The organism is Rhizobium sp. NPDC090275, assembly GCF_044772225.1.
In the GTDB taxonomy this organism is placed as follows: domain Bacteria; phylum Pseudomonadota; class Alphaproteobacteria; order Rhizobiales; family Rhizobiaceae; genus Rhizobium.
Window position 1 is genome coordinate 167768 of record NZ_JBIVYL010000007.1, and the last position, 57139, is coordinate 224906.

48 protein-coding genes, 1 tRNA gene and 2 pseudogenes (2 of these 51 cut by a window edge) are annotated in these 57139 nt (G+C 62.5%); 30 read left to right on the plus strand and 21 right to left on the minus strand.

What is annotated here, in order from left to right:
- Window positions 1-2392 carry the 5' portion of a circularly permuted type 2 ATP-grasp protein gene (locus ACIQUB_RS19010; protein ID WP_113238635.1) on the minus strand. 26 nt of this gene lie to the left of the window's left edge, so the window shows 2392 of its 2418 coding nt (coding positions 1-2392); the start codon lies at window positions 2390-2392; its stop codon lies off the left edge, out of view.
- A 20-nt stretch (window positions 2393-2412) separates the two neighbouring features.
- Complete coding sequence (locus tag ACIQUB_RS19015) at window positions 2413-5733, minus strand: DUF2126 domain-containing protein (protein WP_402931331.1); 3321 nt, start codon at window positions 5731-5733, stop codon at window positions 2413-2415.
- Between the two features lie 152 nt (window positions 5734-5885).
- Between ACIQUB_RS19015 and ACIQUB_RS19020 the strand changes: the two are divergent.
- Together ACIQUB_RS19020 and ACIQUB_RS19025 are read left to right on the plus strand one after the other, a co-directional pair.
- Window positions 5886-6134: pseudogene (locus ACIQUB_RS19020) on the plus strand (AbrB/MazE/SpoVT family DNA-binding domain-containing protein); the annotation flags it as partial.
- Window positions 6135-6515 (plus strand): GNAT family N-acetyltransferase, encoded by a 381-nt coding sequence (locus tag ACIQUB_RS19025; protein WP_402931503.1) that lies wholly within the window; start codon window positions 6135-6137, stop codon window positions 6513-6515.
- A 34-nt stretch (window positions 6516-6549) separates the two neighbouring features.
- On the opposite strand, the gene ACIQUB_RS19030 is transcribed toward ACIQUB_RS19025, so the two are convergent.
- The 3 genes from ACIQUB_RS19030 to ACIQUB_RS19040 form a co-directional block, all read right to left on the minus strand.
- Window positions 6550-7929, minus strand: coding sequence for a sensor histidine kinase (locus ACIQUB_RS19030; protein WP_113235961.1), 1380 nt, complete (start codon window positions 7927-7929; stop codon window positions 6550-6552).
- Window positions 7926-8630 carry a response regulator transcription factor gene (locus tag ACIQUB_RS19035; RefSeq protein WP_113235960.1) on the minus strand — a complete coding sequence of 235 codons (705 nt, stop codon included), beginning with the start codon at window positions 8628-8630 and terminating at the stop codon, window positions 7926-7928. Before ACIQUB_RS19035 ends, ACIQUB_RS19030 begins: the two co-directional genes overlap by 4 nt.
- 71 nt (window positions 8631-8701) lie before the next feature.
- Window positions 8702-10552, minus strand: a complete 1851-nt coding sequence (locus ACIQUB_RS19040; RefSeq protein WP_113235959.1) for an adenylate/guanylate cyclase domain-containing protein — start codon at window positions 10550-10552, stop codon at window positions 8702-8704.
- Window positions 10553-10759: 207 nt separating this feature from the next.
- Between ACIQUB_RS19040 and ACIQUB_RS19045 the strand changes: the two genes are divergently transcribed.
- Both ACIQUB_RS19045 and ACIQUB_RS19050 read left to right on the plus strand, forming a co-directional pair.
- A complete protein-coding gene (locus tag ACIQUB_RS19045) occupies window positions 10760-11800 on the plus strand; it encodes an ABC transporter substrate-binding protein (protein WP_402931504.1) in 1041 nt (346 codons plus the stop codon).
- A 194-nt stretch (window positions 11801-11994) separates the two neighbouring features.
- Window positions 11995-12471 (plus strand): response regulator, encoded by a 477-nt coding sequence (locus tag ACIQUB_RS19050; protein ID WP_402931334.1) that lies wholly within the window; start codon window positions 11995-11997, stop codon window positions 12469-12471.
- Window positions 12472-12625: 154 nt separating this feature from the next.
- Here ACIQUB_RS19050 and ACIQUB_RS19055 read toward each other — a convergent pair whose 3' ends face one another.
- Window positions 12626-12826, minus strand: a complete 201-nt coding sequence (locus ACIQUB_RS19055; protein ID WP_018899795.1) for a hypothetical protein — start codon at window positions 12824-12826, stop codon at window positions 12626-12628.
- Window positions 12827-13137: 311 nt separating this feature from the next.
- On the opposite strand from ACIQUB_RS19055, the gene ACIQUB_RS19060 reads away from it, so the two are divergent.
- Genes ACIQUB_RS19060 through ACIQUB_RS19070 form a run of 3 tightly spaced genes read left to right on the plus strand, consistent with a single transcriptional unit; the run spans window position 13138 to window position 16125 of the window.
- Window positions 13138-14097: a Bug family tripartite tricarboxylate transporter substrate binding protein gene (locus ACIQUB_RS19060; RefSeq protein WP_402931336.1), complete on the plus strand. Its 960-nt coding sequence runs from the start codon at window positions 13138-13140 to the stop codon at window positions 14095-14097.
- Window positions 14094-14585: a tripartite tricarboxylate transporter TctB family protein gene (locus tag ACIQUB_RS19065; protein ID WP_113235958.1), complete on the plus strand. Its 492-nt coding sequence runs from the start codon at window positions 14094-14096 to the stop codon at window positions 14583-14585. Before ACIQUB_RS19060 ends, ACIQUB_RS19065 begins: the two co-directional genes overlap by 4 nt.
- 22 nt (window positions 14586-14607) lie before the next feature.
- Entirely contained in the window at window positions 14608-16125 is a 1518-nt protein-coding gene (locus ACIQUB_RS19070; protein WP_113235957.1) for a tripartite tricarboxylate transporter permease, read from the plus strand.
- An 83-nt stretch (window positions 16126-16208) separates the two neighbouring features.
- On the opposite strand, the gene ACIQUB_RS19075 is transcribed toward ACIQUB_RS19070, so the two are convergent.
- The gene (locus tag ACIQUB_RS19075; RefSeq protein WP_113235956.1) at window positions 16209-16814 is read right to left on the minus strand and encodes a dienelactone hydrolase family protein; all 606 of its coding nucleotides are present in this window, start codon (window positions 16812-16814) and stop codon (window positions 16209-16211) included.
- A 1261-nt stretch (window positions 16815-18075) separates the two neighbouring features.
- On the opposite strand from ACIQUB_RS19075, the gene ACIQUB_RS19080 reads away from it, so the two are divergent.
- A complete protein-coding gene (locus ACIQUB_RS19080) occupies window positions 18076-18243 on the plus strand; it encodes a hypothetical protein (RefSeq protein ID WP_018899785.1) in 168 nt (55 codons plus the stop codon).
- 119 nt (window positions 18244-18362) lie between these two features.
- Here ACIQUB_RS19080 and ACIQUB_RS19085 read toward each other — a convergent pair whose 3' ends face one another.
- Window positions 18363-19472, minus strand: coding sequence for a DUF475 domain-containing protein (locus ACIQUB_RS19085; RefSeq protein WP_111563409.1), 1110 nt, complete (start codon window positions 19470-19472; stop codon window positions 18363-18365).
- Window positions 19473-19903: 431 nt separating this feature from the next.
- On the opposite strand from ACIQUB_RS19085, the gene ACIQUB_RS19090 reads away from it, so the two are divergent.
- A complete protein-coding gene (locus ACIQUB_RS19090; protein WP_047509565.1) occupies window positions 19904-20149 on the plus strand; it encodes a hypothetical protein in 246 nt (81 codons plus the stop codon).
- Between the two features lie 688 nt (window positions 20150-20837).
- Here ACIQUB_RS19090 and ACIQUB_RS19095 read toward each other — a convergent pair.
- Complete coding sequence (locus tag ACIQUB_RS19095) at window positions 20838-21386, minus strand: dual specificity protein phosphatase family protein (RefSeq protein ID WP_402931341.1); 549 nt, start codon at window positions 21384-21386, stop codon at window positions 20838-20840.
- A gap of 296 nt (window positions 21387-21682) precedes the next feature.
- Here ACIQUB_RS19095 and ACIQUB_RS19100 point away from each other — a divergent pair, with 296 nt between their 5' ends.
- A complete protein-coding gene (locus ACIQUB_RS19100) occupies window positions 21683-22396 on the plus strand; it encodes a hypothetical protein (RefSeq protein WP_113239840.1) in 714 nt (237 codons plus the stop codon).
- A 13-nt stretch (window positions 22397-22409) separates the two neighbouring features.
- On the opposite strand, the gene ACIQUB_RS19105 is transcribed toward ACIQUB_RS19100, so the two are convergent.
- On the minus strand, window positions 22410-22889 hold the full coding sequence (locus tag ACIQUB_RS19105) for a hypothetical protein (RefSeq protein ID WP_018899780.1): 480 nt from the start codon (window positions 22887-22889) through the stop codon (window positions 22410-22412).
- Window positions 22890-23107: 218 nt separating this feature from the next.
- On the opposite strand from ACIQUB_RS19105, the gene ACIQUB_RS19110 reads away from it, so the two are divergent.
- Window positions 23108-23443 (plus strand): hypothetical protein, encoded by a 336-nt coding sequence (locus tag ACIQUB_RS19110; protein WP_018899779.1) that lies wholly within the window; start codon window positions 23108-23110, stop codon window positions 23441-23443.
- 147 nt (window positions 23444-23590) lie between these two features.
- Here the strand turns inward: ACIQUB_RS19110 and ACIQUB_RS19115 are convergent, their stop codons facing one another.
- The 3 genes from ACIQUB_RS19115 to cpdR1 form a co-directional block, all read right to left on the minus strand.
- Window positions 23591-23956, minus strand: coding sequence for a hypothetical protein (locus ACIQUB_RS19115; RefSeq protein WP_111563405.1), 366 nt, complete (start codon window positions 23954-23956; stop codon window positions 23591-23593).
- Window positions 23957-24243: 287 nt separating this feature from the next.
- Window positions 24244-24318 (minus strand) — tRNA-Val (locus tag ACIQUB_RS19120).
- A gap of 83 nt (window positions 24319-24401) precedes the next feature.
- Complete coding sequence (gene cpdR1 / locus ACIQUB_RS19125; RefSeq protein ID WP_003542883.1) at window positions 24402-24764, minus strand: response regulator CpdR1; 363 nt, start codon at window positions 24762-24764, stop codon at window positions 24402-24404.
- 187 nt (window positions 24765-24951) lie between these two features.
- Between cpdR1 and ACIQUB_RS19130 the strand changes: the two genes are divergently transcribed.
- The 3 genes from ACIQUB_RS19130 to ACIQUB_RS19140 all read left to right on the plus strand — a co-directional run bounded on the left by ACIQUB_RS19130 (window position 24952) and on the right by ACIQUB_RS19140 (window position 28931).
- Window positions 24952-25833 (plus strand): N-formylglutamate amidohydrolase, encoded by an 882-nt coding sequence (locus ACIQUB_RS19130; RefSeq protein ID WP_113237048.1) that lies wholly within the window; start codon window positions 24952-24954, stop codon window positions 25831-25833.
- Window positions 25834-26197: 364 nt separating this feature from the next.
- Window positions 26198-26971 carry a histidinol-phosphatase gene (gene hisN, locus ACIQUB_RS19135; protein WP_113237072.1) on the plus strand — a complete coding sequence of 258 codons (774 nt, stop codon included), beginning with the start codon at window positions 26198-26200 and terminating at the stop codon, window positions 26969-26971.
- 268 nt (window positions 26972-27239) lie between these two features.
- The gene (locus tag ACIQUB_RS19140) at window positions 27240-28931 is read left to right on the plus strand and encodes a PAS domain-containing methyl-accepting chemotaxis protein (RefSeq protein WP_113237049.1); all 1692 of its coding nucleotides are present in this window, start codon (window positions 27240-27242) and stop codon (window positions 28929-28931) included.
- 432 nt (window positions 28932-29363) lie between these two features.
- Here the strand turns inward: ACIQUB_RS19140 and ACIQUB_RS19145 are convergent.
- Window positions 29364-30158, minus strand: a pseudogene (locus tag ACIQUB_RS19145) (cell wall hydrolase); the annotation flags it as partial.
- Window positions 30159-30341: 183 nt separating this feature from the next.
- Window positions 30342-31316 (minus strand): alpha/beta hydrolase, encoded by a 975-nt coding sequence (locus ACIQUB_RS19150; RefSeq protein ID WP_113237051.1) that lies wholly within the window; start codon window positions 31314-31316, stop codon window positions 30342-30344.
- 473 nt (window positions 31317-31789) lie between these two features.
- Between ACIQUB_RS19150 and ACIQUB_RS19155 the strand changes: the two genes are divergently transcribed.
- Entirely contained in the window at window positions 31790-32257 is a 468-nt protein-coding gene (locus ACIQUB_RS19155; RefSeq protein WP_018899772.1) for an Hsp20 family protein, read from the plus strand.
- Between the two features lie 103 nt (window positions 32258-32360).
- On the opposite strand, the gene ACIQUB_RS19160 is transcribed toward ACIQUB_RS19155, so the two are convergent.
- Entirely contained in the window at window positions 32361-33365 is a 1005-nt protein-coding gene (locus ACIQUB_RS19160) for a bile acid:sodium symporter family protein (RefSeq protein ID WP_113237053.1), read from the minus strand.
- Window positions 33366-33478: 113 nt separating this feature from the next.
- Here ACIQUB_RS19160 and ACIQUB_RS19165 point away from each other — a divergent pair, with 113 nt between their 5' ends.
- From ACIQUB_RS19165 to cyoD, 7 genes are all read left to right on the plus strand, one after another.
- Window positions 33479-34333 (plus strand): LysR family transcriptional regulator, encoded by an 855-nt coding sequence (locus tag ACIQUB_RS19165; protein WP_018899770.1) that lies wholly within the window; start codon window positions 33479-33481, stop codon window positions 34331-34333.
- A gap of 157 nt (window positions 34334-34490) precedes the next feature.
- Window positions 34491-34619: a hypothetical protein gene (locus ACIQUB_RS19170; RefSeq protein WP_018899769.1), complete on the plus strand. Its 129-nt coding sequence runs from the start codon at window positions 34491-34493 to the stop codon at window positions 34617-34619.
- A gap of 720 nt (window positions 34620-35339) precedes the next feature.
- Complete coding sequence (locus ACIQUB_RS19175; RefSeq protein WP_162737449.1) at window positions 35340-36038, plus strand: hypothetical protein; 699 nt, start codon at window positions 35340-35342, stop codon at window positions 36036-36038.
- 197 nt (window positions 36039-36235) lie between these two features.
- A complete protein-coding gene (gene cyoA, locus ACIQUB_RS19180; protein WP_402931380.1) occupies window positions 36236-37378 on the plus strand; it encodes a ubiquinol oxidase subunit II in 1143 nt (380 codons plus the stop codon).
- Complete coding sequence (gene cyoB / locus ACIQUB_RS19185; RefSeq protein WP_113237073.1) at window positions 37365-39365, plus strand: cytochrome o ubiquinol oxidase subunit I; 2001 nt, start codon at window positions 37365-37367, stop codon at window positions 39363-39365. Before cyoA ends, cyoB begins: the two co-directional genes overlap by 14 nt.
- A gap of 1 nt (window position 39366) precedes the next feature.
- A complete protein-coding gene (gene cyoC, locus ACIQUB_RS19190; protein ID WP_113237056.1) occupies window positions 39367-39996 on the plus strand; it encodes a cytochrome o ubiquinol oxidase subunit III in 630 nt (209 codons plus the stop codon).
- Window positions 39993-40346: a cytochrome o ubiquinol oxidase subunit IV gene (gene cyoD, locus ACIQUB_RS19195; RefSeq protein WP_018899764.1), complete on the plus strand. Its 354-nt coding sequence runs from the start codon at window positions 39993-39995 to the stop codon at window positions 40344-40346. The genes cyoC and cyoD overlap by 4 nt, the downstream gene beginning before the upstream one ends.
- 99 nt (window positions 40347-40445) lie before the next feature.
- Here cyoD and ACIQUB_RS19200 read toward each other — a convergent pair whose 3' ends face one another.
- Window positions 40446-41495: a low specificity L-threonine aldolase gene (locus ACIQUB_RS19200; protein ID WP_113237057.1), complete on the minus strand. Its 1050-nt coding sequence runs from the start codon at window positions 41493-41495 to the stop codon at window positions 40446-40448.
- 541 nt (window positions 41496-42036) lie between these two features.
- On the opposite strand from ACIQUB_RS19200, the gene gltB reads away from it, so the two are divergent.
- From gltB to ACIQUB_RS19220, 4 genes are all read left to right on the plus strand, one after another.
- Window positions 42037-46761 (plus strand): glutamate synthase large subunit, encoded by a 4725-nt coding sequence (gltB, locus tag ACIQUB_RS19205; RefSeq protein ID WP_113237058.1) that lies wholly within the window; start codon window positions 42037-42039, stop codon window positions 46759-46761.
- 222 nt (window positions 46762-46983) lie between these two features.
- Window positions 46984-48438 (plus strand): glutamate synthase subunit beta, encoded by a 1455-nt coding sequence (locus ACIQUB_RS19210; protein WP_113237059.1) that lies wholly within the window; start codon window positions 46984-46986, stop codon window positions 48436-48438.
- 159 nt (window positions 48439-48597) lie between these two features.
- Window positions 48598-49350, plus strand: a complete 753-nt coding sequence (locus ACIQUB_RS19215) for a hypothetical protein (RefSeq protein WP_162737450.1) — start codon at window positions 48598-48600, stop codon at window positions 49348-49350.
- A gap of 120 nt (window positions 49351-49470) precedes the next feature.
- Window positions 49471-50103 (plus strand): LysE family translocator, encoded by a 633-nt coding sequence (locus ACIQUB_RS19220; RefSeq protein WP_113237061.1) that lies wholly within the window; start codon window positions 49471-49473, stop codon window positions 50101-50103.
- A 61-nt stretch (window positions 50104-50164) separates the two neighbouring features.
- Here the strand turns inward: ACIQUB_RS19220 and ACIQUB_RS19225 are convergent, their stop codons facing one another.
- Window positions 50165-50917, minus strand: a complete 753-nt coding sequence (locus tag ACIQUB_RS19225; protein ID WP_113237062.1) for an SDR family oxidoreductase — start codon at window positions 50915-50917, stop codon at window positions 50165-50167.
- A gap of 97 nt (window positions 50918-51014) precedes the next feature.
- Between ACIQUB_RS19225 and ACIQUB_RS19230 the strand changes: the two genes are divergently transcribed.
- Window positions 51015-51926, plus strand: a complete 912-nt coding sequence (locus ACIQUB_RS19230) for an AraC family transcriptional regulator (RefSeq protein ID WP_113237063.1) — start codon at window positions 51015-51017, stop codon at window positions 51924-51926.
- Here the strand turns inward: ACIQUB_RS19230 and ACIQUB_RS19235 are convergent.
- Window positions 51905-52795: a LysR family transcriptional regulator gene (locus ACIQUB_RS19235; protein WP_113237064.1), complete on the minus strand. Its 891-nt coding sequence runs from the start codon at window positions 52793-52795 to the stop codon at window positions 51905-51907. The genes ACIQUB_RS19230 and ACIQUB_RS19235 overlap by 22 nt on opposite strands.
- Window positions 52796-52818: 23 nt before the next feature.
- Here ACIQUB_RS19235 and ACIQUB_RS19240 point away from each other — a divergent pair, with 23 nt between their 5' ends.
- Together ACIQUB_RS19240 and ACIQUB_RS19245 are read left to right on the plus strand one after the other, a co-directional pair.
- Complete coding sequence (locus tag ACIQUB_RS19240; RefSeq protein WP_402931506.1) at window positions 52819-53178, plus strand: Atu4866 domain-containing protein; 360 nt, start codon at window positions 52819-52821, stop codon at window positions 53176-53178.
- A 43-nt stretch (window positions 53179-53221) separates the two neighbouring features.
- Entirely contained in the window at window positions 53222-54064 is an 843-nt protein-coding gene (locus ACIQUB_RS19245) for an oxidoreductase (RefSeq protein WP_113237065.1), read from the plus strand.
- A gap of 45 nt (window positions 54065-54109) precedes the next feature.
- Here ACIQUB_RS19245 and ACIQUB_RS19250 read toward each other — a convergent pair whose 3' ends face one another.
- Both ACIQUB_RS19250 and ACIQUB_RS19255 read right to left on the minus strand, forming a co-directional pair.
- Window positions 54110-55345, minus strand: coding sequence for an SGNH family hydrolase (locus tag ACIQUB_RS19250; RefSeq protein ID WP_402931387.1), 1236 nt, complete (start codon window positions 55343-55345; stop codon window positions 54110-54112).
- A gap of 97 nt (window positions 55346-55442) precedes the next feature.
- Window positions 55443-56666 carry a lytic murein transglycosylase gene (locus tag ACIQUB_RS19255; protein ID WP_113237067.1) on the minus strand — a complete coding sequence of 408 codons (1224 nt, stop codon included), beginning with the start codon at window positions 56664-56666 and terminating at the stop codon, window positions 55443-55445.
- A gap of 201 nt (window positions 56667-56867) precedes the next feature.
- On the opposite strand from ACIQUB_RS19255, the gene galU reads away from it, so the two are divergent.
- Window positions 56868-57139, plus strand: the start of a protein-coding gene (galU, locus tag ACIQUB_RS19260; RefSeq protein ID WP_018899750.1) for a UTP--glucose-1-phosphate uridylyltransferase GalU. It continues 616 nt past the right edge of the window; 272 of the gene's 888 nt are visible here — the first part of the coding sequence; its start codon is at window positions 56868-56870; its stop codon lies beyond the right edge, outside the window.

The window sequence follows — 57139 nt, forward strand, 5'->3', positions numbered from 1 at the left end:
GATCGGAGAGATTTTCGAGCTCGCGTTCGAGGCTGCGATAGACGTCGTCGGTCATCGTCTCGGGCGTCATGACGGCGAGGCCGGAGCGAAGGCGCATGGATTCGCGGTAGAAGGGCGACATCTGGCCGTTGGTGAGCGCATTCGGCAGCTGCTCGACCTCGCGCAGGATCTCGTTCAGCTGGAAGAGGATCGAGCGCGGGTTGAGCGGGTCGAGCGCCAGAAGGTCGGTGACGGTCAGCCGCGCCGTGTTGACGTTGTAGCGGCGGCGGTGGGTCATGACGCTGTCGCCAATCTCGAGCAGCATGTCGAGCGCGCCATCGGGCGCTTCCGGGCCGGACATGTGGCCGAGCAGGCGGGTCATGTGCAGCGCGCGCTCGATATGGCGGCCGAGCGACAGGAAACGCCAGCCGGTGAAGCGGTACATGTTTTCATGCACGAGACCGGCGAAGCCCGCGAGCTTGCGCAACAGGATCGTCATCGCATGGCTGGCGTCGTCGCCCGGCGATACGGTGGCGTGGAAGCGGCGGGCGGTCTTGGCGAGATCGGTCAGCGCCAGCCAGCCATCCGGCGAGAAGCGGTCGCGGATGTTGCTCGCCGAATAGACGGCGCTGTCGATGTTGCGCAGCAGCGTGTCGGGCACCGCGTCCTCGGTGTCGATATCGACGGCGGCGAGATAGGCGCTGACATCGGCCAGCAGCGGCTGGCTTGGATCGGCGGCCTCGGCGAAGCGGGCGTGCCAGGCGCGCAGGATGCGCAGCGCCCCTTCGGCGCGCTCGATATAGCGGCCGAGCCAGAAGAGATTGTCGGCGGCGCGGCTGGGCAGGCTGCCCGGCATGTTGCGGGTGAAGCTCGCCTCCGTCGGCAGCAGCGTGTGCCGCTCGACGGGCTTGTCAGAAACGATCCAGACGTCGGCGGCGGCGCCACCCGATTGCATGGCGATCGCCGCCACGTCGTCGCCGGCGCCGATGCGGGCGAAGCCGCCGGGCATGATCTGCCAGCCGTTCTTTGTGCGGGCGGCGAAGACGCGCAGCGACATCGGCCGCGGCACCAGCTTGCCGTTCACCCAGCTCGGCGTGGTCGAGAGCGTCACGGCCTCCTGGCCGACGAGCTTCGGGCCATCGCTGTTCAGCCAATCGCCGATCGAATCGCGGGCAGTGGCGCGCAGCGCCGAGCCGAGCACGGATTCACCATTGTCGTCGAAGAAGGGCGCGCGCGAATAGGCCGGGCCGATGACCATCTTCTCGATGTTCTGTGCGACATGGTCGCGCTCGCTCTTCTGGCCGCACCACCATGTGGCGATCGACGGCATCTTCAGCTCCTCGCCGAAGAGGCGGCGGCAGATGGTGGGCATGAAGGCGAGCAGCGCGCGCGTTTCGATGATGCCGCTTCCGAGCGCATTGACGATGGTGACGCTTTCGGCGCGCAGCGCTTCCACGAGGCCCGGCGTGCCGATGTGCGAGGTCTGGTTGAGCTCAAGCGGATCGGCATAGGCGGAATCGAGGCGGCGCCAGAGCACGGTGATCGGCTTCAGGCCGGAGACGGTGCGCACCATCACCTTGCCGTTGACGACGGTCAGGTCCTCGCCTTCGAGCAGCATGAAGCCGAGATAGCGGGCAATGTACGCGTGCTCGTAATAGGTCTCGTTGGCGGGGCCGGGGGTCAGAACCGCGATGCGGTCGTCGCCGCTGTGCTTCATGCCCTGCAGCGCATCGCGGAAGGCGCCGAAGAAGGAGGCGAGGCGGTGCACCGGGGTTTCGGCGTAGATGTCGGAGAAGGCGCGGGTGGTCGCCACCCGGTTTTCCAGCGCGAAGCCGGCGCCGGATGGGGCTTGGGTGCGGTCGGCCAGAACCCACCAGTTGCCATCGGGGCCACGACCGACCTCGAAGGCGCAGAAATGCAGATAGTGGCCGCCGGCCGGCTTGACGCCGACGAGCGGGCGCTGGAACTCCGGATTGGAGGCGATCAGCGCCGGCGGCAGCACGCCATCCTCGACCAGCCTGTTGTCGCCATAGATATCGGCGACGATCGCTTCGAGCAGGTCGGCGCGCTGGACGAGGCCTTCCGACAGGCTCTCCCATTCACGCTCGTCGATCAGAACGGGGATGGGCGAGAGCGGCCAGGAGCGTTCGGCGCTGCCGGTGCTGCCATAGGCGCGGTAGAAGACGCCGGCATCGCGGAGATAGCGGTCGGCGCGGGCGAAGCGCTCCGTCAGGTCCTTTTCCGGCATGCCGCTCAGATGCGCCATGAAGCGCTGCCAGACCGGGCGGATCGCGCCGTTCTGGTCGACCATCTCGTCGGCGACGCCAGGCGGCGGGCGATAGCCGAGCACCGCCTCGTTGCCGATGCGCTCGCTCTTCTGCTGCCGTAGCTCTCTTGCCGGTTTCTTGCCCATGAACCCCTAGTCTAATGCGTCTAAATGCCTGCCGGTCGTCTCAGATCCAGCGTCAGCGGGAACTCCGGTGATCCGGTCTCGATCGCGGGGATATAGCCGCCCGATGTATGCCCCCATGGCTCGAATCGCGCCAGACGCCTAGCTTCGGCTTCGTTACCATTGACCGGGAAGGTGTCATAGTTACGCCCGCCCGGATGGGCAACATGATAGATGCAGCCGCCGATCGAACGCTTCGACCATGTATCATAAATGTCGAAGGTGAGGGGCGTGTTGACCGGCAGCAGCGGGTGCAATCCCGACGCCGGCTGCCATGCCTTGAAGCGGACGCCGGCGACCGAGACGCCGGCGGTGCCCGTCGGCGTCAGCGGCACGGTGCGGCCGTTGCAGGTGACGGTGTAGCGGGAAGAATTGCTGGTCTCGAGCCGCACCTGCAGGCGCTCGACGGAGCTGTCGACATAGCGCACGGTGCCACCGATCGCGCCTTCCTCGCCCATGACGTTCCAGGGCTCCAGCGCCTGGCGCAGCTCCAGCTTCGAGCCCTCATATTCGACCTCGCCGCAGAAGGGGAAGCGGAATTCGAGCTGCGCCTTGAACCATTCCGGGCTGAGATCGAAGCCGTTCTGCTTGAGGTCGGCCAGCACGTCCTGAAAATCCTGCCAGACGAAGTGCGGCAGCATGAAGCGGTCGTGCAGCGTGGTGCCCCAGCGCACGAAGCGGCCATCGGCCGGGTTTTGCCAAAAGCGGGCGATGAGGGCGCGGACCAGAAGCTGCTGGGCGAGCGACATGCGCGCATTCGGCGGCATTTCGAAGCCGCGGAACTCCACGAGGCCAAGGCGGCCGGTCGGTCCGTCGGGCGAAAACAGCTTGTCGATGCAGATCTCGGCGCGGTGGGTGTTGCCGGTGACGTCGATCAGGAGGTTGCGGAACAGGCGGTCGGTGATCCAGGGCAGGGGGGTGACCCCCTTGCCGGGCGCGGGGATCTGGGCGAGCGCGGTTTCCAGCTCGTAGAGGCTGTCGTGGCGGGCCTCGTCGATGCGCGGCGCCTGGCTGGTCGGGCCGATGAACATGCCTGAGAACATGTAGGAGAGCGAGGGATGGCGCTGCCAGTGCAGCACCAGGCTCTTCAACAGGTCTGGACGGCGCAGGAAAGGGCTGTCGCCGGGATTGGCGCCGCCGACCACCACATGGTTGCCGCCGCCGGTGCCGGTGTGGCGGCCGTCGATCATGAACTTGTCGGCGCCGAGCCGCGACTGGCGCGCTTCCTCATAGACGACGCTGGTGATCGCCACGCAGTCCTGCCAGTTCGACGCCGGGTGGATGTTGACCTCGATGACGCCGGGGTCGGGCGCGACGCGGATGACGTTGATGCGCTCGTCCTGCGGTGGCGAGTAGCCCTCGATATGGACGGGCAGGCCGAGCTCGGCGGCGGCGTTTTCGGCGGCCGCGATCAATTCGAGATAATCCTCGATGCGCTCGACCGGCGGCATGAAGACGCAAAGCCGGCCGTCGCGCGGCTCGACCGAGATCGCGGTGCGCACGGCGCCGCCGATCTCGCCCAGCGTCTGCTCGACGCGGCTCTGCCCGGCCTCCTCGCTATGGCGCGAGGCTTCCGGCATGGCGCGGCCGGAGGGCACGAAGACATCGGGCAGCGGCGTGCGGGGGATCGAGGGGTCGGCCGGGTGGATATAGGGGAAGCGGGCCGGGGGCACGTAGGGCAGGGTGCCGAGCGGCAGGCGGTAGCCGACGGGGCTGTCGCCGGGCACCAGGAAGATCTTGCCGCGACGGGTCTTCCACCGCTCGCTCATCCAGCGCTGGCCGGATGCCTGGGCGTTCCAGGCCTGGACGGGGAGGATGTAGCCCGTCGGCGTCGTCAGGCCGCGCTCGAAGACGCGGGCGATGCGGTTGCGTTCTTCCGGGTCCTTGAGCTTGGAATTCGAGGGATCGACATTGTCGGGCAGGCTGCCTTCCTTGAGGATCCATTCGGCGGGGTCCTCATAGGCCGGCAGCACCATGTCAGGTTCGATGGCGAGTTCGCGGGCGATGGCGCCGAGAAGGTTGGCGGCGTCGTCGGCCGCGACACCGGTGTCCTTGCCTTCGCCGGCGATGAGCTCAGGATTGCGCCAGATCGGCTTGCCGTCCTTGCGCCAATAGAGCGAAAAGGTCCAGCGCGGCAGGCTTTCGCCGGGATACCACTTGCCCTGGCCATAATGCAGGAAGCCGCCGGGGGCGAAGCGCTCGCGCAGCTTGCGGATCAGGATATCGGCCTTTTCGCGCTTGGTCGGGCCGACGGCCTCGGTGTTCCATTCGGCGGATTCGAAATCGTCGATCGAGACGAAAGTCGGCTCGCCGCCCATGGTCAGGCGGACGTCTTCTGCCTGCAGGATGCTGTCGACCTTGGCGCCGAGCGCGTTGAGTTCGTCCCAGCTGTCGTCGGAGAAAGGCTTGGTGATGCGCGGATGTTCGGCGACGCGCGTGACCTTCATGTCGAAGGCGAACTCGGTGTTGGCGTGGCCGTAGAGCGCGCCGGAGATGGGGGCGGCGTTGCTATAGTGCGGGGTGGCGGCAAGCGGGATGTGGCTTTCGCCGGTCAACAGGCCCGAGGTCGGGTCGAGACCGATCCAGCCGGCGCCGGGGATATAGACCTCGCACCAGGCATGCAGATCGGTGAAATCGACCTCGGTGCCGGATGGGCCGTCGAGCGCCTTCAGGTCCGGCGTCAGCTGGATCAGATAGCCGGAGACGAAGCGGGCGGCGAAGCCGAGATTGCGGAGGATTTCGACCAGGAGCCAGCTACTATCGCGACAGGAGCCGAGCGCCAGCTTCAGCGTCTCCTCCGGCGACTGCACGCCGGGCTCCATGCGGATGACGTATTCGACGTCGTTCTTAAGACGCGCATTGAGGCCGACGATGAAATCGGTGGTGCGCATAGGGGTGCGGTCGATGCCTGAGAGATAGGCTGCCAGTGCCGGCTCCACCGGCTGCGGCTGCATGTAGATCTTCAGGTCGTCCCTGATCTCCTCAGGATAGGAGAAGGGCCACATCTCGGCGCTCTCCTCGATGAAGAAATCAAAGGGGTTATAGACCGTCATGTCGGCGACGAGATCGACCTCGATCTTGAACTCGGTCACCGGGTCGGGGAAGACGTAGCGGGCCAGATAGTTGCCGTAGGGGTCCTGCTGCAGGTTCACGAAATGGTCCGCCGGCGAGACCTTCAGCGAATGGCTGATCACCCTCGTCTTGGAATGCGACGCGGGCTTGAGGCGGATGATCTGAGGCCCGAGGCGGACCGGCTTGTCGTATTTGTAGTGCGTCAGGTGATAGATGCTGGCTTTGATCGACATGGACTGCCTTATCCGCTGCCGTATCGTTGTACGGCATTTACTGTTCCCAGGTGCAGTGTGTGCAATGCAGCGAGAGAATGCAAGGTAGGGATGGGGTGGTTTGGCGGTCGTGCGTTTGTGCCGTATCATCGCGTCGGATCGGAGATCGTTTCATGACGACAGTGACGGTAACGGAGCAGGGCAGCGCGATTTTGCCGAAAGAGGTGTTGGAGCATCTCGGAATCCGACCCGGCGAGGCGATCAGGCTCGATCTGCTGCCAGACGGGCGCGCGGAACTCAAAGCAGCCGGAGGCAGCGGTTCCTGGCGTGAGCTGAGCGGCATGCTAAAGGGCAAGACCAACGGCCGGACGCTTTCGATCGAGGAAATCAACGATGCCGTCGCCGAGGCGGGAACGGCCGGGATCGTTATCAAGGTAGATCCATTTCCCTCGGATGATGAACTCAACGGCCTTTGGGTGGAAGCCTGGGGCGCTCATGAGGCGCGGGATTTCGGCAAGGTACTCGCTCGCAGTCTCGCCCATCTCGGAGCCTACGAGGGCCCGCGCCTGGTAGGATTTGTCAACGTCGCGACGGATGGTGGTCTGCACGCATTCATTCTGGACACCTGCGTCACGCCTGATATGCGGGGGAAGGGGATTGCCACGATGTTGGTCGAGGAAGCGATACGCGTTGCCCGAGACAGAGGCGCAACATGGCTGCATGTCGACTTTGAACCGCACCTGGTTTCATTTTATCGTGGTTGCGGTTTCAGATCGACAGAAGCAGGTCTAATTCAGCTGTAGGACGGGCGTGTAGCCCCCCGTATCGATGATCTCCTCATCCTCTGGCAAACGTAACTACTGCCTTCAACCCTCGTCCATCACCGCCGGGACCGAGGTCAAGCCTAGCATTGAACAACCCGCAAATCTCCTCGACGATCGGCAAGCCCAATCCCGCACCTGGGGCGCCGGATTGGTCGGCGCGGGAGAAGCGGCGGCGGACGGCGGCGAGTTGGTCTGGCGGGATGCCGGGGCCGTTGTCTTCGACTTCTAGCAGCACGGCATCGTCGAGACCACGGATGCGGACGGTGACCTCGGCGCCGTGGCCGGCATAGGCGATGGCGTTGCCGCTGAGGTTGCGCAGGAGTTCGCCGATCAGAAGCGGTTCGGCGCGGATCATCTCGGGGCCATCGCCTTCGAAGCCGAGATCGATGCCGGCGGCGGATGCGGTCGGGATCAGTTCGCCGGTGATCTCCTGGGCGATCGCGGTGAGGTCGATGGCGGTGGCCGTCAGCGCTTCGCGCGAGGTAGCGGCGTCGATCTTCGCCATCAGCAGCAGCTGGGCGAGCACCCGCTCGGCATGCGCCACGGCTTGGTCGCCCTTCAGCGCCACAGCCTGGGCGTCGGCGAGCGAGGTGGCGCGGGCGGACAGCGCCAGTTGCGTGCGGATGATGGCGAGCGGGGTGCGCAGCTGGTGGCTGGCATTGCCGGTGAAGTTGCGCAGCGCGTCGAGCGCCTGCTCGAGCCGGATCATGAAGCCGTTCACGGTATCGACCAGCGGCTGGACTTCGCTCGGGACCGATTGCTCGATCGGGTGCAGGTCGTCGGGGCTGCGCTCGCCGATCGCGTCGCGCAGCTTGTAGAGCGGGCGCAGCGCCACGGTGACGGAGATCCAGACGATGATCGCGGCGCCGAGGATCATGACCGACAGGCGCAGCGCCGAGCGCAGCAGGATGGCGCGGGCGAGCTGGCGGCGGGCGATGGTGGTTTCGGCGACGGTCACGGTGAAGGGCACCGAGCGGATGCCCGTCGAGGCCGAGCGGTTGAGGGTGGCGACACGGATCGGCTCGTTGCGGAAGCGATCGTCGGCGAAGGCGGCGCCGTCGCCCTTGGTGTCCTTGATGACGGGTAGCGCCTGGTAGCCGGTGATGAAGTCTCCGGGTGGGCCGTCGACGCGGTAGAAGACCCGGTCCTGCGCGGCCGATGTCAGCATTTCCAGCGCAACATAGGGGATGTCGACCTGCAACGAGCCGTCTTCGGCAACGACGACGCGCTCGGCGATCGCCAGCGCCGAGCCGGCGAGAACGCGGTCGGAGACGATGTTGGAAGTCTCGACCGCCTCGCTATAGGTGTCGGCGAGCGCCACGATGCCGATTACGGCGGTGGAGATCAGCAGCCAGAAGAGCAGTCGCCGGCGGAGCGAATAGGCCGACGTCATGAGGCCTCGGGCGGGGCAACATAGGGTGCGGGCTCGGGCAGCTTGTCGAGGTAGTAGCCGATGCCGCGCGCGGTCTTCACCGTGAGCCCATGCGGGGCAAGGCGTTTTCTCAGGCGGCTCACATATTGTTCGATGGCGTTGGCGGAGATGTCGTCGTCGAAGGCGGTGAGCGACTGGATGATCGCTTCCTTGGCAACCACCTTGCCGGCGCGCATGAAGAGGATTTCGAGCAGGCCGAGCTCGCGGGCGGGGATGTCGAGCGGTGTGCCACCGGAGAAGAAGGCGCGCGAATTCAGATCGAGCGACAGGCCGCCGAAGCTGACGGTCGCCGAATGCAGGCCGGCCTGGCGGCGCAGCAGCACACGCACGCGGGCCTCGAATTCGGAGATGTCGAAGGGCTTTATCAGGTAGTCGTCGGCGCCGAGATCGAGCCCCTTGACGCGTTCTTCGGGGGTGCCGCGTGCGGTGAGGATAAGGACGGCGGCCTGGTTTTGGCGGGCGCGCATGGCGCGCAGCACGTCGAGGCCGTCCATCTCGGGCAGGTTGAGATCGAGCACCACGAGGTCGAAGCTCTCGGCCGCCGTTACCGCATTGGCGGATGCGCCGTCATGGACGACATCGACGGCATGGCCGGTGCCGCGCAGAATGGCCGACAGCCCGTCGGCCAGCGCGATATTGTCCTCCACCAGTAGAATGCGCACGGATGTTCCCTTGATTTTTGCCGGAGACTACAGGGCGGCGCTGACGATGTCACGATGCGCTTTTTACGGCTTCACTGCTGCGCGATGGCTGCCATCAGCTCGATGAAGCGTGGGTCGGAGCGGATGTTGTCGAGGTCTGAATCGTTTTCGAACCAGCCGATCTGGTAGGAGGAGCTGTTGGGCAGCAATTGCTGCATGTGCTCGACGGCGCGGTCGGTTTCTCCGAGCAAGGCGTGGACGCAGACGGCGTTGTAGCGGGTGATGACGTCGTGCGGGTCCATGGCGAGCGCGCGGTTGATCCAGGAGACGGCGCGCCTGTCGTCGCCGATCTGCGCGTAGGCAAGGGCCGCGCGGTGCACGGGGGCGGAGTTGCCGGGGTTCTGCTCGGCGGCGCGCTCGGCGCGGACCGCCCCTTCTGCCGCCCATTTGCGGCCATCCTCGGGAAGTCCGAGCGAGCGGAAGGCGGCGGCGAGCAGGACCGGGGAGACGTAATCATCGCCGTAGAGGCTGGCGGAGCGCTCGAAATAGATGATCGCGTCCTCGAACTGGCCGCGCTTGAACAGGCGGTGGGCGAAGTGGAAATTGGCCTCGAAAAGATTGGGATCGAGTGCCAGTGCGCGGGCGAAATAGACGTCGGCTTCCTGGTCACGGGCGGCGTGATGGAGCGCGATGGCGCGGGCGGCGTGGGCTTCGGCGAGATTGGGGTCGAGCGCCAGCGCCTTTGACGTCATTTCGAGTATCTCGTCGATCGGCAGCTCGGCTGCGTACCAGATGTAAAGCGCGCTGTCGCAATCGGCGATGCCGGCATAGGCGCGGGCATAGTTCGGATCGAGCTCGACCGCCTTGTAGAACATGCGCCTCGCCATGATCAGATAGGACATGGTCATGGTGCGGGCGAATTTGCGGCCGCGCAGATAGTAGGTGTAGGCCTCGACATTGGTGGTGGGGTCGCTCTCTATGGCGCGCACTTCCTCCGGCCGCATCTTGACCTTCAGCTGGCCGACGATGGCATGGGCGATCTCGTCCTGGATGGCGAAGATGTCGGTCAGGTCGCGGTCGTAGCGATCGGCCCAGAGGTGGTCCTCATTGCAGGCGTCGATCATCTGGGCGCTGATGCGCACGCGGCCGCCGGATGCGCGAACACTGCCCTGCAGCACATAGCGGACCGACAGCTCGCAGGCGATCTGGCCGATCTTCATGGCGCGGCCCTTGTAGGCGAAGGTGGTGTTGCGCGGGGTAACCAGCAGGCCCGAGATCTTCGACAGGTCGGTGATGATGTCTTCCGTCAGGCCGTCGGAGAAATACTCCTGGTCGGGATCGCCGCTCATGTTGGTGAAGGGCAGCACGACGATCGAGCGCGTGCCGGCGATGGGCGTTTCGGAGGCCACGCCAGTGCTCTGATCAGGGAGATCGACGAGCACGGCGTAGACGTGGACCTTCTGCTCGATGTTTTTCAGCGTCTGGCGACCGCGATCCTCAAAACGCAGGTCGAGACGGGCGCCGACATGGTCGCGTACCGAGGAGGAGACGGCGATGCCGCCGGGGTCCGCGACGGCTTCAAGACGAGCGGCGACATTGACGCCGTCGCCGAAGATATCGCCGCCCTCGACGATGACATCGCCGAGATTGACGCCGATGCGAAAGCGGATGCGGCGTTCCTCGGGCACCTCGGCATTGCCGAGCGCGATGCCGCGCTGGATTTCGACGGCGCAGGCGACCGCGTTGACGACGCTGCCGAATTCCACCAGCAGGCCATCGCCCAGCAGCTTCACCACCCGGCCGCCATATTCGAGGATCGCCGGCTCGATCAGCTCGACGCGGTGACGGTTGAAGGCCTTCAGCGTGCCAGCCTCGTCGATGCCCATCAGCCTGGAATAACCGACGACATCGGCGGCGAGAATGGCTGTCAGTCGTCGCTCCAATGCGGCCTCCGCGTGATAGGGCAACTGGGTCGCGGGAAGTCTAACGTCTTTGGCGCTGATTGTCGCGCGCGACGGTTACGCCTTTGGACGGGGATTGAGCATGTGCAGCATGGCGCGGTGGGCAAATGGCGCGGGTCCTGCTCCCTTGTGCCTGATCGCGCAGTCATGCATTCTCATTCCATGAGGAGACTGCCACTACTTGCGTTGATGTTGCTCTGTCCGGGCTTGGCTCTGGCGGAGCCGATTTTCTATCCGGCTGTGTCGGGCAATGCTTCGGCACCCGTGCTCGTCGTCTATTCCTCGCTCGACGAGCCGCTGGCGCAGCCGATGATCCGCGGATTTCAGGAGGCGAACCCCGACGTCGCCGTCACCTACGAGGACATGCTGACCGGGGAGATTTACGATCGCATCGTGCAGGAGACTGACGCGGGGAAGCCGACGGCGGATTTCGCCTTTTCGTCGGCCATGGACCTGCAGGTGAAGCTTTCCAACGACGGCTATGCGCAACCGAGCAACCTGCCGATGAGCGGGATCTGGCCGAAATGGGCGAACTGGCGCAACACCGCCTATGCGCTGACCTTCGAGCCCGCCGTCTTCGTCTATCACAAGCCGAGCTTCGTCAACGAGGAGCCGCCGAGCTCGCGCGCCGAGTTCGTCGACTATCTGAAGCGCAAGGGCGACGCGGTGCATGGGCGGATCGGCACCTATGATATCGAGCGCTCCGGCGTCGGCTTCCTGTTCATGGCGCGCGACCAGGAGCAGTTCGGCGATATCTGGTCGGTCATCGGCGCCATGGGGGCGGCGGGGGTGAAGCTTTATTCGACGAGTTCGGCGATCCTGGAGCGGGTGTCGGACGGGCGCTTCGTGCTCGGCTACAATATTCTCGGCTCCTATGCCGCCGATTGGGCCAAGCGTAACCCGCAAGTCGGCATCGTGCTGCCGAAGGATTATACGGTCGTGATGTCGCGGATCGGGCTGGTGCCGCAGGCGGCGGCCAATCCGGAGCTTGGGCGGCGCTACCTATCCTTCTTCATGTCGAAGGAGGGGCAGACAATCATGGCGCGGGAGCTGCAGATCCCGGCCGTCAGCCCTGAGGTGACCGGTGAAAACACCGCCAACACCATGCAGGCGCTGCTCGGCGCGCAGCTGAGGCCCGTGCCCGTCAGCCCCGGCCTGATGGTCTATCTCGACCAGGTGAAGCGGGCGCGGCTGATCGCGCATTGGAACGAGGTGCTGCGCACGCAGTAAGTGCTAGATCAGTGTCGGATGAGCGCTGGGCGTGTTATTTTGGCGCATTTATATCGGAAGGGTTGCATAAGTATATTGTCGCCCGACTTCATCGGTTTTGCCGGGAAATGCGGGATTTGTATTGAACATTTAAAGCCCAAAATTGGTATGGCGCGGCTACTATTCTTTTAACCCTCAGGCTCCATATTAGGAAATTGGAAAGGTCGGGAACCAATCGCGGCGTCACGCGTTTTCGAGTTTCAGGCAGGCATGCATTCCACAGATATGGGCACTACCGCATGAATATTCTTATTGTCGAAGACGAATTGTTGATCGCGCTCGATCTCGAATCCATCGTCGAGGATCTCGGTCACACCGTCATCGGCCCGGCCCGAACGCTGGACGAAGCTCTGGAGCTTGCCGAGCAGGCCGAGGTGGCTCTGGTGGATGTTCAGCTTGCCGATGGCGTGACCGGCCCCGCGATAGCCGAGCGTCTTTCCAGCGAGCATGGCGTGACCGTCGTCTTCGTCACCGGCAATCCCGAGATGGTGCGCAACAGCCGCAGCGCCGTCGGCGTCGTCTCCAAGCCGCATTGGCCTGAGAAGGTATCGGAAGCGCTCGATTACGCGGCCGCGATCCGCTTCGGCAAATCGCTGATCTCGCCGCGCTTCCTGATGCCGCTGGCATCGTAAGCCGCTTGGCGGTTCTCTAAATTCTCATTTTTCTGATTTGAAAATAGGTCGGCTTCGGCATCGGATGATGCCGCATATGCAGGCCGCTCGACAGCGCGCCCGTGGTGTTCGCCAGGGATGGGTGTTTTGACCTATTCGCGCGACGCTCCGCTTCTCAGCGGAAGCGGCATGGGCGCTGGGCGTTCGAGAGCAGTTCCTGCTTCGTCGCGAAGGAGCCGAAGAGCTTGAGAAGACGCTGCTCCTCTTCCTTTTCCAGCCGGTGACGGCGCGAAAAATCGGCGACGCTCCAGACTTCCCGCAAGCGGTCATTCTGGCGGTCGTCGTTGATCTGGTTGATGTCGATGTGCGTGCTCATGGCGCAAATTCCCCTATTACTTTCGTCTAACGTCGAAAGGCGACAAGGGTTCCCGCCGTGGATCAAAAATCCGCTGCTTCGGCCAAGAATTCGAATTGCGGCAAAAAAGTGTCCGACATCACTGGATAAGCGCGGGGTGTCAGCTAAATGACAGCTTGTTGTGGTCCCTTTTGACGAACTTCAACTCCGTGGAGGCGGATAGGGGAAGTTTCGGGAGGAGTTTCGCCAGATATTTCGGATGCCTTTTCGCATCCATTTGCGCTGTCCTTCCCGATCCGATCGAGAACAATGCGTGGTCACAGACCGCGCTCATGGAGGACAGTCTCTTGAAGCATATTTTCCTGACCAGCATTTTTGCGGCGGCAATCGCGCTGCCCGCCTATGCCGCCGACTATTCGATCATGGCGCCTGCCGCTCCCGGCGGCGGCTGGGATCAGACGGCCCGCACCATGCAGACCTCGCTGCAGAGCGAGAAAATTTCCGGCAAAGTTCAGGTCATGAACGTTCCGGGCGCCGGCGGCACGATCGGCATCGCCCAGTTCGCCAGCCAGCAGAAGGGCAATCCGAACGCCCTGCTCGTCGGCGGCTATGTCATGGTCGGCGCCATCCTGACCAACAAGTCGCCGGTGACCCTCAAGGACGTAACCCCGATCGCCCGTCTGACCGGCGAATACGAGGCCATCGTCGTGCCGGCCAATTCCGATATCAAGACGGTCGCCGATCTGGTCGCCAAGCTGAAGGAAAATCCGGGCGCGGTTTCCTGGGGCGGCGGTTCTGCCGGCGGCACCGACCACATTCTCGTCGGCCTGCTCGCCAAGGCTGCCGGTGCCGATCCGACCAAGATCAACTACATCGCGTTTTCCGGCGGCGGCGAGGCTCTGGCCGCCATCCTCGGCGGTCAGGTGACGGCAGGCGTTTCGTCCTATGGCGAATTCGAAGGCCAGATCAAGGCCGGTGCGCTGCGCCTGCTGGCGATCTCTGCCGACAAGAAGGTTGAAGGCATCGACGCGCCGACGCTGAAGGAATCCGGCTTCGACGTCGTGCTGCAGAACTGGCGCATGGTTGCCGCGGCTCCCGGCCTTACCGACGAGCAGAAGAAGGCCGTGACCGATGATGTCGAGAAGCTCGCCAAGTCGAAGACCTGGCAGGACAACCTGAAGACAAAGGGCTGGATGGACACCTATCTCTCCGGTCCGGAATTCGAAGCACAGCTCGCGCAGGACATTTCCGCGACGGAAACGATCCTGAAAGACATCGGACTGGTTAAATGAACCGCGAGAGTCAAGTGATATCGCAACAGCGCCGCCCTGATTGGGCGGCGCTTGTTATTGCCGCCGTGCTGGTCGCCATGGCGGCCGTCATCTTCTTCGACGTGGCGCGCCTCAACGAAACGACGGGCTATTCGCAGGTCGGGCCGGCGACGGTGCCGCACTGGATCGCCTATGTCCTCGTCGGACTGGGGATCTGGACCGTCTTTGCCGCGTTCCGTCGCGATTTTCCCGAGCGCGAGCGCCAGGAGTTTGGCCCGGTGGTCTGGGTCGTCGCCGGTCTCGTCGCGCAGATGGTGCTGATCCGGCCGCTCGGCTTTTCGATCGCCACCGGCGCGCTGTTCGGTCTTGCCGCCGCCGGCTTCGGCGCCCGCAGGATCTGGATCAGCATTCCTGTCGGCATCGTCATCTGTCTCGGCATCTACTGGCTTTTTGCCGTTGTGCTTCAGCTTTCGCTTCCGGCGGGACCGCTGGAACACCTGATCCATTGACGGGAGCCCTGAGAGTAGCATCATGAGCACATTCGAATTTCTTCTACAGGGCCTGGTCTCGGCGATGGAGCCGATGAACCTGCTCTATGCGCTGATCGGCGTCACGCTCGGCACCATGGTCGGCGTCTTGCCCGGCATCGGCCCGGCCACAACAGTGGCGCTTCTGTTGCCCGTCACCTACCAGCTCGACGCGACCGGCTCGCTGATCATGTTCGCCGGCATCTATTACGGAGGCATGTATGGCGGCTCCACGACATCGATCCTCCTGAACACGCCCGGCGAAAGCGCCTCGATCGTCACGGCGCTCGAGGGCAACAAGATGGCGCGCGCCGGACGCGGCGGGCCGGCTCTCGCCACCGCGGCGATCGGCTCTTTCGTTGCCGGCCTGATCGCCACGCTGGCGCTTGCCTTCATCGCGCCGCTGATCGTCAAGATCGCGCTCGTCTTCGGTCCGCGCGAGTATTTCGCGCTGATGATCCTCGCCTTCGTTACCGTGTCCTCGGCTTTCGGCAATTCGTCGCTCCGCGGCCTTACCTCGCTGTTCATCGGTCTTGCGCTGTCGCTTGTCGGCATCGACCAGCTGACCGGCCAGAACCGTCTTTCCTTCGGCGTTCCGGATCTGCTCGATGGCATCGAGGTGACGACGATGGCGGTGGCGATGTTTGCGATCGGCGAGACGCTGTTCATCGCGGCACAGGGTGCATCCGCGCCCGACAAGATCGAGGCGATCAAGGGTTCGGTCTGGATGACGGCGCAGGACTGGGCACGCTCCTGGAAGGCCTGGCTGCGCGGCACCGTGATCGGTTTCCCGATCGGCGCCATGCCGGCCGGCGGTGCCGAAATCGGCACGTTCCTCTCCTATGCGACCGAAAAGAAGCTCTCCAAGCATCCGGAAGAATTCGGCAATGGCGCGATCGAAGGCGTCGCCGGCCCGGAAGCCGCCAACAACGCCTCGGCCGCCGGCACGCTGGTGCCGCTGCTCACGCTCGGGCTGCCGACTTCGGCAACGGCGGCGATCATGCTGGCCGGCTTCCAGCAATATGGCCTGCAACCGGGACCGCTGCTGTTTGCCACCAACCCGCAGCTCGTCTGGGGCCTGATCGCCTCGCTGCTCATCGCCAACCTGATGCTGCTCGTCCTCAACCTGCCGCTGGTCGGGCTGTGGGTGCGCCTGCTGACGATCCCGAAGCCCTGGCTTTATGCCGGCATTCTGGTCTTTGCGACGCTGGGTACGATCGGCGCCAATCCTTCGGTGTTCGAACTCGGCATGTTGTTGGCGTTCGGGCTGGTCGCCTATGTCATGCGCGTCTTCGACTATCCGATCGCGCCCGTCATCGTCGGCCTGATCCTCGGACCGCTGGCGGAGCAGCAGCTGCGCCGCGCGCTCGCCATCAGCCAGGGCGATGTGACGACGCTCGTGCAGTCGCCGATCGCCGCCGTGCTGCTCGGTCTGGCGGCCTTGGCGCTGATCCTGCCGCTCATCCTTCGCCTGCGCGGGCGCGGCGATGTGCTGACACAGATGGCGGCCAGCGAAGACTGAGGCGCCTTCAGACAAAGAAAAAGACTGCCCAAACCCCTCGACTCCACGGCCGGCGATAGACATATCCGCCGGCCGTTTCTCGTTCAGGGTGGGCCGTCGCCGGCGCCGTTGACGTGCCTGAGAAAATCGAGGACGCGGCGGGTGAGCACTTCGGCGGCGTCGGAATCCCAGGAGGGGAGCGAGCTGTCGGCGAAATAGTGCTGGTCGCCGGGGTAGAGGAAGAGGCTCGCGTCCTTCACGTGCTCCAGGATCTCGCGGGCGGCATCGATATCGCCCTCGCGCATGAAGATCGGGTCGGCATCCATGGCATGGATCTGCACCGGCACGCCCTCCGGCCAGGGGCCGAAGGACCACTCCCCTGATATCGGCAGGCAGGCGTGGAACAGAAGCGCGCCGCGCGCGCCGGGCCTCGTCTGCGCCAGCTGCTGCGCCGGCACGACACCGAAGGAGAAGCCGGCATAAACAAGCTCGGCCGGCAGGTCGTCGGCCAGCCTGACGCCGCGCTCGCGCAACGCATCGAAACCGGTCGCCCGGATATAAGCCATGCCCTCGTCGATGCTTGCAAAGACATGGCCGTCGAAGAGATCGGGCGTGTGGACGACATGGCCTGCGTCGCGCAGGTGATCGGCGAAGACGTGGATGCCAGGCGTCAGACCCTGGGCGTGATGAAAGAGCAGGACTTCGGCCATGGGTTACCTCCGGGAGGGGTAGGTATGGCGGGGGTGGGGGAAGTCCATGGGGAGAGGTTTCGCCGCCTTCAGAACCAACGGCAAGGTTACCTAGAAATATGTTGGAGCAAAAAATCCGGGCGGCGCGGCAGGTGGATCGACCAATTTGCTTTTGAAGCAAGCAGCATGTGCAAACCAAGCCTGCCAGTTGCCATCCGCGGTTTCGGCGGTCAGGCGGAGCGGGTTAGGAGAGGCGGGCTCGATGTCCATGCCGCAAAGGCAACAGGGACCCCATTCGACCTGTGGTTCGTTTCTCGACATTCGGCTTCCCTATCAGCTCGGCAGGACGAGCGCTGCGTTTGCAGGTTTTCTGATTGCGACTTAAAGTTTTATAACATGCTCCCTACATGATCGGAATATCGCGGCGCGTTTTTGGCGCAATCGGGGGAAGTGGACTTGCTTGTTGGCCTCACCGTGTCGCCGAGGGCATGGGCGAAGGGCTGCCTGACGGACGGCTCACGGGCCTTTTCTCGTTGCTTTGTCGAGTGCTTTCGAAAGCCAGAGGTCGTGTCTCTCAGGATAGCAGCCGTAGGGAGCGAAGTAGCAATGCCTCTCGTACGTGTAGCGGCTTGGATCCATGCCCTCGATCGAGAGCCCCAAAAACGAGTAGCCTCCGGCGATCACCGCAAACAGGCAGAGCAAAATGGCCGCAAACTTAAAGTGACGTTTTGTTACCAATGGCACTCCCTCGACGCGAAAGCTTACATCTTCGGGACTGCTGGTTCGTCAATAAAATGGCTCAAATTGCCAGGACCTGAGCCCTGAATAAAACGGAATAGTCTGCTGTTAGTCGGCTGTGGTCATGCACGTCTTCTCACGCTGGGTTGTGCTTTGCGATGCAATTACCAAATAGCTTTAAGCCAGGGAGGAATGCGGCGTGCTGCTGTTAAGATACATTTCGCTAGTTGCTGGAGCCTACTTTCTGGTGGTGCTTTTGAGCGTGGTGGTTTTTGGCGAGCCACGTTGGGGAGCTTGTTTTATCCTCCTGGTGTTCGCCGAGTTCTCCCGTCTTGTCACTGTCTGGTTCAACTTCGGTCTGCGGGGAAAATAGTGCCGATCTCGATGGCAGATGTAATGCAGGCGTATTGCCGTCCGAAGGACCGAATAGCGCTGGCTCACCCCGCCTATTCCCGCATGGCTGGGTTGAAATCCCGGCGGTTGTGGTTCCCACCGCGCGCGCCCATATGTGAGCAGTCAATCATATGCTAGAGAAAGAAAGACAATGTCCTTCCGTCAGTCCATTCGTGATGGCTTGCTTGGCCGCGCCTTTGCGATGATCGGTGCCGCGAATGCAGCCAGCGCCGCCGTCCAGTCCGGCCGCCGCCCACGCGAGCGCGATCTCAACAAGCTTGGGATCGATCCGAGCCTGTTCGGCCGCATCAATCACTAAGCCTGCAAGATAGAAGCGGCCGTTGGTCGCTTGAAACGAACCAGCCCGCAACCTCTCGGTCGCGGGCTTTATTTTTGTCTGAGATTGGGGCTGCGACGTGAGCCGCAGCCGGATCAGCGTCAGGCCTGAACCTGCTGTTCCTTCTGCGCATGCGTCTCGCCATGCGCCTGCTCTTCGGCCTGTTCCTTCCTGTTGTAGCGGATGGAGGACCAGAGCGAGATGCCGATCAGGGTCGCGCCGCCCAGCCCGGTGATGACTTCGGGGATGTGATACAGCGTCTGCACATACATGATCACCGAGAGGATCAGGATGGCGTAGAAGGCGCCGTGCTCGAGATAGCGGTATTCGGCAAGCGTTCCCTTTTCCACCAGCATGATCGTCATGGAGCGCACATACATGGCGCCGATGCCGAGACCGATGGCGATGACGAAGAGGTTCTGCGTCAGCGCGAAGGCGCCGATGACGCCGTCGAAGGAGAAGCTGGCATCCAGCACCTCGAGATAGATGAAGGCGCCGAGGCCACCCTTGGCGGCGGCGCTCATCGTCTTTTGCGAGGCATCCAGCAGGCCGCCCACCACCTCGACCGCGAGAAAGGTCAGAAGACCATAGATGGCGCTATGGACGAAGGTGCTCGCTTCCGCTTCCGGCAGGAAGGAGGAGAAGACCAGGATGAGGGCCAGCACGAAGGCGATCTCGATGCCCTTGATGGTGGCCGAGCGGGCCATCATGCGTTCGAGGCCGGCAATCCAGTGCACCTCCTTCTCATGGTTGAAGAAGTAGTTGAGGCCGACCATCATCAGGAAGGTGCCGCCGAAGGCTGCGATCGGCAGATGCGCGTCGTTCATGATGCGGGCATATTCGGCAGGCTCGCGGGCGGCGAGAACCAGGGCTTCCCATGGGCCGATCTGCGCCGCGATGGCGACGATCGCCAGCGGGAAGACGATGCGCATGCCGAAGACGGCGATGACGATGCCCCAGGTCAGAAAGCGATGCTGCCATTCCGGCGTCATCTCCTTCAGCTTGTTGGCGTTGACGATGGCGTTGTCGAAAGAGAGCGAGATTTCGAGTACGGCAAGCACCGTACAAATGAAGAAGACGGTCGCCATGCCGCCTATGGTGCCGGTTGTCTGCCATCCAAGGGCTGCGCCGAGCGCCAGGCCGACGGCCGTGACGATGAAGGACCAGGTGAAGTAGCTGAGTGTCGATTTCGTCTTGGCGGGGGTGCTCATGAGCGAACCTCCCCACGGATCGCGGTGTTCAAGGGCGTGGATACGCGAAGAGAATGCGACATACCACAACGGGCATGCGCGTAAGGCATGGTGTGCTTTTTCATCGAATGAAAATCCGCCGGCTTATTTGCAGGCGGTACCGACATCGCGAGAGCGCCGTAAAAACTCTCGCCAGAGGGGCCCGGCACCAGGTTGCCCGTCGGCCGATGTCTGAGGCCGAGGGATGTTCACAGAGATAGTCAAGTTCGCGGCTCAGTCAAGATCGGGCTGGCGCGCGCGATCGCTTTTCTCGGGAACCATCCGGGCCTCCGGTCGTTAGCTCCTCAGTTGCCCGACAGATGTGTCGCCGATGGGCCGCCGACTTCGGTCGCGGCGCGCTCGGTGCGCGGTCGGGAAACGGAGCCAGTGTAACGAGAAGGGAGAGGACGACCATGCCGACCCACAGCCACGTTCCAGACACCCATATTCCCGACAAGCGCACGCAAGCGCCAGACCGCATGAAGCGGGCAAAGCCGAACCGGATGAAGACAGCCCAGGTGATGCCGCCGCACCAAGTAGATTTGACGCTGACGCCGGGCGTTCACCACGACATCCACGTGCCCGCGCATGTGACGGGTGGAGATTTGTCGCGCGAGGGGCCGATCACGAGTGACGACAAGGGCTCCGACAAGAACTGAATTCCAGCCGATAGCGAGAGAGATATATGACCGCAAATACCGTGCCCGTCGACCTGACCATGAAGCATGAGAGTGAGTGGCGGGCGATTGCCGTCCCTGCCACGGCGACTGTGCGTGTTGGTGTGAGGGCGGGAGAGACAAAGCGGGGCGGTGGTGAGGGGCGATCTGCGGGTTGAAGGTGATCTTGCCGGGGAGTGTCCGTCACAAGATCGCTTATCACGGGGGCGATACCCCACCCGCCAACGTCATCCTCGGGCTCGTCCCGAGGATCTGCCGAGGGTTGGTCTGGGCTGGACGTGCGTGGATTTTAACGCCGGTGGGCGGTCCATGACCGTTGCACTCGCGGAGGCGTGCTTAGATCCTCGGGACGAGCCCGAGGATGACGTCGCCGGGTGTGGTTTTCCCGATGGCACAGCCGCACGAGAGGCTGTCGTAATCGCCAGTAAAGCTTGTTTCGTCGTTATTGATTCCGCCGGTGCCACACGCTCCGCCGTCATCCTCGGGCTCGTCCCGAGGATCTGCCGAGGGTTGGGCTGGACGGTACGTACATGGATTTTAACGCCGGTGGGTAGTCCATGACCGTTGCACCCGCGGAGGCGTGCTTAGATCCTCGGGACGAGCCCGAGGATGACGTCGCTGGGTGTGGTTGGCGTCGTGGCATACTGGCACGAAAGGCTGGCCACCACCCTCAAAACCCGATTGTTTCCTCAAACGCGTCCCAGGAACGGGTGAGTTCGTAGCGGCCGATGCCGGGGAGGGCGAAGTGGCCGAAGTAGGGGCTGAGCTGGAATTCGGCGAAGGTCTCGCTGAGCTTGCCGACGGCGCCGACATAGATCGCCGACGCCAGGCCCGTGCGGTTGGCGCCGTGTTCGCAGTGGATGAGGAGCGGCTTGGGCGCATCCGCCATCAGCTTGGCGAGGCGCTCGGCCTCGGGGATCGGCAATAGCTTCGACGAGGACATCGGGAAATCGATGAGGGTGATGCCGGCCTTCTGAGCGGCTGCCGCCTCATTGCGGTACCAGTCGGTGCGCTCCTCGTCGCGCAGGTTCACGATCGTCTTGATGCCGTAGGTATCGGCATAGGTGGCGATGTCGGAGCCGCTCGGTTGGGCGGAGCGGTAGAGCTCGCCGGGGATGACTTCGTGGAAATTTCCGGTGAGCTGGCCGATGCCGGCATGGCCAAGGACTAGGAGCACAGCGCCTAGCGCGAGGCCTGCGGGCCACTTCAGAAATCTCATATATCGTCGCGTCATGCGTTTACTTCTTCTCAGCAGCCATCGTGGCCTTTCCATCGTCGCTGTCGCAGCGATCGTGCCTCACATGGGGAGCGGAGGGAGGCCATGCCAGCGATTTCGGCGACCGGCGCCTTCAATCAAACGTGAGCGGAGGGCTGTAGCGGGCAAATGGCGCGATGATGTGGCGGCCGGGGGAAGTTAATCTAGCCAGGCGAAACTTGCCGGGGGCAAATGGCGCTTGCCAACCTTTCGGAAAGGATTGCGCGGCGATAATCGGCCATCACGGGAATCGGGACGCCATGGCTAAGACAGCGACACGCCGCAAGACATCGACACGCTCGCGGGCGGGAGCGAGAAAGAGCGGAGGCGGCAGCCCGCTTCCCTGGGTGGTCGTGGGTGCGCTCGCCTTTGGCGGCATCGCCGTCTACGACAACTGGAAGAGCGTGAAGCCGATGCTCGCCTCGCATGCGCCATCGGCCTCGCGGCCGGTCAGCGTGGCGAAGAACACACGCGAGCGCGATGCGGTGCCGAGGCAGACGGCGTCGATCGCGCCGGTCTCCAAGATCATTCCGCCGGCGGCCGTGCCGATCCCCTCGTCCAAGGGGCCGGCTTCCGAACGGGCGGAGCCGGTTTCGATTTCGCCAGCGTCCATTTCACCGGCGCAGACGCAATCCGCCAAGGCTGCCTTCGGCTATTGCGGGCAGGGCGAGCATATCAACTGCGTCGCCGACGGCAGCACCTTCTGGTACAAGGGCGAGAAGATCGTCATCGCCGATATCGTCAGCCCAGGCATCGACAATGCGCGCTGCGACGGCGAGCGCAAGGCGGGCTTTGCGGCCAAGCTCCGGCTGCTCAACCTTTTGAATGCCGGGTCGTTCTCGATGAACGCCGCCGGTCAGCCCGACAAGGGGGCAGCACCCCGGGTCATCTCGCGCGACGGTCGCTCGATCGGCGCGCAGCTGGTGGACGAAGGCTTGGCACGCAAGCCCGGCAAGGGCGCCTGGTGCGCCTGAGCATCGTTTAAACCTACTTCTGCTTCGGCGCCTTGCCGTTGGTCTTGAAGACGGCGGAGAAGGCCGTGTCGGTGCTCTTGGCGCTGCATTCGATGGCGACCGGCTTGCCGTCATAGGGGTTGCCGAGCGTGCAGCTTCCCGAGACCTTGACCTGCCCGGTCATCTTCTGGCCGGCGCCTGTCACCACCATATCGAGCGGCAACGTGACATTGCCTGCCGATGCTGGCTTGATCTTGGTGCCGTCCCCCTGGAAGCCGAGCATCTTGCCTTCGGCGGAGAAGATGAAGGTGACCTGACCGTTGACCAGCGTGACGCTGGCGATCTCGTTCTGGCAGGGCTTGGAGACATCGACCTTGCCGACGACGAGCTTGCTGCAACGTCCAGCCAGCGTCAGCGCGCCAGGTGCGCCGGGAAAGTTCTGCTGTGCCGTGCCCGCTGCCTGCGCGATCGATGCCGACAGAAGTGCGCCGGCGGTCAGGATTACCAGTTTCATTTCAATACCTCGTCATGCCTAAAGCTTGTCGCCATGGCACCGAGGCCATGACATTCTACTGTGTTCGAAATTGGTCAGCACGCTAGACTTTCAATGTCTTGGCACACAACTTCGCAGTCCAAGAAAAGCCACCAGAAATGGCTGCCGAAACCACTTTTACATATGCTCATCCGATAATAAGACCGTCGCGCCCCGTGTGGGGCGTTTTGAGGGGAAACATGAGAAACATCACGCTGTCGGCGGTCTCCGCCATCGCATTTCTGGCATTCGCAGGCGTCTCTCACGCGGAAGACCTGGTCTTCACGCTGAAGAACGGCACCAACTCGGTGCTCACCAATTTCTACACCTCGCCCGTTGGCGTCAACGAGTGGGAAGACGACGTCTTCGGCAAGCAGGTGCTGAACCCGGGCGAAAGCATGGACATCACCATCGGTGACGGCCGCGACGTCTGCAAATACGACATGAAATTCGAGTTCGAGGAAGGCTCCAACCTCGACACGACCACCGACACGCAGAACCTCTGCGAAATGGGCTCCTATACGATCCACGAATAAGCGTTCGCGCGGTTCGCTCCGACTTGAAGAGGTCCGGCCTATCCGCCGGGCCTCTTTTCGTTTCAGTGCCTGGCTTGCGCGATGCCCGACAGCAAAACGCCCCGGAGACCGGGGCGGTGGTTGCTGCTGCCTGTCAGGCCGACATGCTTAGCGGCAGACGCGGATGCTTTCCATGTGATAGCCGCCGTCATAGGCGTTCTGCACCTGGCGATCCTCGAACCAGCAGCGCGGCGGAGGCGGCGGTGGCGGATCGATATAACGCGGGCCGGAATTGCCGTTGGCAATCGCGCCGCCGATCAGGCCGCCGATAACGCCAGCCGCAAGACCACCGGCGATGACGGCGCCATCATTGTGATGGCGGCGGCGCGGCGGCGGCGGGGGTGGCGGCTGGTCGCGGTAACCATAGCCCGGCGGGCGACGGTCGTAATACTGCGCCATTGCCGGCGCGGTGGTCGCCAGGACGCTGCTGAACGTGGTTGCGGCAACCACGGCGTACAGAGCCATCTTCTTCATTCGCATGCGTCTCCGTTAAGATCGAGAGGCTCGATAGCCACTCAACATGCCCAGAAGATGGCATTGGTTGGCTTAATGGATTCTGAACGAGGTTGGGGTGTGGACAGGTCTTGAAGTGGATGGGTCGGTGCCGGGTCGCAGCTGGCGGATCGCCGCGGGCCGCGTCGCTTCGTGAAATACATTTCGCCGTCGGAACGTCGATTGGGTGCTTTGGATCGCCGATCGCCGAAACGAATAAGGGCTCAGCGATTTCTCGCTAAGCCCTTGACTATTCAGTCTAATCTGGATGGTGGGCGTGACAGGGATTGAACCTGTGACCCCTACGATGTCAACGTAGTGCTCTCCCGCTGAGCTACACGCCCATCCGATGTCGGCGCATAGACCACAAACCTATTTGGCCGTCAATAGGCCTTTTTCAGATTTGTGACATGCGCCCACAGAACCCTTAGGCCGCAAGCATTTTATTGACTTCGTCAACGAGGTCGCGGAGGTGGAAAGGCTTGGAAAGGACCTTCGCGTCCTTCGGTGCCTTCGAATCAGGGTTGAGCGCGACGGCCGCAAAACCGGTGATGAACATCACCTTGAGGTCGGGATCGAGTTCGGTGGCGCGGCGCGCCAGCTCGATGCCGTCCATTTCGGGCATGACGATGTCGGTGAGAAGAAGGGAAAAGGGTTCTTCGCGAAGGCGGTCGTATGCGCTGGCGCCGTTGTCGTAGGACAGGACCTTGTAGCCTGCCTTTTCGAGCGCCTTCACAAGGAAGCGGCGCATGTCGTTGTCGTCTTCTGCAAGAAGTATCTTCTGAGTCATTATCCAGACCGCTGATCAGTGGAATTTATGCGTGAGTATTGGTCATTTACACTAGATTTCGGCCGGTAAACAACCGGTGAAGCGCCTGTGCAAAGCGTCATCCCCATGAGATAGTATGGACTTGGCGGCCTTCAACTGGCAACATGGGGCAAGCAGCTGCCTGCCAGCATGGTTAAGAGGGAAACAGGTGGACGAGATTCCCGCGTACGAGCTTTTTGAGATACGGGAACCCGCGTCGCACACCATTCCATTCGTCTACAATTCCCCCCATAGCGGCCGCATCTATCCGCCGGAGTTCATCGCGCAATCGAGATTGCAGGGGATGTCGATCCGCCGCTCGGAAGACCATTATGTCGACGAGCTGTTTTCGGCGGCCGGCGCGCTCGGGGCGCCGCTGCTTCTCGCCAATTTTCCGCGCGCCTATCTCGATGTGAACCGCGAGCCATACGAACTGGACCCGCGCATGTTCGACGGGCTCCTGCCTGCCTACGCCAATATCAATTCGCTGCGGGTGGCCGGCGGTCTCGGGACGATCCCCAGGATCGTCGCCGAGAACATGGAGATCTACGCGCGGCGCTTGCCGGTGCAGGAGGCGCTCGATCGTATCGAGGCGGTCTACAAGCCCTATCACGCCGCACTGCGCCGGCTGATCGCACGCACGCATGTGCAGTTCGGCTTCGGCGTGCTGATCGACTGCCATTCGATGCCGGGCAATATCCGCGTTGCGGGCGCCACCTCGCGGCCGGATTTCATCATCGGCGACCGCTATGGCACCAGCGCCTCGGCGGAGCTGTCGCGCATGGCCGTCAGCATCTTCGAGGAGATGGGCTTTGCCGCGATCCGCAACAAGCCCTATGCCGGCGGCTTCATCACCGAGCATTACGGCCGCCCCTCGCGCGGCCTGCACGCGCTGCAGATCGAGGTCAATCGCTCGATCTATGTCGACGAAGTGACGCTCGAACGGCGCGCCGATTTCCCGCTCGTGGCCGCCGCGATCACCTCCTTCATGCGGCAGATGGCCGACTACGTCGCCAAGTTCGCCGGCGATACGGCGCTGGCGGCTGAGTAGGGCGGTTTTTCGCGCGCATTCGAGCGCGCCGTATTCCAGTGCAGTATTGCTGTCGTGAAGTTGCGGTAGGTTACCTGTCGCGGCGACGGGTTTTCGCGTGTCTGTGCGACGGTGCCGGTTTGTTTCCAACCCGACAAAAAAAGACCGCCTTGCGGCGGTCCAAGTCTAGGGAGGAAACACCCAAGGAGGGTATTTACAGTCAGAAGACTGTAGGGAGACGCTACTATTGCAGTGCACAATTGTCAATCATTTTATTGCGGTGCGCAAAATATGTGCAGCCGGCTAAAAGTTGCTGCTTCCGTTTGCAAAATGAGCCTTTTCGGCTATGGAAAGCGGCATCGACAGTCTCACACGGATGTCCCTCATGTTTCCTGATCGCACCTTCTTCAATCGCCTCGCGGAAGCCGCCAAGGCCGAGACGCTGCCGCGGTTTCGCTCCGGGACCGGCGTGACGAACAAGCTGGCGTCGGGCTTCGACCCCGTCACCGAGGGCGATCGGGCAGCGGAAGTGGCGATCCGGGCGCTGATCGAGGCGCATTTTCCCGAGCATGGCATTCTCGGCGAGGAGTTCGGCAATATCGGGCTCGATCGTGAGCATGTCTGGGTGATCGATCCGATCGACGGCACGCGGGCGTTCATCTCGGGCGTTCCCGTCTGGGGTACGCTGATCGGCCTCTACAAGAACGGCAGGGCGGTCATGGGGATGATCGAGCAGCCGTTTACCGGCGAGCGCTATTTCGCCGATGAGAGCGGATCCTACTACACCGGTCCGGAGGGCGAGCGGAAGCTTCAGGTGCGCGATTGCGCCGGGCTTTCCGATGCGATCCTGTTCACCACCTCGCCGCATCTCTTCGCCGGCACCGAGATGGACCGCTATCGCGAGATCGAGAGCCAGGTCCGGCTCTTCCGCTATGGCACCGATTGCTACGCCTATGCGCTTCTGGCGGCCGGGCATATCGATCTCGTCGTCGAGAACGGCCTGAAGCCCTACGACGTCGGCGGCATCATTCCCGTCATCGAGAAGGCCGGCGGCATCATCACCACCTGGGATGGCGGGCGGCCTGAGAATGGCGGCTCGATCATCGCCGCCGGGAGCCAGGCGGTCTATGATGCGGCGGCGGCGATTCTGCGTCGCTGAACCGAGGGTTGCGTCGTAGCCGGCAGGATCAGGCTAGGTTTCGTTAGATGACGGCAATGTTTGATAGCTTCGGTTGCTTTGTGTGCGGCTATTATATCGTCGGTTGCCGTCTTGCGCTGAACTCGTTGTTACTTGGCCGCGAACATGCCCGCATGGGATGAACATTAATCGAACAGAAAGAATTCGCTGCAAATCTTGCCTCCGAAGTGACTATTTTTGGATCTTTGCCTTTCCGGCGGTCCGCATTTTAGTATTGAGGCAAATTATAATGCAGCTTTTTTCTTTAGGCTCTGCCGCCGGCGCGAAAGCCGTTCTTGATGCAGTCAGCCGGTCCCAGGCCGTCATCGAGTTCGACATGGCGGGCAATATTCTGTTTGCCAACGAGAATTTTTGTCAGGCCATGGGGTATCGTCTCGACGAAATCGTCGGACGGAATCACAGCATGTTCGTAGCCCCTGAGGAAGCAAAGGGTGCCGATTATACGGCCTTCTGGAAGCAATTGAACAAGGGCGAATTCGATCGTCGGCAGTACAAGCGTATCGGCAAGGGCGGGCGCGAAGTGTGGATCGAAGCCTCCTACAATCCCGTTCTCAAGGGCAGCACACCCTACAAGGTCGTGAAGTTCGCCACCGTGATCACCGATACGAAGCTTAAGAGCGCCGAAGATGCTGGCAAGCTCGATGCTCTCTCGCGCGCACAGGCGACGATCGAATTCACGCCCGATGGCCATATCCTGACGGCCAACGAGAATTTCCTGACGACGCTCGGCTACACGCTTGAGGAAATCCGCGGCCGGCATCATTCAATGTTCTGCGATCCAGGCTATGCTGATAGTGGCGAATATAAGGAATTCTGGCGCAGCCTGGCTGCGGGCCAGTTCGCCGCCGACGAGTTCACGCGCATCGGTAAGGGTGGTCGGAAGGTTTTCATCCAGGCCTCCTACAACCCGATTTTCGACATGAACGGCAAAGTGTTCAAGGTCGTGAAGTTCGCGACCGATGTCAGCGAGCGGGTACGAGCCGTTAACGAGCTCGCCATCGGCCTGCAGGCGATGGCGGATGGCGATCTGGACCAGACGATCGAAAAGCCCTTCATTGCCTCGCTGGAGACGCTGCGCACCGATTACAACTCATCGATCGGCCGGCTGCGGGCGGCGATGCAGGCGATCGCCAGAAACGCGACGCAGATTGCGTCCGGTACCCGAGAGATCAGCGCGGCCTCCGACGATCTTGCCCGCCGTTCGGAATCGCAGGCTTCTTCCGTCGAGGAAACCGCCGCGGCTGTGACCGAGATCTCCACGACCGTATCGGATTCGGCGCGCCGGGCGGCCGATGCCGGGCGTCTTGTCGACGATACGACGAAGAGCGCGCAGGATTCCGCCGATGTCGTCAGGCAGACCGTCGAGGCGATGGCGCGGATCGAGCGTTCGTCGACCCAGATCGCCGGCATCGTCAGCGTTATCGACGATATCGCTTTCCAGACCAATCTTCTGGCGCTGAACGCCGGTGTCGAGGCCGCGCGGGCCGGTGAAGCAGGCAAGGGCTTCGCGGTCGTGGCGCAGGAGGTGCGACAGCTTGCGCAGCGTTCTGCCGATGCAGCCAAGGAAATCAAGGCACTGATCCACGATAGCGAAGCCTCGGTTCGCGATGGGGTGGCGCTGGTCGACAAGACCGGTGCGGCGCTGGAAGCGATCGCGACGCGGGTGCTGGAGGTGCACGACAATGTCTCCGGCATCGTGGTGGCGGCGCGCGAGCAATCGCAGGCGCTTGGGCAGATCAACGAGGCCGTGATGTCGATGGACCAGGACACGCAGCGCAATGCGGCGATGGTCGAGCAAACCGCGTCGGCCAGCCGCAAGCTGGCGGGGGAGGCGAGCGCGCTGTTCGAGCTGATCGGCCAGTTCAAGGTGGGCGACGAGCGAAGCGCGCGGGGCATGGCGCCGCTGGCCAGGGTTGCCTGACGATCGCGGTCTGGCGCCTCAGCGATGACGCGCCGTTCGCTCTATGGTGTCGATGCTAGGGGCGCAGGGCCGATGGTCTGACAGTCCAGATAATACAGGCAAAGAAAAAGGGTTCCGCCGGCAGGCTGGAACCCTTTTTTGTTTGGTCGTCTCGTTTGGCTAAGATCAGCCGCCGATGCCGCCGCGCATGCGGGCGGTGTCGAAGGCCGTCGGGCGCGGCGTCGGCACGGCCACGGCGGTCGGGACGGTGTAGGCAACGGCCTCGAAGGCGGCAGGCGCCGGCTCGGACGGGACGTAGGCCTGCTGGACCGGTACCTGCAGCACGTGCTGCTGCTTGGCTTGCGCCTGCTGCGGTTGGGCCTGCTGGAAGCGAGCCTGCTGGAATTGCGGCTGCTGAACTGGTGCCGGCTGCAGCTGTGCCGTCTGGACCTGGCTCTGCTGGACCTGGCCCTGCTGAATTTGCGGCTGCTCCATACGGACCGCTTCGGCGGTCGTCTGCATGGGGGCGGCCTGCGGCACGGGGACGCTTTCCGGCGCTTCGTAGGCGGTTTCGACGACGCCCTGCGCCATCGGGATCGGCTCGCGAGCCGGCGAAGCGGCAGGCGTCAGCAACTCGAACTGTGCAGCCATCTGGCTATGAGCGGGCACGAAATTCATCGCGACTTCGTAGGCGGGGAGCGGCGAGGGGGTCTGCAGCTCGCCATCGGCACCGCGCTTCTCGTAGAAGGCATTGCCGCCGGCAACCGTCACGTAGTGCATGTTGTCGTAGGGGAACTTCATGCCGTCGGTATGGAAGAACATGGCTTCCTTGACGGCGGGATTGCGCTCGCCCTTCAAGAGAGCATCAGCGGCAGCGTTGAGATCGGGCTCCGCCTGTGCCTTGACCTCACGGGTCATGACGCCGGGGGCGAACTGCTTGGCCTGCGAAACGACGCCGCAAATGGACTTGGGATAAGCCGGGGAGGTCAGGCGGTTCATCACGACGCTGCCGACAGCCATATAGCCGTCGTGGTCGGAATGCAGCGATTCGAAATACATCGCCCGCTTGAGGCAGGTTCGGTCTTCCGTCGTGTAATTGTAGGTGACCTTACCGGGCGTGCCGGTATGCAGACGCTTGGTCGTCTGAATGCTGCCTGTCGTCTTTGGCGTGCTCGTGCACCCCGTAGCAGCTAAGCCCACAATCATGATCCCGAACAGAGATCGTCCCAATACGTAATGCGCCCTCAACGCCAGGTGCCCCCTATGTGATTAGTTCAGCCCTTATCGAAAAAGTGGGTAACTAATATCTTACAATCGTAAAAATTCAAACACCGCGTTACATTTTTGTCTCAAAATGTGATCGGGCCGGGCGGAACGATACGATTTCGGAAGCGCTCGCTGGGGATCTGACCCCGCCTAAGGCGCTTCGGCTCAGGTGCCGAAGCCTTCGAATTCCTCGGAAACCTCGGCATCCGCGCCCGGAATGAAGGCGTGGAAGGCGGCGAGCGCCGCTTGCCGGTAGACGTCGCGTTCCTGCAACACTTCGTGACGAGCGCCGTTGATCGGCACCAGCTGACCGGCGCGGAAATAGCGCGAGAGACGCTCCTGGGCGATGTAGGGCACGATCGTATCGCGCGTCGGGGCGATGACGACGGTCGGGATGGTGATCGAAAAGAGGTGGTTCGGCGCGGTGACGCGCTCGATGGTCTTGAAGGATTCGACCAGCCAGCGCGCGGTGGGCGGGCCGAGCGTGAGATCGGGATTTGCCTCAGCAATCGCGACGTTGCGTTCGAAGCGCACTTCGTCCGATGTCAGCGGATTGTCACGGAAGGGTTTTTCCTTGAGCTTGGGCGACAGCGGATGCGAACCGAGGCCGAGCGCGCAGGCCGCGGACGCGAGCCACCTGATGGTGCCCGCCGAGGCTGCCTGGCCCGAGAGGCCGATGAAGGGCGCCGTCAGCACCATGCGCTCGATGCGCGTCGTCAGATAAGGAGCAGCCGACAGCGCGATCAGCGCGCCGGTCGAATGCGCCAGTATATAGAAGGGCAGGCGGGTATCCGGCAGCACGACTTTCTCGAGGAAGGTATCGAGGTCGTGCTCGTAATCGATGAAGCGGCGGACATGGCCGTAGTGACGCTTTTTCAGCATGCGGTCGGAATTGCCCTGGCCGCGCAGATCGAAGGTGGCGACCCACAGACCCTTGTCGGTCAGGTCGCGGATCGTCTCGTAATATTTCTCGATGAATTCGTTGCGCCCGTGCAAGAGCACGACGGTGCCCTTGGCGACGGGTGCCTGGGAGCGGAAGACGGCGTAGCGCAGCTTCAGGCCGTCATGCGTCTCGAAGTAGCCTTCCGTGCGATTTTCCGGAACCGGATTGCCGGGTGTCGAAAACAGAACCTGTTCCATAGCCGTCAGCGCGCGCCCTTCGAAAGGATTCGGAATAGAAGTAAAGCGGATAGGCGATCGGCCTGTCAAATCAAAGAAAAAAGCGTTCCTGAGATGCGCGTCGCCCGCGCTCGGCCAAAAAAAGTGGCCGGCATGCGGGACCTGAGCGGAGCGCAGTGCCGGCCGGAGATCGGGCTGAAGACGAAGGGACGATACACTCCAGCCATCGAGCCAGTGTAACCCGATGACGCAATCATTAGGCCCGCGCGTCTGAACGGATGCCGAACCGGGTGTTCATGCGCGGTTCACTGTGGCTGGCCGTGGATTTTCGGTGGTTGCGGGCGGCCCTCAGAAAGGGTCTTGAAGTCCGAAAAAGCCATCCCCATCTCATGGTAGCGGACGCCAGAACGGGTCCGCGGAACCGTCCCGAAGCTGCCGATCAAGGGGTTTTTGGGGCAATTTATCGCAATCAGTCGCTTCCTCAGGAGGACATCATGCGTCACGTAGACTTCTCTCCCCTCTATCGTTCCACCGTCGGTTTCGACCGTCTCTTCACCATGCTCGACAGCCTGGGCCAGCCCGACCAGGGCCAGACCTATCCGCCCTACAATATCGAGCGTACCGGTGAAAACACCTACCGCATCACAATGGCCGTCGCCGGTTTCGACGAAACCGAAATTTCGATCGAAGCGCAGGCCCATGCTCTCACCGTCAAGGGCGAGAAGAATGAAGACAATGCGGAAGGCTCCGAATTCCTCTATCGCGGCATCGCCAAGCGTACCTTCGAGCGTCGCTTCCAGCTTGCCGATCATGTCGAGGTCACGGCTGCTTCGCTGAAGAACGGTCTGCTCCATATCGACCTTCTTCGCAGCATTCCCGAGGCCATGAAGCCCCGCAAGATCGCGATCGCCGCCGAGCCGGTGAGCGCGCCGAAGGCCATCGAGGCTCAGGTCACCAACTAAGTCACCAACGAACCAATCCCTCCCAGGATATGGCAAGGAAGCGGCGTCCCCACGGGGCGCCGCTTTTTTGTTGTTCGGCACGCCAGGTTGGCGGCGCGTCGGGTCACGCCGGGTTGGCGGCCTGTTCCACTTCGGCTGCGGTGGCGCGGCGGTGGTGGGCGGCTGCATATTTCTGGGCGATGACGGCGCAGACCATCAGCTGGATCTGGTGGAAGAGCATCAGCGGCAGGACGATGGCGCCGATTGCCTGGCCGGCGAAGATGACGTTGGCCATGGGGACGCCGCTCGCCAGGCTCTTCTTCGAGCCGCAGAAGGTGATGGTGATCTGGTCGGCTTCGTTGAAGCCCATCAGACGGCTGCCGAAGGTGGTGGCGCAGAGGACGAGCGCCAGCAGAACCATGTCGGCGACGATGACAACCGCGATATCGGACAGCGAGAAGGTGTGCCACAGGCCCTCGACGACGGCGGTCGAGAAGGCGAGGTAGACGACCATCAGGATCGAGCCGCGGTCGACGGGCATCAGGATCTTCTTCTTGGCGCGGATCCAGTCGCCGATCCAGGGCTGCAGCACCTGGCCGACGATGAAGGGGAGCAGCAGCTGCGTGAAGATCTGCAGCAACGCATCCCAGGAAAAGCCGCCATGGCCGCCGACAGAGAAAAGCAGGCCGACGAGAAGCGGGGTCAGGAACATGCCGAAGATGTTCGACGCCGAGGCCGAGCAGATCGCGGCCGGCACGTTGCCGCCGGCCATCGAGGTGAAGGCGATCGAGGACTGTACCGTGGATGGCAGCACGCAGAGGAAGAGAATGCCGAGATAGAGCGAATGCGGCAGGATCGTTTCAGGAATGAAGCCGAGACCCATGCCGAGCAGCGGGAAGACGCCGAAGGTGGTGAGCAGGATGACCAGATGCAGCCGCCAGTGCAGCAGGCCGGCGATCACCACGTCGCGTGACAGGCGCGCGCCGTGCAGGAAGAAGAGAGCCGCGATCGCGATGGTCGTCGCCGTGCCGAAGTAGTGGGCGAAGGCGCCGCTTGCCGGCAGGATCGATGCAAGGATGACCGTGCAGACCAGGAGGATCGTGAAAGTATCGGGCAGGAAACGGCGCATGGGCTTAGTCTCGGCTTGTTCGGCATTGTAGCCGGCTTTTGATGGATCAATCCTGTTTCTTCCATTATGATACGCGATGCAAGAAATAACAGTTATCGCGAAGCGGGATAATCATGCTTGATCTTACGCAATTGCGCAGCTTCGTCGCCGTCGAGCAGATGGGGAGCTTCACGCTGGCCGCCGAGCGGCTGGGGCTTGGGCAATCCACCGTCAGCCAGCATATCCAGCGGCTGGAGACCTCGGTCGGGCGGCGGCTGCTCGCCCGCGATACGCACAAGGTGGTCCTGACCACGGATGGCGAGGCGCTGCTGTCGCATGCGCGCGCCATGCTTTCGATCGAGGGGCAGGTGCAATCGCTGTTCGGCGGCCGCAGCCTGCGCGGCAAGCTGCGGCTGGGGGTGTCGGAGGATTTCGTCACCAGCCAGCTGCCCGGCGTGCTTGAGGATTTCGTGCGCTCGCACCCGTCGGTAGATCTGGAGTTGACGGTGGCGCTCTCGGGTGTGCTTTATGAAATGCAGGACAATGGCGAGATCGATCTGGTGCTCGCCAAGCGGCGGCTGGGTGACGCGCGGGGACGGCTGGTCTATCGCGAGCCGCTGGTATGGCTGGCGCGCGATCCCGATCACATCATGAGCGCGTCGCCTTTGCCGCTGATCGCCTTTCCGCCGCCGAGTGTGACGCGGGCGATCTCGCTTGAGGCGCTGGGGCGGCACCAGATTTCCTGGCGGATCGTCTGCACCTGTGGGAGCCTGAGCGGGCTGACGGCGGCTGCGCGCGCCGGGATGGGCGTGCTCGTGCAGCCGCGCAGCATGGCGCCATCGGGGCTGAAGGTGATCGGCAAGGGCAAGCTGCCCGTGCTCGAGGATGTCGAGTTCGTGCTGGTGCCGCGCAAGGGGGCGGACCAGGCGCTGGTATCGGCGCTGTCGGACGATATTCTCTCCAAGGTCAGGAGCCTCAGGTCGAGCTGAGATCGTCTGTCCGCCCGGATAGCGCGATATGTGGTTAATCGATTGCCCGGCATTTTAAGTATCCCTCAACCCTGTCGCTTAGGCTTCTGGTTACCTTGGACCCCTTAGTTTGGTCCTCGCTCAAGGTCGACGTTCGGGGCTACAGGGAGAACGGACGATGGTATATGGAGCGCTCTTCGTCTCCGGGCTGGTCGCCTGCGTGATGCTCATCGTCGTGGCCGGCCACGATAGCAAGACGACGGATAACGGGGCGCCGCCCTCCGCCGTGATGCTGCATCAGAATTAGACGTTTGCGAGAATCAACTCGACGATCTCGATAGTGGTGATCCGCCGCCCTCGGGCGCGGATCACCATTGTCATTCACGCATCATTGCAATGGCTTTCGCGGCGTTGCCTTCACCGGCTGCGATTTTCCAGACTTCGGTAGCCGTTGCCATAAATGACTGCAGTCGGCCCTAACCGGTCATTGACCAAATGAAATTCGGCCCTCACCTTCTAAGCATCAAAGTTGCTGACAGCCCACTCTGAGGTACTTCTCGATAGCAGAATGGCGCGATCTGACTAACGATGAATAGCAATGCATTGAATCATTGTTGTATGCCACCAATTGGGCCGACGTTTGGAGAGTCAAAGAAATCATCGGCCGCGTACTCGCCGAATTTGGGTCATTGGCTCTGACAGCGAGGTGCTCGGAAAGACCCCGACCTGAAAACAAGTCCTATTTTATCGGCATATTTTGCCGACGATGGTGACGAAGAAATTCCCGGCGGCGAAATACTCTTGTTTGAAAAAGATGGTTTCTTGACCGAACTTCAAATCTATCGAGGACGATGGCGTCCACTCAGGGGCGACCTCGATCCAAAGAGGATTTTTATGATCCGGGAGATTTAAGTTCAATCCTCAGCGATAAACGCACGGTTAATTAAACATCGTCGAGTACAACCTTCGCAGGTTAAATATTCGGTTTGACATGGTTCGATTTATTACAATCGCCGCGACCATACTGATGGCCCTTGCCTTCCTTGCCCGATGCGAGAAGCTAGGTTTTCACCATTGGGAATGGCACCAAAAACTGACGGTGGTCGTCGATACTCCCGATGGACCTAAGACCGGGAGTTCCGTTGTCGGGATCGAGATGAGCGTAGGGCCGCGCTGGTCGCAACTCATCGATGCTGGGAGATTGACGATGCAGGGCGAGGCGGCAGCCGTCGAGGTTTCGCCGGGCAAATATCTATTCGCACTCCTCGATAACTACGACGGGTCCACAGCTCTCAAGATGTTCCCTATGCGCGGCAAGCCCCGCGGCATGGAAGAGGAGGAATACTACAGGCGGATCGACGAGATGGTAACTTCACGGCAAACTGTCGAACTTCCCGTCGAGTACTTTCCGCTGCTTGTCAGTTTTCGCGATTTGTCTAACCCAATGAGTGTGGTTGCCGCAGGCCCAGTCAGTTTCAAGGGCTTGGATTTCCCCACTGTCGCTGAGCCACGTGACCTCTCTCGAATATTCGGCCCCGGATACTCGATACAGTCCATAACGCTCAGCATTGTGGACGATGAGGTCACCGATGGCGTGATTGATCGGATACTGCCATGGCTTGACCAGTATCGCGACAAGGCTCTCGATGGCAGGTCGATACGGACCATCGAGGCGACTAATCAGCTCGCGAACTCCTTGGGATCGGGTTCCTTTCGATTAAAGTGACTAGATGTCCAGAAACGCAAACCACACATGTCCGCTTCTGGCGCAAAGCCGCCGCGCACTGGCTTGGTGGCGTCTGAGACCGAACTCCGCGATTTTCGGCCGGCACACAAAAATGTCGCAGCGAAATCCCCGGTCATCCGGATCAAAGTTTGATCTATGTCAAAGCTGCCGCGCGGGGGGCGACATAGCTTCCGGGCATGCGCCAGAAAACATTCATATCACGAAATTTTCGCCGGTTTGTCGCACCTCTTGCGCTGCTTCCTCTCAGCGGTTGCAATATGGTGGTGATGAACCCAACGGGGGATATCGCTCTTCAGGAGCGTAACCTCATCCTCGTCGCACTCGGCATGATGCTTCTCGTCGTCATTCCGGTGTTGACCCTGATCGTGGTCTTCGCGTTCCGATACCGCAAGGGCCGAGCGCCCGAGAAGTATGATCCGAACTTCACCCATTCGGCACCGATCGAAGTGGTGGTCTGGTCGATCCCGCTCCTGATCATCGCGTGTCTCGGCGTGGTCACATGGATCACCACCCACAGCCTCGATCCGTTCCGCCCACTCGATCGAATTTCCGCCGACAAGCCGCTGGCCAAGGACCACAAGCCTCTCGACATCCAGGTCGTCGCCATGGATTGGAAGTGGCTCTTCATCTATCCCGAACAAGGCATCGCGACCGTCAACGAGTTGGCACTCCCGGTCGATGTCCCCGTACGTTTCTCCATCACCTCGACCAACCAGTTCAACACCTTCTCGGCGCCCACGCTGGCGGGCATGATCTATGCGATGCCGGGCATGAAATCGATGTTGCACGCCGTGCTCAATGCACCGGGCGACAGCTGGGGCTACTCCGGCAACTACACCGGCGCCGGCTATTCCGACATGCGGTTCAAGCTGCACGGTGTCGATCAGGCAGGGTTCGACCAATGGGCCGCGGGGATAAAGGCCGCGGGCGAGACGCTGTCGACCGATCGTTACGTCGAACTGGACAAGCCGAGCGAGAAGGTGCCCGTCATGCACTTCTCCACCGTCGCCTCCGGTCTCTTTGATCGCGTTCTCAACCGTTGCGTGGTCGCCGGCACCGAATGCGCCGCCGACATCATGAAGAAGGATCGCGCGCTCGACCGCGACAATGGCGGCATGTTCGCGCCGCAGCCCATGGATCATTCAGCCATGCAAGTCAGCGACGGCCCGATGAGCCAGGGCATGCCATCCATGAGCCACACCTCGACATCCGGCGACGTCACCGCCGCCGTTCCGGCCGCTCATGACCACACCAACACCGGCACCAACAATGGCGCGCTCGCCGCGCCTGAACAGCAGGGTTCCAATGCAAGACCATAGCTTCACCACGACAGTCTTCGGGCGGCTTACGCTCGAATCGCTGCCGATCCACGAGCCGATCCTTGTCGGCACTTTCATCGCGGTCGCCGCGCTCGGTCTGATCATCGTCGCCGCACTCACCTACTTCCGGCTCTGGGGCTATCTCTGGAAGGAGTGGTTCACCTCCGTCGATCACAAGAGGATCGGCATCATGTACATCGTGCTGGCGATCATCATGCTGCTGCGCGGCTTCTCCGATGCCGTGATGATGCGCCTGCAACAGGCCGTTGCTTTCGGTGGCAACGAGGGCTTCCTGCACTCGAGCCACTACGACCAGATCTTCACCGCCCACGGAACGATCATGATCTTCTTCGTGGCGATCCCGCTGGTCGTCGGCATCGTCAACTTCGTCATGCCGCTGCAGATCGGCGCGCGCGACGTCGCCTTCCCCTATCTGAACAACCTCAGCTTCTGGCTGACCGTCGCAGGTTCGGTTCTGGTGATGATCTCGCTGTTCGTCGGCGAATTCGCACGCACCGGCTGGCTGTCCTACGCGCCGCTGGCTGAGAAAGCCTTCAGTCCGGATACCGGGGTCGACTATTATCTGTGGTCGCTCGAAATCGCCGGCATCGGCACCACGCTCTCGGCCGTCAACATGGTGGCAACCGTCATCAAGATGCGCGCGCCCGGCATGAGCCTGATGAAGATGCCCGTCTTCACCTGGACCGCGCTTTGCAGCAACGTCCTCGCCATCGCCATCTTCCCGGCGCTGACGGCAGCCTTCTTCCTGCTGCTGCTCGACCGCTATCTCGACACCGCCTTCTTCATCAATGATCTCGGCGGCAATGCGATGCTCTACTGGAACATGGTGTGGATGTGGGGTCACCCAGAGGTCTACGTCCTGATCCTGCCGGCCTTCGGCATCTATTCGGAAATCACCTCGACCTTCACCGGCAAGCGCCTGTTCGGCTACGGGTCGATGGTCTACGCCACGGTGGTCATCACCATTCTCTCGTACCTCGTCTGGCTGCACCACTATTTCACCATGGGATCGGGCGCGAGCGTCAACGCCTTCTTCGGGATCGCCACGATGGTGATCGCCATTCCGACCGGGGCGAAGGTGTTCAACTGGCTGTTCACGATGTTCCGCGGCGAAATCCGCTTTGAACTGCCGATGATGTGGGTCGTGGCGTTCATGCTGACCTTCGTGGTCGGTGGCATGACGGGCGTGCTTCTCGCCGTGCCGGCTGCCGACTTCGTGCTGCATAACTCGCTGTTCCTCGTGGCGCACTTCCACAACACCATCATCGGCGGCGTCGTCTTCGGTCTCTTCGCCGGCATGACCTACTGGTTCCCGAAGGCCTTCGGCTTCAAGATGGACGAGTTCTGGGGCAAGGTTGCCTTCTGGGGCTGGGTCATCGGCTACTGGGTCGCCTGGACACCGATCTACATCGTCGGCCTGATGGGAACCACACGCCGCGTCAACCACTTCGACGACCCGACGCTGCAGCCTTACTTCGTCATCGCGCTGATCGGCGCCGTGATCATCCTCATCGGTGTGCTCGGCTTTGTCATGGCGATCGTCATGGGCATCGTGAAGCGCAACAAGCTGCGTGATGTCACCGGCGACCCCTGGGGCGGCCGTACGCTGGAATGGTCGACGACTTCGCCTCCGCCTGCCTACAACTTCGCGATCACGCCCGTCGTCTACGAACTCGACGCCTGGCACGACATGAAGGAGCATGGCTACAAGCACCCGACCGAAGGCTTCCGCCCCGTCCACATGCCGCGCAATACAGCCACCGGCGTCGTCGTTGCGGCACTCGCCACGGCACTGGGCTTCGGCATGATCTGGTACATGTGGTGGCTGGCCGCCATCAGCTTCGCCGGCATCCTCGTCGTCTCGATCGTCCACACCTTCAACTACAGCCGCGATCATTACATCCCGGCCGATGCGATCGCGCTTACCGAAGGCAAGCGTGCGCAGCAGCCGGCAGCGAGGGCCTGACATGACCATTCAACTCGTCAAGAAGGACGCCCCACGCGTCTATCACCTGCCCGAAGCCGAGGAGCATTATCACAGTGGCGGCGCCACGATGCTCGGCTTCTGGATCTACCTGATGAGCGATGCGCTGATCTTCGCCTCGCTGTTTGCCGTCTATGGAACGCTCAGCCGCAATTATGCGGGTGGGCCTCCGCCTCAGCATCTGTTCGAGCTGCCGCTGGTGGCGCTGAACACCGGCTTCCTGCTCGCATCGTCGATCGTGCTTTCGCTCGGCATGCAAGCGATGGCAGCCGGACGGACGGCCACCATGTGGCGGCTGCTTGCCGTCACCGGCGTGCTCGGCGCGGCGTTCCTTTGCGTGGAGCTCTACGAGTTCTCGTCGCTGATCGCAGAGGGGGCAACGCCGCAGCGCAGTGCCTTCCTGTCGGCCTTCTTCACGCTGGTTGGTACGCACGGCCTGCACGTCCTGTTCGGCCTGATCTGGCTGGTCACGCTCCTGGTGCAGATCGCCCAGCGCGGACTGAATGAGGACAACAAGCGTCGCCTGATGTGCCTGTCGATGTTCTGGCACTTCCTCGACATCATCTGGATCGGCGTCTTCACCGTCGTCTACCTGTTTGGAGCACTTCGTTGAGCACACATCATCACACCGAACCCGCTCACGGCAGCAAGGGCAGCATCTGGACCGGCTCGATCCTGTCGATCATCCTGACGGTCATTCCGTTCTGGCTGGTCATGTCCGGGGCGCTGGAAAATGCCGCGGCGACCACCGTGATCATCTTCGCGCTGGCCATCGCGCAGATCATCGTCCACGTCGTCTGCTTCCTGCATGTCGACAGCCGCGCGGAGAACGGCTGGACGCTGATCGCCTTCATCTTCACGGCCATCATCGTGGTCATCACGATCGTCGGCACGATCTGGGTCATGTACAACATGAACGTGAACATGATGCCGATGAGCGCGGGCGAAATGCGCAACATGTAGGCGAGGAGTGCGCGCCGCATGGCTGGGTGCGGCGCCATGAGGATCGGCCCGGTGATTTCGATCACCGGGCCGATCGGCGTTTATGGGCTTGGGATCAGCTCAGGATGCGAGGCAGCTCAGGAAGCCGTCGACGTCCTTTTCCTCTGTCGCGAAGCTGGTGACGAGGCGGATCAGGATCTCGTCTGCGCCGACGAGATCGGGCGTGGCTGACGGGATGGGCCATTCGTAGAATTTCGCGCCCTTGTCTTCGGCGGTCTTTCCGGCGCTCTTCCTTATAATGGCGAAGACTTCGTTCGACGTTGTCGACCAGGCAAGGCGGGCCGAGTTGCTGGCGCCGATGCCCACGCGCAGGCGGTCGGCCATTCCGTTGGCGTGGCCGGCGAGATCAAGCCAGAGACCGTTGTCGAGATAGGCGTCGAACTGGGCGGCGATGAAGCGCGACTTGGAGAAGAGTTGGGCGGCGCGCTTGCGGATGAAGGGCATCTCCTTCGCCTTTTCAGGATCGAAGACGACGATCGCCTCGGCGCACCAGCAGCCATTCTTGGTGCCGCCGAAGGAGAGAATGTCGACGCCGCGCTTCCAGGTCATCTCGGCGGGGCTTGCGCCGAGCGCCACCAGCGCATTGGCGAAGCGGGCGCCGTCCATGTGGAGCGGCAGCTTGCGCTCCTTGCAGATTGCGGAGATGGCGTCGATCTCGTCGAGCGAGTAGACGGTGCCGATCTCGGTCGCCTGGGTGATGGTGACGGCCGTTGCGCGGCCGTGATGAACGGCGTTTTCCGGGAAGCCGACAATCGCCTTGGAGAGCTTCGCCGGATCGATCTTGCCCAACTCGCCATCAACGGGAGAAAGCCGTGCCTGGCTGAAGAAATCGGGCGCGCCGCATTCGTCGGCGATCACATGGGCTTCGGCGTGACAGAAGGTGATGCCGCCGGGGCGCTGAACACTGGCAAGCGACAGCGAGTTGGCGGCCGTGCCGGTCGCCACGAAGAAGACAGAGACCTCGCGCTCGAAGATCTCGGCGAAGCGGGCCTCAACGCGGCGGTCGAGATCACTGGTGCCGTAAGCGGCGGCGAAGCCGGCGGATTCCTGCAGCAGGCGCTCGGCAATGGAACGATGGGCGCCAGCCCAGTTATCGGAAGCGAAAATCATGAGAAAAGCCTGGAAAAAATGGAGGTGGGGGCTGGTTCGAAGCGGAGCTTAATCCAAAGCTTCACTGGATCAAGTAACTGGGGTGGAACCCATCACAAAAATTGAATTCCGCAATCAACATACAATATGGAACGAAACCGCGTAATTTTATGTCGCAGTGCCGATCAATTTGGCAATCTTCCGTCTCTAATTGACGTTTTTTTAATCCATGGCCCTTGCGGAGCTGTCACGTTTCTGGCATAGAACCGATGAATTAGGACAGGGTTGCTGTCCTATTTTGGCCGCTAAGGCCGAAGAGGCGCCAAAAGACCTTACACTCGTTGGGTTTCACGCTATAGTTCACCGAGCGCGGACGAAGTTTCCCCGCACGGGACGCATGGCAGGCGCGGAGCGCAACGGTTGCTTTCGCTGAGAAAGCCTGCCGCCGGCGACCGGATCTTCGATAATGCAACAGCGCTGTCATGCGCCGAACCTAAGATCAGGGTCGGTGTGCGACGAAGAGCCGCCTGCACAGTCGCGGGCTCTGACAGGAGGCAAAACGATGACGAAGAACACGCCATCCACGGGTGTTGACCAGTTCGCAGCAGCAGACATGCGCGCGGTGGCCAATACGCGCAAACCTGCCACCGGTCTGCCGGCCAAACAGGGGCTTTACGATCCACGCAACGAACATGACGCCTGCGGCGTCGGCTTCGTCGCGCATATGAAGGGCCAGAAGTCGCACCAGATCGTGCGCGACGGCCTGTTCATTCTTGAGAACCTGACGCACCGCGGCGCGGTCGGCGCCGATCCGCTGATGGGTGACGGCGCGGGCATTCTCGTGCAGATTCCCGATCGCTTCTTCCGCGAGGAAATGGCCAAGCAGGGCATCACCCTTCCCAAGGCTGGCGAATATGGCGTCGGCCATATCTTCATGCCGCGCGACGAAAAGCAGATCGCGCATTTCAAGAAGGTGATGCAGGACGTCATCTCCGAAGAGGGCCAGGTTCTCCTCGGCTTCCGCGACGTGCCCGTCGACAACTCGTCGCTGTCGAAGGCGCCGGATATCGCCGCGACCGAACCGCATCACTGTCAGATCTTCATCGGTGCCGGCGATAGCGCCGCGACCACCGATGAATTCGAGCGCCGCCTGTTCACGCTGCGCAAGGTGATCTCGAACCGTATCTATGACGAGTTCGACGGCGAGGAGAGCCACTTCTATCCGGTGTCGCTGTCGTCCTCGACGATCGTCTACAAGGGCATGTTCCTGGCCTACCAGGTCGGCGCCTATTACACGGACCTGTCGGACCCGCGTTTTGAGTCCGCTGTCGCGCTCGTGCACCAGCGCTTCTCGACCAACACCTTCCCGTCCTGGAAGCTGGCGCATCCGTACCGCATGGTCGCCCATAACGGCGAAATCAACACGCTGCGCTCCAACGTCAACTGGATGGCGGCGCGCCAGGCATCTGTGTCTTCGCCGCTCTTCGGTGATGATATCTCCAAGCTCTGGCCGATCTCCTATGAAGGTCAGTCGGATACGGCCTGTTTCGACAACGCGCTCGAGTTCCTCGTGCGCGGCGGCTACTCCATGGCGCATGCCGTGATGATGCTGATCCCGGAAGCCTGGGCCGGCAACCAGTCAATGTCGAAGGAGCGCAAGGCGTTCTACGAATACCACGCAGCGCTGATGGAGCCGTGGGACGGCCCTGCCGCCGTTGCCTTCACCGATGGCAAGCAGATCGGCGCGACGCTCGACCGCAACGGCCTGCGTCCGGCCCGCTATCTCGTCACGTCAGACGACCGCGTCATCCTCGCCTCGGAAGCCGGCACGCTGCCGGTGGCTGAAGAGGACATCGTCAAGAAGTGGCGCCTGCAGCCGGGCAAGATGCTCTTGATCGACATGGAGAAGGGCAAGATCGTCTCCGACGAGGAGCTGAAGACCGAGCTCGCGACCAAGCATCCCTATCGCAGCTGGCTCGATCGCACGCAGCTGATCCTCGAAGACCTGAAGCCGGTGGAGCCGCGCGCTCTGCGCCGCGACGTGTCTCTGCTCAACCGCCAGCAGGCCTTCGGCTACACCACCGAAGACACCAAGATCCTGATGTCGCCGATGGCGACAACGGGCCAGGAAGCCGTGGGCTCGATGGGCACCGATACGCCGATCTCGGCCATGTCGGAAAAGTCGAAGCTGCTCTACACCTATTTCAAGCAGAACTTCGCGCAGGTCACCAACCCGCCGATCGATCCGATCCGCGAAGAGCTGGTCATGAGCCTGGTGTCCTTCATCGGCCCGCGCCCGAACATTCTCGACCACGAGGGTGCGGCCAACGCCAAGCGCCTGGAAGTGCGTCAGCCGATCCTTACCAATGGCGATCTCGAAAAGATCCGCTCGATCGGCCACACGGAAGACCGTTTCGACACCAAGACGCTCGACTTCACCTATGATGTGGAGCGTGGCGCCGAAGGCATGCCCGAAATGCTCGACCGCCTCTGCGAGCGCGCGGAAGCGGCCGTCAAGGGCGGCTACAACATCATCGTGCTCTCCGACCGCCAGATCGGGCCGGATCGCATCGCGATCCCGGCGCTGCTCGCGACGGCTGCCGTGCACCATCACCTGATCCGCAAGGGTCTGCGCACCTCGGTCGGCCTCGTCGTCGAGACCGGCGAGCCGCGCGAAGTGCACCACTTCTGTCTTCTCGCCGGCTACGGCGCGGAAGCGATCAACCCGTACCTGGCCTTCGACACGCTGCTCGACATGCATGCCAAGGGCGAGTTCCCGAAGGAAGTGGACGCGTCCGAAGTCGTCTACCGCTACATCAAGGCGGTCGGTAAGGGCATCCTCAAGGTCATGTCGAAGATGGGCATCTCGACCTATCAGTCCTATTGCGGCGGCCAGATCTTCGATGCGATCGGCCTGCAGCAGGAGCTGGTCGACAAGTATTTCTTCGGCACTGCGACGATGATCGAAGGCGTCGATCTGAAGGCGATCTCGGAAGAGACCGTTGCCCGCCACACGTCGGCCTTCGGCAAGGATCCGCTGCTCGCGACCACGCTCGATATCGGCGGCGAATATGCCTACCGCATGCGCGGCGAAAGCCATGCCTGGACGCCGGATGCGGTGGCCACGCTGCAGCACGCCGTTCGCGGCAACTCCGAGGACCGCTATCGCGAGTTCGCCGAGATGGTGAACACGTCGGCGCTGCGCATGAACACCATTCGCGGCCTGTTCAAGATCAAGACCGCCGAGCAGATCGGGCGCAAGCCGGTCGCGCTCGACGACGTCGAGCCTGCAGTCGAGATCGTCAAGCGCTTCTCGACCGGCGCCATGTCCTTCGGCTCCATCAGCCGCGAGGCGCATACGACGCTGGCGATCGCGATGAACAAGATCGGTGGTAAGTCGAACACAGGCGAGGGCGGCGAAGAGAGCGACCGCTACTTCCCGCTGCCGGATGGTTCGGCGAACCCTGAACGCTCGGCGATCAAGCAGATCGCATCGGGACGCTTCGGTGTGACCACCGAGTATCTCGTCAACGCCGACATGCTACAGATCAAGGTCGCGCAGGGCGCCAAGCCCGGCGAAGGCGGCCAGCTGCCCGGCCACAAGGTCGATGCGACGGTCGCCAAGACCCGTCACTCGACGCCGGGTGTCGGCCTGATCTCGCCGCCGCCGCACCATGACATCTACTCGATCGAAGATCTGGCGCAGCTGATCTACGACCTGAAGAACGTCAACCCGACGTCCGATGTCTCGGTCAAGCTCGTCTCGGAAGTCGGCGTCGGCACGGTTGCCGCCGGTGTCGCCAAGGCGCGCGCCGACCACATCACGGTCTCCGGCTTCGACGGCGGCACCGGCGCATCGCCGCTGACCTCGTTGAAGCATGCGGGTTCTCCGTGGGAAATCGGCCTTGCCGAAACGCAGCAGACGCTGGTGCTGAACGGCCTTCGTTCGCGCATCGCGCTGCAGGTCGACGGTGGCCTGAAGACCGGCCGCGACGTGATCATCGGTGCGCTTCTTGGTGCCGACGAATTCGGCTTCGCGACGGCGCCCGTCATCGCCGCCGGCTGCATCATGATGCGCAAGTGCCACCTGAACACCTGCCCCGTTGGCGTTGCCACCCAGGATCCGGTCCTGCGCAAGCGCTTCAAGGGCACGCCGGAGCACGTCATCAACTACTTCTTCTTCGTTGCCAACGAAGTGCGCGAAGTCCTGGCCTCGCTCGGCTTCACCAAGTTCGATGACATCATCGGCGCTTCGGAGCTGCTCGAGAAGGACGAGATGCTGGCGCACTGGAAGTCCAAGGGTCTCGACTTCAGCCGCATCTTCCACAAGGTGGAGGCGCCGAAGGAAGCAACCTACTGGACGACCCGCCAGAAGCATCCGATCGACGATATTCTCGATCGCAAGATGATCGCTGAGGCCGAGCCTGCACTCGCGTCGAAGACGCCTGTCAGCTTCGAAGTCGGCATCAAGAACGTCGACCGTTCGGCGGGTGCGATGCTGTCGGGGGAAGTCGCCAAACGCTACAACCATCGTGGCCTGAAGGAAGACACGATCAACGTGACGCTTCGCGGCACGGCCGGACAGTCGTTCGGCGCGTTCCTGGCGCGCGGCGTGACCTTCAAGCTGATCGGCGACGGCAACGACTATGTCGGCAAGGGCCTTTCGGGCGGCAAGATCATCGTGCGTCCGCCTGAGAACTCGAAGATCGTCGCTGAAGACTCGATCATCGTCGGCAACACCGTGCTTTATGGCGCGACCGAGGGTGAGTGCTACTTCCGCGGTGTCGCGGGCGAGCGCTTCGCGGTGCGCAACTCCGGCGCCATTGCCATCGTCGAAGGCGTGGGCGACCACGGCTGCGAATACATGACGGGTGGCGTGGTGGTCGTGCTCGGCGAGACGGGCCGCAACTTCGCGGCCGGCATGTCTGGTGGCGTCGCCTATGTTCTCGACGAGAGCGGCGATTTCGCCAAGCGCTGCAACATGGCGATGGTCGAGCTCGAGCCGGTTCCCGAAGAGGACGACCTGATGGAGAAGCTGCACCACCATGGCGGCGATCTCGCGCACAAGGGCCGCGTCGACGTTTCCGGCGACATGACCCGCCACGACGAGGAACGCCTCTACCAGTTGATCTCCAACCATCTGCACTACACGGAATCCACCCGTGCCAAGCAGATCCTGGACAACTGGGCGGAATACCGTCCGAAGTTCCGCAAGGTCATGCCGGTCGAATACCGCCGCGCGCTCGAGGAAATGGAGCGCAGCCGGATGGGGATCGCCGCGGAATAACAACACCGACATATCCGCCACGTGCCAATCGTGCGTGGCGGATACCGAAATATCTCGATGACCCATGGCGACTGCGCCGACAGCAGACCTGTCACAGTCTCATGGATGGTTCTCAAGGGGATATGTTCTAATGACGGTTCAGCAATTTGCCCCGGATATCGGGACTGAAAACAGACAACTGGCTGCGGTGAGGCGGTCATGAGTGTAAGGGAAGACAGCAGCATGGGTAAGGTAACAGGGTTTCTGGAAATCGACCGGCAGGTGGCGAAGTATCAGCCGGCGTCGGACCGTATCCGGCATTTCCGCGAATTCACGATCCCGATGTCGGACCCGGAAGTGCAGAAACAGGCCGCGCGCTGCATGGACTGTGGCATTCCCTATTGCCATGGCCCGACCGGCTGTCCCGTGCACAACCAGATCCCCGACTGGAACGATCTGGTCTACAACAACAACTGGGAAGCAGCGATCCAGAACCTGCACTCGACCAACAACTTCCCTGAATTCACCGGCCGCGTCTGCCCCGCGCCTTGCGAGGAAGCCTGCACGCTGAACCTCGAAGATGCGCCGGTTGCGATCAAGACCGTCGAGCAGGCGATCGCCGACAAGGCGTATGAGCTCGGCTTCATCCGGCCGCAGCCGGCTGCCGTTCGTACCGGCAAGAAGGTGGCGATCATCGGTTCCGGCCCTGCCGGCATGGCGGCGGCGCAGCAGCTCGGCCGCGCCGGCCACGAAGTGCATGTCTATGAGCGCGAATCCAAGCCCGGCGGCCTGCTGCGCTACGGCATTCCCGACTTCAAGATGGAGAAAAACTTCATCGATCGCCGCGTCGAGCAGATCTCGGGCGAGGGTGTGACCTTCCATTGCGGCGTCAATGTCGGCGTCGATCTCAAGGTCGAGCAGCTGATCGCCGACCACGACGCCGTTCTTTACTGCGGCGGTTCGGAAACGCCGCGCGAAGCCGGCATTCCGGGCTTCGACCTTGCCGGCGTGCATGACGCGATGCCGTATCTGGTGCAGCAGAACAAGCGCGTTGGCCGCGAAAACATCGACAGCGTCGGCTGGGCATCAGACCCGATCCTTGCAGGCGCCAAGCATGTCGTCGTCGTCGGCGGCGGTGATACCGCATCGGACTGCGTCGGCACGGCGTTCCGCCAGGGTGCCGTCAAGGTCACGCAGCTCGACATCCGCCCTCAGCCGCCGGAGAAGGAAGACAAGCTCGCCGTCTGGCCGTTCTGGGCCACCAAGATGCGCACCTCCTCCAGCCAGGCCGAAGGCGCCGTGCGCGAATTCCAGGTCGCGACGCTCGAATTCGTCGGCGAAGACGGTGTTCTCACCGGCGTCAAGTGCTGCGAAGTCGACGAACGCCGCAAGCCGATCGCCGGCACGGAGTTCATCATCAAGGCCGATCTCGCCTTCATCGCCATCGGCTTCAGCGGCCCGTTCACCACGAGCGTGCTCAAGGAACTCGACGGCAAGCTGACGCTCAACACCGACCGCCGTGGCTCGACCAACGTCGTCGCCAACGACCGCGACTACAAGACCTCGGTTGACAAGTTCTGGACGGCGGGCGATGTGCGCCGCGGCCAGTCGCTGGTCGTCTGGGCGATCCGCGAGGGACGCCAGGCGGCGCGCGCGATCGACGAGGCGCTGATGGGCTCGACGGTTCTGCCGCGCTAAGTGGACGAACGTTTAAATTGATCTTGGCTCGGGGCTGCCTTGTGCGGCCCCGAGCTTTTTTGTGCCCTGTGCAGCGCCTACCGAGAAAGTCTATCTGGCGACCGGCGCGTCAGTTCGGCGAGTATGGACGGACTGTTTGTTGTACGGGGGTCAATGAATATGTCTGTGCGATCTGTCATCAGCATTGTCGCAGCTTTCCTATGCGTCGCGGCATCGCCAGCCGGGGCCTGGGAGCGTGCCGGCTACGTCAGCTACCCGGCGACGGCGAAGTGCCTGAGCGAGAACATGTGCCTGCTGGTCAGTTGCCCGGCCGTGGGTGCGCCGAGCTTCGAGATGCTGATCTACGAGCACGGCAAGGCGACCGGCGAGCCGTTCGACATCGTCATCGATGGCCGTACATTCACCTTCCATCTGCCGGAGCGCGGCGCTCACGATCTCTATCGCTGGCCGCTTGCCGATGATTTCGCCGATGCCCTTCAGAAGGGGAGCCGAGCGACGCTGGCTTTCGATCCGGTCGGCCTGCCCTATGCGTTTTCGCTGCGCGGAAGCGGGGCTGCCGTGCGGCGGGTGCTTTCCGGCTGCGGATCGTCGACCGCGCCTGTGGTCGCTGCGGCGGCAGCGGGCGGGCGTCTCTCCGGCCTGAGCCCCGAGACGGATTGCCAGGTGGCCACGACGACGGGCGAGGTGGTGGACCTGACGATGAAGGCCTCCGGGCAGGCGATAGAAGGCTTCCAGTTCAAGGACAAGTACGGCACCGGCTACATCAACGTCGATCCGCCAGGCAATGCCAAGGTCATTCAGGCGAAGCTGAGGACGATCATCGTTCCGGGTGCGAAGCTGAAGATCGAGGTGCATGGATGCGGAGCGGCCGCCAGCGTGGAGGTGTTGTCGGCGGTCGAGGTGATCGAGTAGGGCCGGCACGGTCTTAGTCCCGCCGACGCGATGGGATTGCGGCATGGTCAACCGCGATGCGGCGATCTATGGTGCGCGGGCCATCGCTTCGCATGGCTATGCGGCAAGGAACAACATCGGATGCCATCCACCGAACTGCTGATCACCTTCTTCGTCACGACCGCGCTGTTTGCCTATATTCCCGGGCCGGCCATGCTTTACGCTGCCGCCCAGACGCTGGCGCGCGGACGGCGGGCCGGGTTCATGGCGACGCTCGGGATCCATGTCGGCTGCTATGTGCATGTGATCGCGGCCGCCGCCGGCCTGTCGATCATCTTTCATGCGGTGCCGGTGCTCTATATGGCGGTGAAGCTCGCGGGTGCGGCCTATCTGGTCTGGCTCGGCATCTCGCTGTTTCGCAGCAAGTCTCAAGGGGAGACGACGCTCTCCGCCATCGATCCGAAGTCCGGCCGGCGCGCCTTTGTCGAGAGTATCTCGATCGAGGTCTTGAACCCGAAGACGGCGATCTTCTTCCTGGCCTTCCTGCCGCAATTCATCGATCCGGCCGCCAGCTTTCCGGTCTGGCTGCAATTCGTGCTGCTGGGCACGATCGTCAATTTCATCTTCTCGTCGGCCGATATCGTCTGCGTGATGCTGGCGGGTGCCGTGGTTTCGAGGCTGAAGCGCTCGGGTTCGGCGCAGCGACTGGTGCAGCGCGCGGGCGGCGGAATACTGATCGGCCTCGGGGCGCATCTGGCGCTGCAGCGGAGTTAGCCGACACGATTGGTTTGGGCTCGGGGCTGCCTGGCGCTGCCCCGAGCTGCAAGGTCGGTTTTTAGAGGCCCGCCTCGGCCATCCAGAGTTCGGCATCGGCACCGCCCGGAATACGCAGCGGCGCCGATGGATCGGTCGCAGCCCGCCACACGGCTTCGGCCACGTCGGCGGCATGGGTCACGGGGCCGGTATCGTCCTGCACGCTCTTGATGAACTGCTGGAGCATCGGCGCATAGTCGGCGTCATCGAGGCCACGGAAATGGGGGCGGGCGTTTTCGCCGAAGCGGGTGGTTGGCGAGCGACCCGGCAGAACGATATGCACCCGCACGCCGAAGGGCTCCATCTCGACCGCCAAGGATTCCGTCAGCGCGTTCACGGCGGCCTTGCTGGCTCGATAGACACCGATGACCGGCAGCGTCTTCACCGTCACCGTCGACGTGACGTTGATGACAACGCCCGCGCGGCGCTGGCGCATCTGCGGCACGACGGCCTGGACCATTGCCAAGGTGCCGATCGTGTTTGTCTCGAACAGGGAGCGCACGGTCTCAGGCGCGGTGAGCTCGATGGGGGAAGGGGCGCCGAAGCCGGCGTTGTTGACCAGCACGTCGATATGACCGGCTGCGGCCACGGCCTCCGCGATACTTGCAGGGTCCGTGACGTCGAGCGGCAGAACGCGCAGGCGTTCGGAGGCCGGCAGCAGGTCGGGGTCGGGCTTGCGCATCGTCGCGATCACGTCCCAGCCGCGATCGAGAAAGAGTTTCGCTGTCTCCAGGCCAAAGCCGGACGAGCAACCGGTGATCAATATCGTGGGCATCTGCATCTCCAATTGAAAAGGATGATTGCAGGGTAGTGACCGCGTGCGAGACTTGATATAGGCTAAAGTCTCCATTTCTTTAGCGATAGTCCTGATTGTGGCCATTGATCCCCTTGCTGAAATCGTCACCCTGCTGCAGCCCGCCGCGCGTTTCTCGAAGCTGGTCGAATGCGCCGGCCTCTGGCGGATCGAACGCGAGGCCACGGGCGAGCCCTTCTATTGCGCTGTCATCGAGGGGCGCTGTCGTGTGACATTCGGGGAAGAGCCGCCGTTCATTCTTGAGGCCGGCGACTTCGTCCTGGTGCCGGCCATGCGTGATCTCGTCAATGAGAGCATCGATGCGCCGCGCGGCTTGCCCGCCGTCGTTCCAAAACAGATGAGTGACGGTCGCTTCCGCGCCGGTCGCCCCGATGGGCCGGCGGATCTGCGCATGCGCATCGGGCATTGCAGCTTCGGCTCGCCTGACACGGCGCTTCTGGTTTCGCTGCTGCCCGATGTCGTTGTCGTTCGCGGCGAACCGCGTCTGGCGACACTGATGCAATTGGTCGGCGAGGAGACGCGCGAGCAGCGGCCGGGGCGGGAGCTGGTGCTCGAGCGGTTGCTGGAGGTGTTGCTGATCGAGGCGCTCCGATCCGGCACGCAGCCGACAGGCGCGCCCGGCCTCAGCCGTGGTCTCGCGGATGAACGGCTGGCGGCAGCACTGCACGCGCTGCATGAGCGGCCAGCCCATCCCTGGACCGTGGCGGATCTCGCGACCGAGGCGTCGCTCTCACGATCGGCCTTCTTCGCGCGTTTCAGCCGTGTCGTCGGCCTGCCGCCGATGGAGTATCTGCTGGCTTGGCGCATGGCGCTCGCCAAGCAGCTGTTGCGCGGTCGCGAACTCGCGATGGATGAGGTGGCGGAGCGCGTGGGTTATGGCTCGGCGAGCGCGTTCAGCGTCGCCTTTTCGCGATATGCGGGCGTGCCGCCGGCTCGGTACGCCCGCAGTCAGCCCCTGCTTGAGAGGTGATCGACCAGCACGCGCAGCTTCTGCGGCTGGCGATGGCGGCGGGGGTAGTAGATGTAGAAGCCGTCGAAGGGCGGGCAGTAGGTCTCAAGCAGGGGCACGAGTTCGCCGCGCGCGATATGGGGCGCGAAGGTCTCGACCATGCCGAAGGTTATGCCGGCGCCTGACGAGGCCATGCGCAGCATCATGCCCATGTCGTTGGTGGTCATGTCGGGATCGACCGCGACATCGAAATCGCGGCCGTTCTCGGTGAATTCCCAGCGATAGGGGGCGGTGTCGGGTCTGGGGCGCCAGCCGATGCAGACGTGATCGACGAGATCGCGGGGATGTTGCGGCGCGCCGCGTCGCGCGATGTAATCGGGTGATGCGACGGCGCACTGGCGCTGGGCTGAAGAGACGGACACGGCCACCATGTCCTGCTCGATCACCTCGCCCAGCCTGATCCCTGCGTCGAAGCCGGCCTCGACGATATCGAATTCGCCGTCGGTGATGGTGATATCCAACCGCAGCTCCGGATATTTCGCCATGAAGCCTGCCAGCAGCGGGCCGGAGATGACGCGTTCGGCGATGGACGACACCGCGATGCGCAGCAGGCCGGACGGCCGCGCGCGGACCTCGCGTACGGCTTCGATCGCCTCGGTCACGCGGTTCGCAGGCTCCTTCACCAGGGATTGGAACAGCTCGCCCGCCTCCGTCAGCCGCACGCTGCGCGTGGTGCGCTGGACGAGCGTGACGCCCAGCCGGTCTTCCAGCCGCTGCAGCGCCTGGCTGACGGCGGAGCGGGTCACGCCCAGCCGCTCGGCGGCGACGCGGAAATTGCGCGCTTCCGCGACGGCAAGGAAAACGGAGATACCTTCAAACTGGTCGCTCATTGGTTAGAATAACTAACCAAGCTATCTCGGATTGGCAACTCGTTCGATGCCAATGTCGCCCCTATCTCTCATCCCATGGCAAGACGGAAGAGCCGTCGCCTGCAAACGCATCGGCCCTGCGAGGCCGGAAGAGGAGAGAGATGATGAGCGATCACCCCTATGTCGGCATGTGGATCACCGATGACGGCCGGGTTCGGCACGAGCTTCTGGCGAACGGCCGATACGACGAGGCGCGCGGCAACCGCGAGAGCGCCTATCAGGGGCGCTACGAGGTTCGTGGCGCCCATATCGATTACTGGGACGACACCGGCTTCACCGCCGACGGCGATTTCGTCGATCGCGACACGCTGCACCATGGCGGCATGATCCTGCGCCGGCGCTAAGGCTCAATAAAAGAATGGGCCGAGAGGCCCGGAAGGAGACGACATGACTGAGACTTCCCCCATCTGGTTCATTACCGGCGCTTCCTCGGGGCTTGGCCTCGCCTTGGCCGAAGCCGTATTGGCGCGCGGCTGGCGGGCGGCTGTTACGGCGCGCAAGCCCGGCGCGCTCGACGATCTGGTCGCGCGCTACGGCGATCATGTGCTGCCGCTTGCGCTCGATGTGCGCTCCAAGGCGTCGATCGACGAGGCAGTCGCTGCGGCGGAGAAGCATTTCGGCGGCATCGACGTGTTGGTCAACAATGCCGGCTACGGCTATCTCGCGGCGATCGAGGAGGGCGACGATCAGGAAATCCGCGACCAGTTCGAGACCAATGTCTTCGGCCTGATTGCGGTGACCAAGCGGGTGCTTCCCGGCATGCGCGGGCGACGTTGCGGGCATGTGTTCAACACCTCGTCGCTCGGCGGCCTCGTGGCGTTCGCGGCGACCGGTTATTATCACGCCACCAAATTCGCGGTTGAGGGACTGTCGGAATCGCTCTCTCACGAGGTGGCGCCGCTCGGGATCAAAGTCACCATTCTGGAGCCGGGCGCGTTTCGCACCAATTGGGCTGGGAGTTCGATGATCGAATCCGCGACCGTGATTGACGACTACGCCGAGACGGCGGGCAAGCGAAGGGCCGCGACCCGTGCTGTCTCGGGCAACCAGCCGGGTGATCCGGCGCGTGCCGCAGCGGCCGTCATTGCCGCCTACGAGGCGAAGGAGCCGCCGTTGCGTCTGCTGCTGGGCGCGCCGGCGCTGAAGATCGCGCGCGAGCGGCTGGATGCGCTGCGGTCGAATTTCGATGCTTGGGCGGATGTGACGCTGAGCGCGGATTTTCCGAGCTGAGACAACCAAACTAAGACAGGGAGGCGGGCGTGTGAGCGCCCGCTTTTACTTGACCGAGACCTCGGCCGTCGATTTGGCGGCGGGGCGGCTGTAGTCGTCGACGCGACCGGCCGGCGGTTTGGCCATCTCGCCATCCTGCACCAGCTTGTCGCGCGGCGACTTCGTGGCGCTGACTGGGATGGCAGCGCCGCCGAGAAGCGCCGTTCCGCCGTCGAGGTTGGGGTCCGAAAGCGCGATCGGGTCGGTGTGATCGGCCGGGTTCGACGAGAGGCCGATCGCCGGCGCGCCGCTGTTGTCGAGGCGCACGAGATCGGGGCTGGCCTGGGTGCCGAGAATGCGGCGGGCCGGCTTTTCGACATAGAATGCGACCTTGCGGCGGCCGGCATCGGTCATGTTGATGCCGTCGGAGGTGCGCAGGCGCACCTGCTGGCCGTTGATGTCGGAGCCGGTGACGATGAAATCGCCGCTTTCGCTGACGAAGCCATCCCAGATATCGACGAACTCGCCGCCGATCGATTCCACCTGCTTGCGGTAGACCTGATTCATCTGCGCCGCATCCGCCATCATCGAAGGCGAGTCGAAGGCCGGCAGGCCGACCCAGAGTAGCGGGATCTTTCTAGCCGTCACCGCCTTGCCGAAGGCGAGAACGCGGCGCTGGTATTCGGTGTACCAGCCATCGGTGCGGAACTTCTCCTTGCCGACATCGGTCACCATCTGCTGGCGGTCGTTGGCGCCGAGCATGACGACGACCATGGCGGGCTTGGCCTCATCCATGAATTTTGTGAGCTGCGTCGGCCAGTCGTAATAATCGTCGCGCACGAGGCCGGAGGCCACATTGCTGTGGGTCTCTATGAGGATGCCCGGCGAATCCTGGAAGGCCGCGTCCATTCCCACACCGAGGCCGCCGGCCAGGAAGTCGCCGACGACAAGGATCTTCTGGGCATTGTCGAGCTTCTCGACGACCTTCTCTTCCGGGGCGATCACGGGTGCCGCGCGTGGCGTGGAGACGGTGGCCTTGGGCGGCGCCTTCTTCTTGCGCTGGGGTACGGCGCGCGGCTGCGTGTATTGGTCGGGCGCCTGCGGGGCCTCGTCGATGTAGCGGCGGCCCAAGAAGAAATCCATGAGCGAGCGGCGCTGATAATAGCGCTGTTCCTGGGCTTCGGCCGAAACGGGAGGGAGGACAGAAGTGGAAAAGACCAGCACCGCCGCGCCCAACGCGCCCCAGCGGAGCATGCCGCGAACGCCACTCTTGGCTGTTGTCTGATCTACTCGTTTACGCATATCGGCCGCCCTGCATCGACGCTTATTTTCTCATGGAGCGGGACGGGCGTCCACACCCCAAAGCGCGGTGCGCGTGTTTTTGATCGCGACGTGACGGCTACTTGCGAAGCGCGTTCAGGAGCGGCAGCGAGGGTTCGCCATCCGCCTGCATGCCGATGCGGCCCTGGACAGCGGCGATCGCGGCCTTGGAACCACTGCCGAAATTGCCGTCGACTTCGCCGTCATAATAGCCGAGCGCCTTCAGGCGGGTCTGCAGCTCGAACTTCTCCTTGACGTCGAGCGTGCCATCCGGGCGCGGCCAGCGCTGCTTCATGCCGCCATAGCCGGCGATCTCGTCGGCAAGCAGGCCGACGGCGATGGCGTAGCTGTCGGAGGCATTGTACTTCTTGATGGTGTAGAAGTTGCTGGTCATCAGGAAGCCCGGGCCGTCATTGCCGGCAGGCATTTTCAAGACCGCCTTGCCGGAGCCGTCCTTGAAGCCCATGCCGCTCGGGCGCTTCAGGCCGAGGGCTGCCCACTGCGACAGCGTCATGGTCTTGCCGACGTGCTTCAGTGCGCTCGATGGAACCTGGACTTCGTAGCCCCAGGTCTTGCCGAAATCCCAGCCGTTCTTCTTCAGGAGATTGGCGGAGGTGGCGAGTGCATCGGGAACCGAGTTCCAGATGTCGCGGTGGCCGTTGCCATCGGCGTCGACGGCGTAGAGCAGGTAGCTGGTGGGAATGAACTGGGTGTGGCCCATGGCGCCGGCCCAGGAGCCGGTCATGCCATCTGGCGAGATGTCACCGTTCTGCAGAATCTTCAGGGCGGCGATCAGCTGCTTCTGCGCGAACTTGGCGCGTTTGGCGTCGGCATAGGCGAGCGTCGCCAGCGCGCGGGGCACGTAATGCAGCCTGTCGTCCTTCTCGAGAACGGCGCCGTAGTTCGATTCCATCGACCAGATCGCCAGGAGAATCGTCTTGTCGACACCGAAGTTACGCTCGATCCAATTCAACGTAGAGGCGTGTTTGGCCATCATCTTGCGGCCGATCTGGACGGTATAAGGATTTACGCGAGAATCCACGTAATCCCAGATTTTCGTCGTGAATTCAGGCTGATAGGCAGCCTTTTCCAGCACCGTCGGGTCAGGGTCGCTGACGCCGGCGAAAGCTTTACGATAAGTTGCCTTGCTGATGCCATTTTGAGCGGCAGTTTGATAGAAGTCCGCGATCCACTTCTGGAACCGCTGGTCAGCCATGGCGTTAACAGGCGCCAGACTGGCGGATGCGGTCATGATGAATGCGAATGCAAGACCACGAAGGGAGATTTTGTGATTTTGAGTCATCGGCGGTCATCCGTCCTTTCGTTTCAGGCACAGCAGAGCGCAAAAATTCCGCTCAGGCCTGAGACTACCCGAACGGAGTCAACAAATTCTTTACCATGACGCACGAACACAGTCACTATTTGCAAAACCGTAGCAAATCTCATCTAATCCGATCAAAATCGCGTTATATTTCAAGCGTTAGAATCATCGCAGGAGGCCTGTGTGGCAGAGCATAAAAAAGTTCGCAAAGCTGTATTCCCGGTCGCCGGTCTCGGCACGCGCTTCCTTCCGGCCACGAAGGCCGTTCCGAAGGAAATGCTGACTGTCGTCGACAAGCCGATCATTCAGTATGTGGTGGATGAAGCGCTGGAAGCCGGGATCGAGCATTTCGTTTTCGTGACGGGCCGTAACAAGCACATCATCGAAGACTATTTCGACATCCATTTCGAGCTTGAGCAGACGCTGCGCGAGCGCAGCAAGAACGCCGAAATCAC

What these genes read in the sequence shown, in the direction of transcription:
- hisN (WP_113237072.1), top strand. Translation starts at nt 26,198, where the DNA reads ATGTTTCCTGATCGCACCTTCTTCAATCGCCTCGCGGAAGCCGCCAAG.
- ACIQUB_RS19070 (WP_113235957.1), top strand. Translation starts at nt 14,608, where the DNA reads ATGAGCACATTCGAATTTCTTCTACAGGGCCTGGTCTCGGCGATGGAG.
- ACIQUB_RS19225 (WP_113237062.1), bottom strand. Translation starts at nt 50,917, where the DNA reads ATGCCCACGATATTGATCACCGGTTGCTCGTCCGGCTTTGGCCTGGAG.
- ACIQUB_RS19220 (WP_113237061.1), top strand. Translation starts at nt 49,471, where the DNA reads ATGCCATCCACCGAACTGCTGATCACCTTCTTCGTCACGACCGCGCTG.
- ACIQUB_RS19160 (WP_113237053.1), bottom strand. Translation starts at nt 33,365, where the DNA reads ATGCGCCGTTTCCTGCCCGATACTTTCACGATCCTCCTGGTCTGCACG.
- ACIQUB_RS19075 (WP_113235956.1), bottom strand. Translation starts at nt 16,814, where the DNA reads ATGGCCGAAGTCCTGCTCTTTCATCACGCCCAGGGTCTGACGCCTGGC.
- gltB (WP_113237058.1), top strand. Translation starts at nt 42,037, where the DNA reads ATGACGAAGAACACGCCATCCACGGGTGTTGACCAGTTCGCAGCAGCA.
- ACIQUB_RS19060 (WP_402931336.1), top strand. Translation starts at nt 13,138, where the DNA reads ATGGAGGACAGTCTCTTGAAGCATATTTTCCTGACCAGCATTTTTGCG.
- ACIQUB_RS19045 (WP_402931504.1), top strand. Translation starts at nt 10,760, where the DNA reads ATGTTGCTCTGTCCGGGCTTGGCTCTGGCGGAGCCGATTTTCTATCCG.
- ACIQUB_RS19065 (WP_113235958.1), top strand. Translation starts at nt 14,094, where the DNA reads ATGAACCGCGAGAGTCAAGTGATATCGCAACAGCGCCGCCCTGATTGG.
- ACIQUB_RS19200 (WP_113237057.1), bottom strand. Translation starts at nt 41,495, where the DNA reads ATGATTTTCGCTTCCGATAACTGGGCTGGCGCCCATCGTTCCATTGCC.
- ACIQUB_RS19170 (WP_018899769.1), top strand. Translation starts at nt 34,491, where the DNA reads ATGGTATATGGAGCGCTCTTCGTCTCCGGGCTGGTCGCCTGCGTGATG.
- ACIQUB_RS19155 (WP_018899772.1), top strand. Translation starts at nt 31,790, where the DNA reads ATGCGTCACGTAGACTTCTCTCCCCTCTATCGTTCCACCGTCGGTTTC.
- ACIQUB_RS19095 (WP_402931341.1), bottom strand. Translation starts at nt 21,386, where the DNA reads ATGAGATTTCTGAAGTGGCCCGCAGGCCTCGCGCTAGGCGCTGTGCTC.
- ACIQUB_RS19090 (WP_047509565.1), top strand. Translation starts at nt 19,904, where the DNA reads ATGCCGACCCACAGCCACGTTCCAGACACCCATATTCCCGACAAGCGC.
- ACIQUB_RS19110 (WP_018899779.1), top strand. Translation starts at nt 23,108, where the DNA reads ATGAGAAACATCACGCTGTCGGCGGTCTCCGCCATCGCATTTCTGGCA.
- cyoA (WP_402931380.1), top strand. Translation starts at nt 36,236, where the DNA reads ATGCGCCAGAAAACATTCATATCACGAAATTTTCGCCGGTTTGTCGCA.
- ACIQUB_RS19100 (WP_113239840.1), top strand. Translation starts at nt 21,683, where the DNA reads ATGGCTAAGACAGCGACACGCCGCAAGACATCGACACGCTCGCGGGCG.
- ACIQUB_RS19140 (WP_113237049.1), top strand. Translation starts at nt 27,240, where the DNA reads ATGCAGCTTTTTTCTTTAGGCTCTGCCGCCGGCGCGAAAGCCGTTCTT.
- ACIQUB_RS19165 (WP_018899770.1), top strand. Translation starts at nt 33,479, where the DNA reads ATGCTTGATCTTACGCAATTGCGCAGCTTCGTCGCCGTCGAGCAGATG.
- ACIQUB_RS19115 (WP_111563405.1), bottom strand. Translation starts at nt 23,956, where the DNA reads ATGAAGAAGATGGCTCTGTACGCCGTGGTTGCCGCAACCACGTTCAGC.
- cyoC (WP_113237056.1), top strand. Translation starts at nt 39,367, where the DNA reads ATGACCATTCAACTCGTCAAGAAGGACGCCCCACGCGTCTATCACCTG.
- cpdR1 (WP_003542883.1), bottom strand. Translation starts at nt 24,764, where the DNA reads ATGACTCAGAAGATACTTCTTGCAGAAGACGACAACGACATGCGCCGC.
- ACIQUB_RS19235 (WP_113237064.1), bottom strand. Translation starts at nt 52,795, where the DNA reads ATGAGCGACCAGTTTGAAGGTATCTCCGTTTTCCTTGCCGTCGCGGAA.
- cyoB (WP_113237073.1), top strand. Translation starts at nt 37,365, where the DNA reads ATGCAAGACCATAGCTTCACCACGACAGTCTTCGGGCGGCTTACGCTC.
- ACIQUB_RS19085 (WP_111563409.1), bottom strand. Translation starts at nt 19,472, where the DNA reads ATGAGCACCCCCGCCAAGACGAAATCGACACTCAGCTACTTCACCTGG.
- ACIQUB_RS19245 (WP_113237065.1), top strand. Translation starts at nt 53,222, where the DNA reads ATGACTGAGACTTCCCCCATCTGGTTCATTACCGGCGCTTCCTCGGGG.
- ACIQUB_RS19175 (WP_162737449.1), top strand. Translation starts at nt 35,340, where the DNA reads ATGGCCCTTGCCTTCCTTGCCCGATGCGAGAAGCTAGGTTTTCACCAT.
- ACIQUB_RS19080 (WP_018899785.1), top strand. Translation starts at nt 18,076, where the DNA reads ATGTCCTTCCGTCAGTCCATTCGTGATGGCTTGCTTGGCCGCGCCTTT.
- ACIQUB_RS19105 (WP_018899780.1), bottom strand. Translation starts at nt 22,889, where the DNA reads ATGAAACTGGTAATCCTGACCGCCGGCGCACTTCTGTCGGCATCGATC.
- ACIQUB_RS19210 (WP_113237059.1), top strand. Translation starts at nt 46,984, where the DNA reads ATGGGTAAGGTAACAGGGTTTCTGGAAATCGACCGGCAGGTGGCGAAG.
- ACIQUB_RS19250 (WP_402931387.1), bottom strand. Translation starts at nt 55,345, where the DNA reads ATGCGTAAACGAGTAGATCAGACAACAGCCAAGAGTGGCGTTCGCGGC.
- ACIQUB_RS19255 (WP_113237067.1), bottom strand. Translation starts at nt 56,666, where the DNA reads ATGACTCAAAATCACAAAATCTCCCTTCGTGGTCTTGCATTCGCATTC.
- ACIQUB_RS19055 (WP_018899795.1), bottom strand. Translation starts at nt 12,826, where the DNA reads ATGAGCACGCACATCGACATCAACCAGATCAACGACGACCGCCAGAAT.
- ACIQUB_RS19150 (WP_113237051.1), bottom strand. Translation starts at nt 31,316, where the DNA reads ATGGAACAGGTTCTGTTTTCGACACCCGGCAATCCGGTTCCGGAAAAT.
- ACIQUB_RS19215 (WP_162737450.1), top strand. Translation starts at nt 48,598, where the DNA reads ATGTCTGTGCGATCTGTCATCAGCATTGTCGCAGCTTTCCTATGCGTC.
- ACIQUB_RS19030 (WP_113235961.1), bottom strand. Translation starts at nt 7,929, where the DNA reads ATGACGTCGGCCTATTCGCTCCGCCGGCGACTGCTCTTCTGGCTGCTG.
- ACIQUB_RS19015 (WP_402931331.1), bottom strand. Translation starts at nt 5,733, where the DNA reads ATGTCGATCAAAGCCAGCATCTATCACCTGACGCACTACAAATACGAC.